Source organism: bacterium (assembly GCA_012517375.1).
In the GTDB taxonomy this organism is placed as follows: Bacteria; Hydrothermota; Tepidihabitantia; order B3-TA06; family B3-TA06; genus JAAYVC01.
The window spans coordinates 1-57,671 of the sequence record JAAYVC010000095.1 but is presented as its reverse complement, the minus strand read 5'-3'; the positions used below and the strand labels follow the sequence as shown (position 1 = coordinate 57,671).

At 45.7% G+C, this 57,671-nt stretch carries 59 protein-coding genes (1 of these 59 running past the window's edge); 38 read left to right on the top strand and 21 right to left on the bottom strand.

What is annotated here, in order from left to right; translation table 11 throughout:
- From GX441_10105 to GX441_09970, 28 genes are all read left to right on the top strand, one after another.
- Positions 1-255: the final stretch of a V-type ATPase subunit gene (locus tag GX441_10105; protein NLI98994.1), read on the top strand. Its footprint begins 732 nt before the window's first position; 255 of the gene's 987 nt are visible here — the last part of the coding sequence; its start codon lies beyond the left edge, outside the window; the stop codon is at positions 253-255.
- On the top strand, positions 248-580 hold the full coding sequence (locus GX441_10100) for a hypothetical protein (GenBank protein NLI98993.1): 333 nt from the start codon (positions 248-250) through the stop codon (positions 578-580). Before GX441_10105 ends, GX441_10100 begins: the two co-directional genes overlap by 8 nt.
- Positions 577-2,349, top strand: coding sequence for a V-type ATP synthase subunit A (locus tag GX441_10095; protein NLI98992.1), 1,773 nt, complete (start codon positions 577-579; stop codon positions 2,347-2,349). Before GX441_10100 ends, GX441_10095 begins: the two co-directional genes overlap by 4 nt.
- On the top strand, positions 2,346-3,839 hold the full coding sequence (locus tag GX441_10090) for a V-type ATP synthase subunit B (protein ID NLI98991.1): 1,494 nt from the start codon (positions 2,346-2,348) through the stop codon (positions 3,837-3,839). Before GX441_10095 ends, GX441_10090 begins: the two co-directional genes overlap by 4 nt.
- Before the next feature lie 51 nt (positions 3,840-3,890).
- A complete protein-coding gene (locus GX441_10085; GenBank protein NLI98990.1) occupies positions 3,891-4,508 on the top strand; it encodes a V-type ATP synthase subunit D in 618 nt (205 codons plus the stop codon).
- A gap of 1 nt (position 4,509) precedes the next feature.
- Complete coding sequence (locus GX441_10080) at positions 4,510-4,842, top strand: VanZ family protein (protein NLI98989.1); 333 nt, start codon at positions 4,510-4,512, stop codon at positions 4,840-4,842.
- Positions 4,802-6,112 (top strand): histidine--tRNA ligase, encoded by a 1,311-nt coding sequence (locus tag GX441_10075; GenBank protein ID NLI98988.1) that lies wholly within the window; start codon positions 4,802-4,804, stop codon positions 6,110-6,112. The genes GX441_10080 and GX441_10075 overlap by 41 nt, the downstream gene beginning before the upstream one ends.
- Before the next feature lie 3 nt (positions 6,113-6,115).
- Entirely contained in the window at positions 6,116-6,871 is a 756-nt protein-coding gene (locus GX441_10070; protein NLI98987.1) for a ParA family protein, read from the top strand.
- A complete protein-coding gene (locus GX441_10065) occupies positions 6,864-7,703 on the top strand; it encodes a ParB/RepB/Spo0J family partition protein (protein NLI98986.1) in 840 nt (279 codons plus the stop codon). Before GX441_10070 ends, GX441_10065 begins: the two co-directional genes overlap by 8 nt.
- A gap of 56 nt (positions 7,704-7,759) precedes the next feature.
- Positions 7,760-8,725, top strand: coding sequence for a M42 family metallopeptidase (locus tag GX441_10060; protein ID NLI98985.1), 966 nt, complete (start codon positions 7,760-7,762; stop codon positions 8,723-8,725).
- On the top strand, positions 8,713-9,750 hold the full coding sequence (locus GX441_10055; protein ID NLI98984.1) for a M42 family metallopeptidase: 1,038 nt from the start codon (positions 8,713-8,715) through the stop codon (positions 9,748-9,750). The genes GX441_10060 and GX441_10055 overlap by 13 nt, the downstream gene beginning before the upstream one ends.
- Positions 9,740-10,639, top strand: a complete 900-nt coding sequence (locus tag GX441_10050; GenBank protein ID NLI98983.1) for a hypothetical protein — start codon at positions 9,740-9,742, stop codon at positions 10,637-10,639. The genes GX441_10055 and GX441_10050 overlap by 11 nt, the downstream gene beginning before the upstream one ends.
- On the top strand, positions 10,636-11,577 hold the full coding sequence (locus tag GX441_10045; GenBank protein NLI98982.1) for a M23 family metallopeptidase: 942 nt from the start codon (positions 10,636-10,638) through the stop codon (positions 11,575-11,577). Before GX441_10050 ends, GX441_10045 begins: the two co-directional genes overlap by 4 nt.
- Positions 11,570-11,926 carry a polymer-forming cytoskeletal protein gene (locus tag GX441_10040; protein NLI98981.1) on the top strand — a complete coding sequence of 119 codons (357 nt, stop codon included), beginning with the start codon at positions 11,570-11,572 and terminating at the stop codon, positions 11,924-11,926. The genes GX441_10045 and GX441_10040 overlap by 8 nt, the downstream gene beginning before the upstream one ends.
- 4 nt (positions 11,927-11,930) lie before the next feature.
- A complete protein-coding gene (locus GX441_10035) occupies positions 11,931-13,661 on the top strand; it encodes a M6 family metalloprotease domain-containing protein (protein ID NLI98980.1) in 1,731 nt (576 codons plus the stop codon).
- A gap of 15 nt (positions 13,662-13,676) precedes the next feature.
- A complete protein-coding gene (gene fabG, locus GX441_10030) occupies positions 13,677-14,414 on the top strand; it encodes a 3-oxoacyl-[acyl-carrier-protein] reductase (protein ID NLI98979.1) in 738 nt (245 codons plus the stop codon).
- Positions 14,415-14,423: 9 nt separating this feature from the next.
- Positions 14,424-17,618 carry a tetratricopeptide repeat protein gene (locus GX441_10025; protein ID NLI98978.1) on the top strand — a complete coding sequence of 1,065 codons (3,195 nt, stop codon included), beginning with the start codon at positions 14,424-14,426 and terminating at the stop codon, positions 17,616-17,618.
- A 19-nt stretch (positions 17,619-17,637) separates the two neighbouring features.
- Positions 17,638-19,863 carry a T9SS type A sorting domain-containing protein gene (locus tag GX441_10020; protein NLI98977.1) on the top strand — a complete coding sequence of 742 codons (2,226 nt, stop codon included), beginning with the start codon at positions 17,638-17,640 and terminating at the stop codon, positions 19,861-19,863.
- Between the two features lie 803 nt (positions 19,864-20,666).
- Entirely contained in the window at positions 20,667-22,352 is a 1,686-nt protein-coding gene (locus tag GX441_10015; GenBank protein NLI98976.1) for an OmpA family protein, read from the top strand.
- Positions 22,353-22,378: 26 nt separating this feature from the next.
- Positions 22,379-22,927 carry a hypothetical protein gene (locus tag GX441_10010; GenBank protein ID NLI98975.1) on the top strand — a complete coding sequence of 183 codons (549 nt, stop codon included), beginning with the start codon at positions 22,379-22,381 and terminating at the stop codon, positions 22,925-22,927.
- Positions 22,928-23,054: 127 nt separating this feature from the next.
- On the top strand, positions 23,055-23,846 hold the full coding sequence (locus tag GX441_10005; GenBank protein ID NLI98974.1) for a hypothetical protein: 792 nt from the start codon (positions 23,055-23,057) through the stop codon (positions 23,844-23,846).
- Positions 23,843-24,343 (top strand): PTS sugar transporter subunit IIB, encoded by a 501-nt coding sequence (locus GX441_10000; GenBank protein ID NLI98973.1) that lies wholly within the window; start codon positions 23,843-23,845, stop codon positions 24,341-24,343. The genes GX441_10005 and GX441_10000 overlap by 4 nt, the downstream gene beginning before the upstream one ends.
- Complete coding sequence (locus GX441_09995; GenBank protein ID NLI98972.1) at positions 24,340-25,023, top strand: hypothetical protein; 684 nt, start codon at positions 24,340-24,342, stop codon at positions 25,021-25,023. Before GX441_10000 ends, GX441_09995 begins: the two co-directional genes overlap by 4 nt.
- Positions 25,005-25,691: a PTS system mannose/fructose/sorbose family transporter subunit IID gene (locus GX441_09990; protein NLI98971.1), complete on the top strand. Its 687-nt coding sequence runs from the start codon at positions 25,005-25,007 to the stop codon at positions 25,689-25,691. The genes GX441_09995 and GX441_09990 overlap by 19 nt, the downstream gene beginning before the upstream one ends.
- The gene (locus tag GX441_09985) at positions 25,688-25,948 is read left to right on the top strand and encodes an HPr family phosphocarrier protein (GenBank protein NLI98970.1); all 261 of its coding nucleotides are present in this window, start codon (positions 25,688-25,690) and stop codon (positions 25,946-25,948) included. Before GX441_09990 ends, GX441_09985 begins: the two co-directional genes overlap by 4 nt.
- Positions 25,945-27,711: a phosphoenolpyruvate--protein phosphotransferase gene (gene ptsP, locus GX441_09980; protein NLI98969.1), complete on the top strand. Its 1,767-nt coding sequence runs from the start codon at positions 25,945-25,947 to the stop codon at positions 27,709-27,711. The genes GX441_09985 and ptsP overlap by 4 nt, the downstream gene beginning before the upstream one ends.
- Positions 27,708-28,682: a bifunctional phosphoglucose/phosphomannose isomerase gene (locus tag GX441_09975; protein NLI98968.1), complete on the top strand. Its 975-nt coding sequence runs from the start codon at positions 27,708-27,710 to the stop codon at positions 28,680-28,682. The genes ptsP and GX441_09975 overlap by 4 nt, the downstream gene beginning before the upstream one ends.
- Positions 28,679-29,656, top strand: coding sequence for an NTP transferase domain-containing protein (locus tag GX441_09970; protein NLI98967.1), 978 nt, complete (start codon positions 28,679-28,681; stop codon positions 29,654-29,656). Before GX441_09975 ends, GX441_09970 begins: the two co-directional genes overlap by 4 nt.
- On the opposite strand, the gene GX441_09965 is transcribed toward GX441_09970, so the two are convergent.
- The 21 genes from GX441_09965 to GX441_09865 form a co-directional block, all read right to left on the bottom strand.
- On the bottom strand, positions 29,627-30,943 hold the full coding sequence (locus GX441_09965) for a hypothetical protein (protein ID NLI98966.1): 1,317 nt from the start codon (positions 30,941-30,943) through the stop codon (positions 29,627-29,629). The two genes, GX441_09970 and GX441_09965, sit on opposite strands and share 30 nt — an antisense overlap.
- 5 nt (positions 30,944-30,948) lie before the next feature.
- A complete protein-coding gene (locus GX441_09960; GenBank protein ID NLI98965.1) occupies positions 30,949-32,286 on the bottom strand; it encodes a TldD/PmbA family protein in 1,338 nt (445 codons plus the stop codon).
- Positions 32,279-33,658, bottom strand: coding sequence for a TldD/PmbA family protein (locus tag GX441_09955; protein NLI98964.1), 1,380 nt, complete (start codon positions 33,656-33,658; stop codon positions 32,279-32,281). The genes GX441_09960 and GX441_09955 overlap by 8 nt, the downstream gene beginning before the upstream one ends.
- A gap of 87 nt (positions 33,659-33,745) precedes the next feature.
- Positions 33,746-36,151: a DNA translocase FtsK gene (locus GX441_09950; GenBank protein NLI98963.1), complete on the bottom strand. Its 2,406-nt coding sequence runs from the start codon at positions 36,149-36,151 to the stop codon at positions 33,746-33,748.
- Positions 36,151-36,807 carry a site-2 protease family protein gene (locus GX441_09945; protein NLI98962.1) on the bottom strand — a complete coding sequence of 219 codons (657 nt, stop codon included), beginning with the start codon at positions 36,805-36,807 and terminating at the stop codon, positions 36,151-36,153. The genes GX441_09950 and GX441_09945 overlap by 1 nt, the downstream gene beginning before the upstream one ends.
- Complete coding sequence (locus GX441_09940; protein NLI98961.1) at positions 36,807-37,955, bottom strand: CCA tRNA nucleotidyltransferase; 1,149 nt, start codon at positions 37,953-37,955, stop codon at positions 36,807-36,809. Before GX441_09940 ends, GX441_09945 begins: the two co-directional genes overlap by 1 nt.
- 13 nt (positions 37,956-37,968) lie before the next feature.
- The gene (locus tag GX441_09935) at positions 37,969-38,283 is read right to left on the bottom strand and encodes a DUF3467 domain-containing protein (protein ID NLI98960.1); all 315 of its coding nucleotides are present in this window, start codon (positions 38,281-38,283) and stop codon (positions 37,969-37,971) included.
- Positions 38,284-38,462: 179 nt separating this feature from the next.
- On the bottom strand, positions 38,463-38,906 hold the full coding sequence (locus GX441_09930) for a hypothetical protein (protein NLI98959.1): 444 nt from the start codon (positions 38,904-38,906) through the stop codon (positions 38,463-38,465).
- Positions 38,907-39,014: 108 nt separating this feature from the next.
- Positions 39,015-40,067 carry a lipoate--protein ligase family protein gene (locus tag GX441_09925; protein ID NLI98958.1) on the bottom strand — a complete coding sequence of 351 codons (1,053 nt, stop codon included), beginning with the start codon at positions 40,065-40,067 and terminating at the stop codon, positions 39,015-39,017.
- Between the two features lie 93 nt (positions 40,068-40,160).
- Positions 40,161-41,372, bottom strand: coding sequence for a hypothetical protein (locus tag GX441_09920; GenBank protein ID NLI98957.1), 1,212 nt, complete (start codon positions 41,370-41,372; stop codon positions 40,161-40,163).
- Positions 41,373-41,438: 66 nt separating this feature from the next.
- Entirely contained in the window at positions 41,439-41,819 is a 381-nt protein-coding gene (locus tag GX441_09915) for a hypothetical protein (GenBank protein NLI98956.1), read from the bottom strand.
- Positions 41,816-42,832: a SpoIIE family protein phosphatase gene (locus GX441_09910; GenBank protein NLI98955.1), complete on the bottom strand. Its 1,017-nt coding sequence runs from the start codon at positions 42,830-42,832 to the stop codon at positions 41,816-41,818. The genes GX441_09915 and GX441_09910 overlap by 4 nt, the downstream gene beginning before the upstream one ends.
- Positions 42,820-43,206 carry an anti-sigma regulatory factor gene (locus GX441_09905; GenBank protein NLI98954.1) on the bottom strand — a complete coding sequence of 129 codons (387 nt, stop codon included), beginning with the start codon at positions 43,204-43,206 and terminating at the stop codon, positions 42,820-42,822. The genes GX441_09910 and GX441_09905 overlap by 13 nt, the downstream gene beginning before the upstream one ends.
- The gene (locus GX441_09900) at positions 43,190-43,624 is read right to left on the bottom strand and encodes an STAS domain-containing protein (protein NLI98953.1); all 435 of its coding nucleotides are present in this window, start codon (positions 43,622-43,624) and stop codon (positions 43,190-43,192) included. The genes GX441_09905 and GX441_09900 overlap by 17 nt, the downstream gene beginning before the upstream one ends.
- Before the next feature lies 1 nt (position 43,625).
- On the bottom strand, positions 43,626-44,279 hold the full coding sequence (locus tag GX441_09895) for an STAS domain-containing protein (GenBank protein NLI98952.1): 654 nt from the start codon (positions 44,277-44,279) through the stop codon (positions 43,626-43,628).
- 279 nt (positions 44,280-44,558) lie between these two features.
- A complete protein-coding gene (locus GX441_09890; GenBank protein NLI98951.1) occupies positions 44,559-44,747 on the bottom strand; it encodes a hypothetical protein in 189 nt (62 codons plus the stop codon).
- Between the two features lie 36 nt (positions 44,748-44,783).
- Entirely contained in the window at positions 44,784-45,149 is a 366-nt protein-coding gene (locus tag GX441_09885) for an STAS/SEC14 domain-containing protein (GenBank protein NLI98950.1), read from the bottom strand.
- Between the two features lie 108 nt (positions 45,150-45,257).
- Entirely contained in the window at positions 45,258-45,638 is a 381-nt protein-coding gene (locus GX441_09880) for a hypothetical protein (GenBank protein NLI98949.1), read from the bottom strand.
- 295 nt (positions 45,639-45,933) lie between these two features.
- Positions 45,934-46,368, bottom strand: coding sequence for a GNAT family N-acetyltransferase (locus tag GX441_09875; GenBank protein ID NLI98948.1), 435 nt, complete (start codon positions 46,366-46,368; stop codon positions 45,934-45,936).
- A gap of 215 nt (positions 46,369-46,583) precedes the next feature.
- The gene (locus GX441_09870) at positions 46,584-46,958 is read right to left on the bottom strand and encodes an STAS/SEC14 domain-containing protein (protein NLI98947.1); all 375 of its coding nucleotides are present in this window, start codon (positions 46,956-46,958) and stop codon (positions 46,584-46,586) included.
- Between the two features lie 473 nt (positions 46,959-47,431).
- Positions 47,432-47,626 (bottom strand): GNAT family N-acetyltransferase, encoded by a 195-nt coding sequence (locus GX441_09865; GenBank protein NLI98946.1) that lies wholly within the window; start codon positions 47,624-47,626, stop codon positions 47,432-47,434.
- Between the two features lie 373 nt (positions 47,627-47,999).
- Between GX441_09865 and GX441_09860 the strand changes: the two genes are divergently transcribed.
- From GX441_09860 to GX441_09815, 10 genes are read left to right on the top strand one after another with little or no spacing between them, the layout of a single operon-like run.
- Complete coding sequence (locus GX441_09860) at positions 48,000-49,022, top strand: hypothetical protein (GenBank protein NLI98945.1); 1,023 nt, start codon at positions 48,000-48,002, stop codon at positions 49,020-49,022.
- Positions 49,019-49,831: an oxidoreductase gene (locus GX441_09855; protein ID NLI98944.1), complete on the top strand. Its 813-nt coding sequence runs from the start codon at positions 49,019-49,021 to the stop codon at positions 49,829-49,831. Before GX441_09860 ends, GX441_09855 begins: the two co-directional genes overlap by 4 nt.
- Complete coding sequence (locus GX441_09850; GenBank protein NLI98943.1) at positions 49,828-51,435, top strand: hypothetical protein; 1,608 nt, start codon at positions 49,828-49,830, stop codon at positions 51,433-51,435. Before GX441_09855 ends, GX441_09850 begins: the two co-directional genes overlap by 4 nt.
- Positions 51,423-51,890, top strand: coding sequence for a 4Fe-4S dicluster domain-containing protein (locus GX441_09845; GenBank protein NLI98942.1), 468 nt, complete (start codon positions 51,423-51,425; stop codon positions 51,888-51,890). Before GX441_09850 ends, GX441_09845 begins: the two co-directional genes overlap by 13 nt.
- The gene (locus GX441_09840) at positions 51,887-52,834 is read left to right on the top strand and encodes an NADH-quinone oxidoreductase subunit H (GenBank protein NLI98941.1); all 948 of its coding nucleotides are present in this window, start codon (positions 51,887-51,889) and stop codon (positions 52,832-52,834) included. The genes GX441_09845 and GX441_09840 overlap by 4 nt, the downstream gene beginning before the upstream one ends.
- A 30-nt stretch (positions 52,835-52,864) precedes the next feature.
- A complete protein-coding gene (gene nuoB / locus GX441_09835) occupies positions 52,865-53,302 on the top strand; it encodes an NADH-quinone oxidoreductase subunit NuoB (protein NLI98940.1) in 438 nt (145 codons plus the stop codon).
- Positions 53,302-53,772: an NADH-quinone oxidoreductase subunit C gene (locus tag GX441_09830; protein ID NLI98939.1), complete on the top strand. Its 471-nt coding sequence runs from the start codon at positions 53,302-53,304 to the stop codon at positions 53,770-53,772. The genes nuoB and GX441_09830 overlap by 1 nt, the downstream gene beginning before the upstream one ends.
- A gap of 16 nt (positions 53,773-53,788) precedes the next feature.
- Positions 53,789-54,949, top strand: coding sequence for an NADH:ubiquinone oxidoreductase (locus GX441_09825; GenBank protein NLI98938.1), 1,161 nt, complete (start codon positions 53,789-53,791; stop codon positions 54,947-54,949).
- Positions 54,946-56,352, top strand: a complete 1,407-nt coding sequence (locus GX441_09820; GenBank protein ID NLI98937.1) for an NADH-quinone oxidoreductase subunit L — start codon at positions 54,946-54,948, stop codon at positions 56,350-56,352. Before GX441_09825 ends, GX441_09820 begins: the two co-directional genes overlap by 4 nt.
- Positions 56,349-57,638, top strand: a complete 1,290-nt coding sequence (locus GX441_09815; GenBank protein ID NLI98936.1) for a hypothetical protein — start codon at positions 56,349-56,351, stop codon at positions 57,636-57,638. Before GX441_09820 ends, GX441_09815 begins: the two co-directional genes overlap by 4 nt.
- Positions 57,639-57,671: the final 33 nt, after the last annotated feature.

The following is a 57,671-nucleotide window of genomic DNA, read 5'->3' as shown; positions in this document are numbered from 1 at the left end:
ATTGACAGTTACAAATCCTTTTCAGAGGGATTAAAAGCGGTTTCGGAGAGTTTTCTTTTGCTTGAAAAGCAAATAAAGGAATCGGAACTCTTGTTGCTATTGTCGACGCGGAGACTCACATTCGGTTACGAACCTCTTGTCGGGTACGCGCTCATAAAGCGTGAAGAGCGCAAGAACATAGCGCGAGTTGCCACAGGACTGCGGTATGGACTGGAAAAAGAAACCGTAAGGAATTCAATTGCATGGTTTGACTGAAAAGGTTTCGAGCGAAGCCTGTATTCTGGGACCGAAGGAGCTGCTCGAGCCATTCAGAGCGGTAGGTCTTAAAGGTATTGTTGCAGGAAAATCGGATGCTCTTGAAAGAGCGAAAGCTCTTTCTCAGAGCGACTACAAGATAGTATTTTACGCCGAAGAGTTTTATCCTCATTTAAGAGAATTTCTTCTAAAGCGGCAGGGCGGGGTTTTCCCGACCTACATCCCTATTCCTTCGCTGGGTGAAGGAGAAAGGTACGCTTTAGAACGCTTGAGAGAATTAATCAAAAAGGCCATTGGAGTAGATGTCTACTGGGAGCAAAAGTGAGAAAAGAAGATACCGGTCGCATAGTTAAGGTTTCAGGACCCCTAGTTGTCGCAGAGGGTATGAGCACCTCGAAGATGTACGATGTGGTTAAGGTTTCGGAAAAACGTCTGGTCGGAGAGATAATCGGTCTTACAGGCGACAGAGCGTCCATTCAGGTTTACGAAGATACGGGTGGGATAGGCCCGGGAGAACCCGTGTATCCGACCTTCGAACCTCTTTCAGTCGAGCTTGGTCCAGGACTCATGGAAGCCATTTACGACGGCATCCAGCGTCCATTGTCCGACATCAGTGAAAAAACGGGAGCATTCATATCCCGCGGTGTGGAAGTCCCTGCTCTTTCAAGACAGCGCAGGTGGCAGTTTAATCCTTCTGCAAAAAAAGGCCAGAACGTAAAACCCGGCGATATCCTCGGTACGGTAAAAGAAACCATCCTTGTAGAGCACAGGATAATGGTTCCGCCCGGAGTTTCAGGCGAGGTAGTGGAGATAAACTCCGGCAGCTTTACAATCGAAGAAACCGTTGCCGTTATCAAGAATGCCGACGGGAAAAAGGCTGAAGTGACAATGCTCGAACGCTGGCCGGTCCGCAAGCCCAGACCTTATGAACGCAAATACGCTCCGCATGAGATACTTTCGACCGGACAGCGCGTGGTTGATGCTTTTTTCCCTCTGGGTAAGGGAGGAACCGCCTGCGTTCCAGGACCTTTCGGTTCTGGAAAAACGGTAATCCAGCACCAGCTTGCTAAATGGGCTGATGCCGAGGTCATCGTGTACGTGGGCTGCGGAGAGCGCGGTAACGAGATGACCGACGTTCTCATCGAGTTCCCTGAACTCAAGGACCCCAAGTCCGGAGAACCCCTTATGAAACGGACGGTACTCATAGCCAACACATCTAACATGCCGGTTGCTGCGCGCGAAGCCTCAGTCTACACAGGAATAACTATCGCAGAATATTTCCGCGATATGGGCTACTCCGTGGCCCTTATGGCAGACTCGACCTCAAGGTGGGCAGAAGCAATGCGCGAGATATCCGGCAGGCTCGAGGAGATGCCGGGCGAGGAAGGTTATCCTGCATACCTCTCCGCCCGTATCGCCGAGTTTTACGAGCGGGCCGGGCTTGTCGAGTGCCTTGGCTCGGATTCAAGGCGTGGCGCGCTTTCCGTAATAGGAGCAGTTTCGCCACCCGGAGGAGACCTTTCCGACCCTGTAGTGCAGGCGACCCTTCGCGTCGTGAAGGTGTTCTGGTCGCTTGAAGCGAACCTTGCCTACGCCCGCCATTTTCCTGCCATCTCCTGGCTTCGTTCGTACTCCTTATACTCTGACTCAATAGCCTCATCCCTTAAATCGGTCATCGGTCCGAAGTTCCTCGAGGATTCAAAGGAAGCCATGAGGCTTCTTCAGGAGGAGGCCGATCTCGCTGAGATAGTCCGTCTCATAGGCATTGACGCCCTTTCGCCTAACGAGCGCCTTATAATGGAAGCCGCGCGCTCTATCCGCGAGGATTTCCTGCATCAAAACGCATTCCACGAGATTGACACATACGCAAGCCTTGATAAGCAGGCGCGCATGCTCTCCCTTGTACTCAGATACTTCCGCGAATCGAAGAAGGCGCTCGAACAGGGCGCCGGGCTTGACGGCCTTATCAATCTGCCCGTAAGGGAGAAGATAGCCCGAGTCAGATACCTGCCTGAAGCCGAACGGGAAAGCATCACGAAAATCGAAGAAGAAATCACCACAGATATTTCAGCTTTGAGAAAGGATGTATCATGACCCGTAACACCCGTAATACCAGTAATACCCGTAACACCCGTAGCACCAGCGACACCAGTGATGCATCAGATGTAACTAGAGCCTTTAAAGGCATAACCGATTACCAGACTATCTCCTCAGTTGCAGGGCCTTTGCTTCTTGTCGAGGGAGTGGAGGGAGTCAAATACGAAGAACTCGTTGAGATTTACCTTCCGTCAGGCGAACGCCGCAGGGGCAGAGTGCTTGAGGTCAACCAGGATAAGGCTCTTATCCAGATATTCGAGGGTTCGTCCGGAATCGAAATAGGCCAAACACGCGTGCGCTTTCTCGGTAAGGGCATCACCCTGGGTGTCTCCGAAGAGCTTTTAGGCAGGGTATTCGACGGTCTTGGCAGGCCGCGCGACCACTCTCCCGCAATCATACCCGAGGAGTTCAGGGACATAAACGGTCTTCCTATCAATCCTTTCTCAAGAAGCTACCCTAACGAGTTCATCCAGACAGGCATCTCCGCCATCGACGGCCTCAACACGCTAGTTCGCGGTCAGAAGCTGCCCATCTTCTCAGGTTCCGGTCTTCCTCACAACCGCATGGCCGCGCAGATTGCCCGGCAGTCCAGGGTTCTTGGAACGGGCGAGGAGTTCGCAGTCGTCTTCGGAGCAATGGGCATTACCTTCGAGGAGGCAGAGTTTTTCATCGAGGATTTCCGACGCACTGGCGCTCTTGAACGCACCGTCCTTTTTCTTAATCTTGCCGATGACCCGGCAATCGAGCGAATCGCAACACCGCGCGTGGCATTCACCGCAGCCGAGTACCTGGCTTTTACAAAGAATTACCACGTTCTCGTCATCTTGACCGATTTGACCAACTACTGCGAGGCGCTTCGCGAGATCTCGGCAGCAAGAAAGGAGATTCCCGGCAGGCGCGGTTATCCCGGCTATCTCTACACTGATCTTGCGACTATCTATGAGCGGTCCGGAAGAATCAAAGGCTCTAAGGGTTCCATAACCCTCATACCCATACTTACCATGCCTGAGGACGATAAGACCCATCCTATTCCCGACCTCACAGGCTACATCACCGAAGGTCAGATAATCCTCTCCCGAGTCCTCAACAACAAGAACGTCGCGCCTCCCGTAGACGTTCTTCCTTCTCTCTCTCGTTTGAAGGATAAGGGCATCGGCAAAGGCAAGACTCGTGAGGATCATGCCGATTCCTTCAATCAGCTATATGCGGCTTACGCGAGAGGGAAAGAGGCTCAGGAACTTGCGGTCATTCTCGGAGAGGCCGCTCTCACGGATATAGATAAGCTTTACATGAAGTTTGCGGAGGATTTCGAACGCCGCTACATCTCCCAGTCGGAATATGAGAACAGAACAATAGAGTATACGCTCGACCTGGGCTGGGAGCTCCTGACCACGCTTCCAAGATCTGAAATGAAGCGCGTCCGTGATGAGAATCTTGCGAAATACTTCGATGCAGCCCTTGCCGGCAAGGATTCGAAGAAGGACTGAGTTGAAGACCTTTTATAAGAGAATTGCTCAATCTGCGGAAGAGAGGTTTTCGTGAGATTGAACGTCAACGCGACAAGGATGGAGCTCCTGAAGCTGAGGCGGAGACTCGTTATCGCGGAGCGAGGCCACAAACTTCTCAAGGACAAGCTCGAAGAGCTCATGCGCAATGTCTACTCTCTTGTCGACGAGATTCAGGCTCTCCGGAAGGAGGTGGAGGACGCACTGAGGAAAGCCTTTGCCAGATACGCTTTGGCCAAGAATCAGCGTAATCCCCGCTCGGCCGATATCGCAACGTCGCTTCCGTCTGTGAAACTCGAAATAGAATCAGGGACGAAAAGAATCCTTAACGTAAAGGCGCCGACCTTCAAGCCAAGGCTCGAAGGAAAAATGCGGTGCTACGGTTTTCTCGAAACGTCTGCCGAGCTTGACCTTTCGCTTGAAGCTATATTCGCCGTTCTCGAAAAGATGGTTCTATTGGCCGAGAAGGAGAAGACACTTGAACTTGTTGCCGAAGAGATTGAGCGTACCCGGCGGCGCGTGAATGCCCTGGAATACATAGTGGTCCCGAATATCAAGGAAACGATCTCCTACATTAACCTGAAGCTTTCGGAGATGGAGCGAGGGAATCTCACTCGCCTCATGAGGATTAAAGAGATAATAAGGGGTTAGGATGCGGCGGTATCACGTATATCTTATCGTATGGGTGTTATTCCTGGTCGCGCTTTCCCTCATACCGGGAAGGATAACGCCTGCTCACAAATTCCCCATGGATAAGATACTGCATTTTTTTGCATTTTCGTATCTGGGATACCTTACCTCAAGGTCATTCGGATGGTGGGCAGCAATTCTCGTTCTCGCCTTCGGAGCAGGAAACGAGTTTCTTCAACTTCTTGCTCCTGGAAGGCAGGTGGGCTTCTGGGATATAGCATTCAACGAAGCAGGCATAATAACCGGATATTTTCTTGGCTACTGGAGAAAGAAACGTGCGCTTTCAGCGGGTTAAAGGAACCAGAGACGTCCTTCCGAGAGAGGGTTTCGCGCGACAGGAGCTCCAGGAACTCGTCTCAAGATACTTCCTTAAGGCCGGAATCCTGCCAATTTTGACGCCCACATTCGAATCCTGCGAGCTTTACGAACGTTCCACTGGTCAATCTTCCGATATCGTCACCAAGGAGATGTACCACTTCAAGGATATGGCTCAGAGGGAACTTGCACTTCGTCCCGAGGGAACCCCCTCTGTTATACGCGCCGTACTGGAAAACAATCTCAAACTACCCATACGGTTGTGGTACATGATGCCCATGTTCAGGCAGGACAAACCGCAAAAGGGCCGCTACCGAGAACACACGCAGATAGGCGTCGAGATTCTGGGCGAGGCAGAGTCTGGGGTCGACGTCGAATTGATAAAACTCGGATACGACCTTTTCTCGAACATAGGAATCGCAGGGCTTTACCTCGAACTCAACTCGATAGGATGCAGAGAGTGCAGGCCCGGCTATACGTCAACCCTTGTGGCCTTTCTCGAAAAGCATAAAGAAGACCTTTGCGACGACTGCAAGCTGAGGATGACCCGCAATCCCTTAAGGGTGTTCGACTGCAAACTCCAAAGGTGTCAGAATATTCTGAAGGACGCTCCGTCGCAATCACAATATCTGTGCGAGGAGTGTTCGGCGCATTTTTCAGGCGTCAAAAGAGGTCTCGGCACCTTTTCGATACCGTATACCGAAAACGCTCGTCTGGTCAGAGGACTCGACTACTATTCCCGTACCGTCATAGAATTCAAATCGACAACACTCGGCGCCCAGGATACCGTCTGCGGCGGAGGCAGGTACGACTACCTCATGGAGGAGATGGGCGGGCAGCCGGCTCCTGGCATAGGTTTCGCTTTCGGTGTCGAACGCGCGCTCCTTGCTTCGAAGGGGGAATCGATTCTCGAATTCCCGGGTTACGCCATACCGCTTCTTTTGCTTCCTTTAGGTGAACGTGGAGCAAGCTTTGGCCTGGAACTCGCCTTCAGGCTCCGCGAAAAAGGAATCCATGTCCAGCTCGAATACCGCGAGGCAGGTCTTTCCAAACTCCTTAAGCGCGCTTCCGCAAGAAACGCAAGGTATGTACTGATAATAGGCGACGATGAGATAGCTAAAGGACGCTTTATCTTGCGAAACATGACAACCAGTGAGCAGAAGGAAGTCTCTGCAGACGACTTATACAAGATTCCGGAACTTATGTCTCCCGCGGTTTTGTTGACAAGCGGTGATAATTCAATAACATAAAGAATGAGAAGGATTGCCGTAGTCAACCAAAAGGGCGGGGTCGGCAAGACCACCACCGCCATCAACCTTTCGGCCGCGCTAGCGGTTGCCGAAAAACGGGTTCTTCTCATCGATGTGGATGCCCAGGCAAACGCCACATCCGGTCTGGGGATAGACAACCGCGAGCCGAAGCTTTCTACATACGAGATATTCATGGACCCGGAGCGTACCCGCGAAGCCGTACAGGGTACTTCTGTAAAGTACCTTGACATTATACCGGCGTCGCTCGATCTTGCAGGCCTTGAGATAGAGCTGATCGACTCAGAGGCAAGGGAAGCAAGACTTAAACGAGCGATAGAAGGGCTTGATTCCTACGATTACGTCATTATGGATGCTCCGCCTTCGCTCGGCATCCTTACCCTCAATGCGCTTGTTGCTGCCGAGGGCGTGCTTATTCCGGTTCAGTGCGAGTACTATTCTCTTGAGGGAATCAGCAAGCTTACTGATACCCTCAACCGCGTCAGGCAGTCCCTAAATCCCGGTCTCGAGATTTTCGGTGTGCTTCTGACTATGTACGACCCCCGCACGAATCTTGCAGACCAGGTCGCAGAGGAGGTAAGAAAGTATTTCTCGGGAAAGGTTTTCGTAACTATGATTCCGCGTAACGTTCGCCTTGCCGAGGCTCCGAGCTTCGGCCAGACCATCCTTCACTACGACATCAACTCAAGAGGCGCCCAGGCTTATCTCGAGCTTGCGAGCGAGGTGATATCGCGTGGCTAGAAAAGCGCTAGGAAAGGGAATCGAAGCGCTGATCCCTGCAACCGTCCAGAAGGACTCAAAGGAACCGCCGCTCACGCTTCCTGTAAAGCTCATTGCCGATAACCCGTACCAGCCGAGAAAGGTGACGGGCCAGGAGGTCGCCGAACTTGCAGCTTCAATAAGGGAGCACGGGGTGCTGCAGCCGATAGTCGTTCGAAAACACGGCTCAGGCTATCAGCTTGTAGCTGGCTCGCGCAGGCTTAAGGCGTCCCAGCTCGCAGGTCTTACTGACGTTCCGGTCGTCATCAAGGAAGTTACCGAGAAGCAGATGCTGGCGCTTGCTTTGGTTGAGAACCTTCAGAGGGAGAACCTTAATCCTATTGAGTCTGCGCTTGCATACAAGCAGTTAAGCGAGGAGTTCGCCATGACCCAGGAGGAGATAGCAAGGATTGTCGCAAAGGACCGCTCCACTGTTGCGAACACCATGAGGTTGCTGTCGCTTCCGCGAAAAGCCAGATTGTTCATTGAAGAGGGCAAGATATCGGAGGGACATGCAAGGGCGATGCTTTCCATCACGTCCGTATCGCTTATCGAAAAGGTATGCGACAGAATAGTGAGCGAAGGACTTACCGTGAGGTCTGTCGAGAAGATAGCGCAGTCGTCAAACAGGGTAACGATGCCAGAGCGGCGCAAGCAGCATGACGGAATAAGGGCGTCCACTGAAGAATTCCTTGGAGAAAAGCTTGGTGTAAAGGTAAGACTCCTACGTTCCGGAAAGGGCGGTCGTCTAGAACTTCTCTTCTCTGACGAATCGGAACTGTCAAGACTGATAGAGTGGTTCAAAACCAGATGAACCGGGATTTGTTTTTCAGTTTTCTTGAGATCCCATCTCCATCCGGTCACGAAGGAATGGCCAAGAGATTTCTTGAAGAGTATCTTGATTCGATTAGCGTCCGTTCTTTTGACCTTGGTACTTCAGGCCTGAGCTGGGAGATAGGCCAGGGTGAGAGAACGGCGCTTTTTTTCGCGCATCTTGACCAGGTGTCCTTGATCGTCGAACATGTAGATGATGAAGGCTACATATACGTCAAGATGCCCGGCATCGATCCTAGGATAGTGGTTTCACAGGAGCTAACCGTGCTTGGGAAAAAAGCTCTAAGGGGCGTTGTAGGTATGAGCCCGCCGCACTTCGTCACCGAAGAAGAGCGCAGACAGACAATTCCTGCAGACAAGCTTTACATAGACGTCGGTATGAAGGCTGAGGAGCTAAGAGGGATTGTCGGAACCGGAGACCCGTGTGTCTGGAATTCCAAACCGAAGGCGCTTCAAGGTTCTCTCGTGACCTCAGCCGGCCTGGATAACAAGGCGGGTGTATTTCTTTCTTTGCTTCTTACCAAGGAACTCAACGCGCGCAAGCTTCCCGGCAAGATTCTATTCGTCGCATCCGCACAGGAGGAGGTCTCGATGTTAGGGGCTTCATCCGCTGCAAGAAGCATGTCCTCCGCTCATCCTTCTTTTGCCGTTGTCGCCGATGTTACATACGGAATTTCTCACGGATCGAGCGATTATTCATTTCCCTTGGGTGCAGGCCCGACGCTGGGCGTTGGTCCTGTCTTGTCAAAGCCGCATCTTGAGGCAATAAAAAATAAGGCTGAGACGCTATCCGTGCCCTATGGTCTGGAACCTCTCGGACGCTCTACAGGCACAGAATCGGACGTCATTACCCTTATAGCCGAAGGTTTGCCTGCGGCGCTTATTTCAATACCAGTCCGCTACATGCATACGCCCGTCGAGGTGATGGACATGAAGGATGTCGAGAATGCCTCGCTTCTTCTTTCAAGAGTGTTTGCGGATAAGGAGATATGGAGTCTTTAGACAGAGAATTCCTTAAAGAACTGACGGACACGAACGGGCTTCCCGGACTTGAAGATGAAGTCAGGACGCTCATCCACGACAAAGTCTCAAGCTATGCCGATGAAGTCGAAACTGACTGGCTCGGCAATCTCTATATGACTAAGGGGAAGGGAAATCGCGGACCTCATCTCGCCTTTGCAGCGCACATGGATGAGGTCGGGCTGATGGTCGACAGGGTGGACGAAGATGGATATATCAAGCTTACTCCTCTGGGCGGTATAGACCCAAGGGTCCTTCTTGCGAAGAGAGTGACCGTCGGAAAGGAACGGATACCTGGCGTCATCGGCAGCGTACCGCCTTTCCTCGTGGATGCCATGGATTCAAAAAAAGTTATAGGCATAAAAGATTTAAGGTTGGATATAGGAGCATCATCAAAAGCGCAGGCCCAAAGCCTTGTATCGCCAGGAGATCCGGTCGCTTTCGATACGAATTTCGAAGCAAGAGACGGCATCATAAAGGGAAAAGCTTTTGACGACAGACTCGGCTGCTACATACTCGCAGAACTCATTCGCGAAGACTATGATGTACCGGTTACCTTTATCTGGACGGTGCAGGAGGAGGTGGGATTGCGAGGCGCAAGAATAGCCTCCGCAAGGGTTAAGCCGGATATACTAATCGTCGTTGAAGGTACTGGCGCAGGCGATGTTCCGGTCGATAAAGACACGTCGCGGCTTCCGAGAATCGGCAAGGGTCCTGTCATTACCATACTGGACGGAAGCGTTGTCGCGAGCAGAAGACTTATGGATTTCATAACGAATACGGCGGACGCTTGCGGCCTGCCTTGGCAGTATAAAAGACCTCTTGTCGGCGGTACTGATGCAGGCGCTGCGGTAAGGGTTAAATCTCTTGATGCGGCCGTTGTGGCAGTACCTTCTAGATACATACATTCGCCTGTTGCAATTTCATCCACTGATGATATAATTAATGCAATAAAGCTAGTTAAAAAAGTGACACATGATTTAAAGAGGCGTTACATTGAACGTTGAATTGCTAAAGAAAGTCTGCTTCCTTTTTGGACCTACGGGCAGGGAGGCTTTGTTTGTCGAGTATTTGAAGAAAGAACTAAGCGATGCCGGTTTTGAAGTATCAATAGACAATCTCGGAAATCTTAAGGGCTTCCGCGGGAAAGAGCCTTATGAGCTTTTTGTCACTAACACCGACCAGCGTTCGTGGGTGGTTGAACACAAGGACGCTGAGGGCGTAATGCATCTGAAAACGCTTCCATCCGGTCCGGTTCAGGAAGGCGGCTGGGCCCTCGATGAAAAGGGAAACCGCTATTTGGTGTCGCCTTCGTGCGACGGGAAGGAGCAGCGCGCCGAACCACTTTTCGCTGGCGATATTTCTGCAGGCACGTTTCTTGTTCGGGCGCCCGAGTTTTTCGAAACAGATAATTCAATATATGCAAGCGCCCTTTCCGACAGGCTCGCCTCGGCTATTCTGCTCGAACTCGCATCAAAATCGGGTGAAATCAAAAAGCCTGTTGCCTTTCTTTTTTACACAGGGAAGCATCTTGGATATATGGGACTTACATCGTCAATGGCGGGTATGAGCGTCTCGAATACGTTCGTTCTTGAAGCGATGCCTTCGCCATCCCAAAACAGCGAGGGAAGCGTGTTGTTGCCGGTGAGAACCCAGCGGAGTATTCCCTCGTCAAACACGAGGGAGTATGTAAGCGATCTTGCCGCGAAGGAGAAAGTCGTCGTTAGGAATACAATAAATTTAGAGCATTCATCGGCATCGGACATTCTCGCAAGGGCGGGTTTAGAATGTGCCGTATTAGGAATACCATTAGAGCGCTACGCTCAGGGGGTCGAGAAGGTAAGGAAAACCGATTACGATGCATTGCTTAAGCTCGTATGGAGGCTTGTGAAATGAAGCCAAAAGAGCAGAAATCGAATAAAAAACAGCAGGAGCTGAAGCTGGATAAACCACCAAACGGTGAAGCTACAACAAAACCCGTAGAGCGGACCCCGAAGCGTTACGATAAACCGCTTAGTATCCCGAAGAGGATATCCTTCAATATCACACCCAACTACACAAACAAATACTTCGGCAAAACCTATTCGAGGAACGCGGTTCTGGCAATACTATCAGGCATTGGAGTTTTCGTAGCGGGCGTCATCTTCATGCTTATTTATTCCCTTCAAATATACGGACAAGTAGCTGAGGTCCATTACTTGCGAAGGAGAAACTCCGAACTTGAAGAGGGTTTGGTCAACTTGCCCGTTCTTAAAAAGGAACTTGCGACGAGCGAGAAGAAACTCGACCAGCTCAGGATAATGCTCGGACTTGCCAAAGCTCCCGGACCTGTGGATTCAACAGAACTTGTTTTTCAGTACAGGCCTATTATCCCGAAGCTGGACAGCCTGGACACCTTGCCTCCTGACACGAATCTTATAGAGAAAGACGTAGAAGGTTTTTATCCTCAGGTACTACCCACGGTAGGTTTCCAGGTTTCTCGTGGCTTTTCTCAATCGCACCCCGGAATAGATTTTGCAACGTCTGAGGGGAAGCCTGTTTTTGCTACGGCTGAGGGTGTTGTAAGCGATGTAGGTGTCGATTCCACATACGGCAATTTTCTTAAGATACGACACGGGCCTTATTACGAAACTTTCTACGGACACCTGCAGTCTGTTACGGTGAAAAAGGGAGAAAAAGTAAAAATGAATACAATAGTGGGCTTTGTGGGCAACACAGGCCGCTCGAGCGGACCTCATCTTCACTTCGAAGTGCGCCACAAAGGAACCCCTATAGACCCCTCTAACCTTTTCATCCTCAAACGCGAATATAAAGGAGGAGTATACAATGAATAGCACTGGCAAAGACGCCAAGCTTGATACGATAATTGGAAAAGAGACAATAATTACAGGCAACGTTAAAACTAAGGGCAGTCTCCGTATAGACGGAGAGTTCGAAGGCAACATAACCGTCTCCGATACCTTCACGGCCGGTTCAAGCGCCCGGGTTAAAGGCGACGTTCGCTGCAAGGATGCCTTTGTCGGCGGAAGAATAGAGGGTAACGTCTATTCGCACGGCAAGGTTGAGATGCATTCAGGGGCGAATCTGACTGGCGACGTCACATGCAAAGGGCTCGTGATTCAGGACAACGTCTTTTTTGAAGGCCGATGCTCGATGAAGGAGAAGGAGGAGACTAAGAAGTGACGTTATGAATGCCGCACTGTGTGCGACACTTGCGTTGCTGTGGTCAATGCCTCCCAAGGCGGGGGTAACGTTATCAGCTAATGCCTGGCAAAGATACGGAGAACTGGGACTGAATCAATCCAGGGGATTCGCTCGGACAACAACTGGAAACATACAGATCCAGACAGTATCCGGAACTAGGCGTTTCCCTGTAGTGTTCATGTCGTATTCAGACGTCGGGGCTGAGTATGATGCCTCTGATTTTCAGGCTATGCTCTTCGACGGACCTTGGACCAGCGGGTCCGCGCACGACTATTACGAAGAGGTTTCCTACGGAAAAGTTGATCTGCGAGGCCAAGTAGTCGGGCCGTATCCTGCAAAATACACTGCATCCTACTATGCCGACGACAACTACGGCATAGGCAACAACTATGCGCGTTCGGCAGGCGCGCTCGTTCTTGAGGCCTGTCAGGCGTCCGATGCATCGGTCGACTACTCGCTGTACGACAACGACGGCGACGGGTATGTAGATATCTTCACCGTCATACACGTTGGCTACGGAGCAGAGGAGACCGGAATCACCGGCGATATCTGGTCCCACGAGTTCTCTCTCTCAGGCTGGGCGTCCTACGGAGGCCCTGGCGTCTATGAGACGAACGATGCCGATCCCAATCACCCGGGCCAGAAGATAAAGATAGACGTCTACACCATCAACCCCGAGCGCTCAAGCGAGTCCGTCGATGGAACGATATCGAGCATTGGCGTATTCTGCCACGAGTGGGGCCACGGATTCGGCTTGCCCGACCTCTACATCACCGATGGTCCATCCTCAGGCTCTGCAGGTCTCGGCATCTTCTGCCTCATGGCATCTGGTTCGTGGGGCGGAACGCCTGCTGGTTCATCTCCTGTTCATCCCTCTGCGTGGTGCAAGTATCTCCTCGGCTGGGTGGAACCGCAGTCGCTTGAGAGGGGAGCCCTTGAAGAGGTTGATGCGGCGGAGTTCGCCGAATCGAATTCATCCGCCTCGGCATGGAGGATATTTGCGAACCCATCCGGCGCCGAGTGGTCTTTCGAGAAAGCCGGCATAGGAGAATATTTTCTTGCCGAAAACCGAAGGCGCAAGGGATTCGACAAGGGATTGCCCGGAGACGGGCTTCTTGTACTCCATGTCGATGAATCCCAGGAGAACAACAACAATCTTTCGAATCCTCTGGTAGGAATTATGCAGGCCGACGGCAGCCCTCAATTCCTCTTCACCTCGGGCCAGGGTTCGGCATCCGATCTGTGGAAGTCCGACAGCTTCGGTTTCTCGAACTCCTCGGTGCCATCCAGCAGATTTTATGACGGCGTGCCTTCGGGCGCTTCCGTATCCCTCATATCAGAAGCCGACAGCATAATGACGGCCAGATTAGAGATAGCGGCTCTTCTTCTCGGCAGAACCTACTCTTATCCTAATCCCTTCAACGCGCATGAAAGGGAGAAAGTAACCATCGTCTACGAACCTACGGACGAAGAAAAGACCCAGGGTCAGTACCCCGATTTCAAGGTCTACATCTACAATCTCGCGGGCGAGCGGGTCAGGGTTCTCGATGAGAAGCCCGCTGAGATAAGCGTCTACGGTCGAGTCGCTTACTGGGACGGCAGGAACGACGGCAAGAAACCGGTGGCTTCCGGACTTTATTTCTATATAATCGAAACGTACGAAAACGGATTGGTCAAAGAGCGGAGCAAGAGTACGCTGACTCTTGTTCGATGATACAGTTTGGAGGAAATTGTGAATGAAACCAAAAGGGCATTGATAACAGGTGCGGCAGCAGGAATAGGCAGGTCAATAGCGTTGGAACTGGCAGGCACTTACCGCGAGATTCTTCTGGATGTTAACGAGGAAGGACTCAAAGAAACAAAGAAACTCGTCGAAGACGCTGGAGGAGAGGCTTTTTTTTACAAAGCCGACGTTACATCTCTCGATGCGATGAATGAGCTTGCCTTGCGAATAGAGCAGGAGCAGGGCACTGTCAGCATAGTAATAAACAACGCCGGGATAACGCGCGACACGCTGTTCATCCGCATGGACTCAAATACCTGGGAAACGGTGCTTAAGGTCAATCTCACTGGCGCATTCAATGTATCAAAGGCTTTCGTCAAGTCGATGATGAAGGAGCGCTGGGGCCGTATAATCAATATGAGTTCGGTAGTCGGGCAGATGGGAAACGTAGGCCAGGCAAACTACTCGGCATCCAAGGCGGGCCTAATTGGCTTTTCAATGACTCTTGCACGCGAGCTGGGCTCGAGAAACATAACGGTAAACTGCGTGGCGCCAGGGTATATCCAGACGCCAATGACGGAAGTCCTGCCCGATGAGGTCAAGGAATACTTCCTCAAACAGATTCCCCTGAAGCGGCCGGGCACCCCGGAAGACGTTGCAAAGGTCGTCAAGTTCCTTTGTTCGGATGACGCCTCCTACATCACCGGTCAGGTGATCAGGGTGGACGGCGGAATGCTCATGTAGCGGGTCAAGATGTTTTCTGTGCTTCTCGTTTTTCTTTTCTCCACTCCCAGGGAGGATTTCGATCAGGCGGTTGAGGCTTACCGCAACGGGCTTTACGGACCCGCGCTCTACGCGATGGAACAGCTTCTGCTTGAACCCGGTTTCGAGGCACAGGACAGCGCGCTTCTTATCGCCGGACAGTCCGCATTCGCGCTTTCGAGATACGACAAGGCCCTGCGCTACCTTGAGCGCCATCTTGCCGAATCTTCCGACCCTGACCCTTACGCTCTTGAAAGATGCGTAATCTCATCCCTTGAATTGGGGCAGCTCGCAAAATCCTACGAACTATTCATGAAATATCCGCGTCTTGAACCTGCGAAGGACGTGAAGCTTCGCCTCGCAATGAAACTCGAGGAGGCAAAGGAGTACGAGCGCGCGCGCGATGTCTATATGACCATTGACGACCCTGATCTGCGGCTCATGGGTGCAAAGATGCTTCTTGCCGCAGGAAGACAAGATCTCCTGAGACCGTATCTTGCCGATCTTGAAAAAACCTATCCGCAGGTTGCGGCAACTGTTGCTTCGCTTCAGATAGATGCAACCCTTGCAAGGGCAGACAGCCTTTCTTCAATGGAGGCGGGTCTTGCAATGGGCGAGCCGTCGACAATCAACCCGGCGCAGGCATACGCCTTGGGTAAACTTTTCGAGAGTTTCTCTCTCTACGAGGATGCGGTCGAGTACTTTGAATCGGCTTCAAAACAGCATTATTACGATGCCCTGCTTCCCCTTGCTTCTTCCTATTCGCTTCTGGGCAATACGCCAAAAGCCCTTAAGGCTTACGACGATGCTCGAAAGAAGCTTTCCTTCACTCAATCCGATCGCGCCCTCGAGGCGAAGGCAAGAATACTATCGGGACTCGAATACGATGCACGGGCTTTGACAGACGCCAGCTTCAAGACATGGGATGAATTCGAAAAAGTGCTGGATGCACTCAGCGAAAAGAAAGATTTCCAGACGTACGATAGACTTCTTTCTCTGTCGAAATTCGAAAGGGTAGAGGACATCTTAAGAAGGGCAAGGTTTGCAAACTCGCGAGGACTTCCCAAGGAAGCGCTCGATTATTATAGCGATTTCCTTAAAAGGGCGCCTTATTCGGTAAACCGCTCCGAGGTTCAGAGGGAAGCTGACATCATTAAATACTTTGAATTCAAAGACGCCGATGCCGCCTTAAAAAAACTGGTAAGGGCAACGACCTCTTCGGAGAAGGGCAAGATTCTTTTCGAGGATGCGAAGGATTACGAGGGCGCAATCTCCTTCCTTGATACCGTTGCGACTCCTCAGGCGTTTTACTACTCCGCCTTGTCCTATGAGCGCCTTTACCTGAAGGATGGCAAGGTTAGATTGCTTGACAAGGCAAGGGAGAGATACGAGAATCTATACTGGCAGTTTCCTGAGGACGCTCTCGTCGAGGACGCTCTGTACCGTCTCTTCCTCATAGAACTAAGGGATCCCCTGAAGAAGATGGAGAGGGCGCTCAACTATCTCGACCACTTTCCCGAAGGCCGCTACTCGGATGAAATCCGTTTCCTTCTGGGCGGTGTCCAGCTTTCTCTTGGCGATACTGTTGCGGCCCGAAGCGAGTGGGAGAATCTTTATCTGACAAAACCGAAGAGCTCCTACAATCTTCCCGTGCTGTACGAGCTAGCGGAGCTGGCGCTGCTTGAGGCTGATACAAGCGACGCGTCGGCGAAGTTCAACCTTATACTTTCAATATCTCCCCACGATACTGTCTATTATCTTGCATTAAAGAATCTGGCCGAGATAGAGGAGTCTCGAGGACGCAATCTTGAGGCGCTTTCGCTTTACAGAAACATGGCAGTCGAGCTCGGCGTGATACCGCGGGATATCTGGCACAAAGCGCTCGGACTCATATTCAAGCTGAGGCAGTACAACGAACTGGATGAGTTTGCACGCGCTCTCGAGGATTCGGAGTACCAGGACGAAATCTCGTTCTGGATTAAGGTCGCGAAAGTCGAGAGCCAGCTTGCAAAGGTCGACGATGTCAAAAGCTTGATGCATCAGAGGCCCGCTGCGCTCAAGGACCCATATCTTTACTGGTCCGGAGTCGGATTAAGCCTCGTTGATCACAACAGACTCGGAAGGCATCTGCTTGAACGTCTGGTCAGTGAAGGCAGGGATTCGAGTCTTGTATCAAAGGCCGACTTCCTGGTCGCTCAGCACCAGCTTGCCGGCGGCGAGGACTCAAACGCCGTCGCAACCTTGCGAAAACTCTATGCGGCCAACCCTACGGATACGCTCGTTCTATCCAAACTCGTGACGGCGCTCTACCGCTCCGGCGAACTGAAGGAAGCGGATTCGTTGTGGATGAGGCTCGATCTGCTGAGTCCAGGAGACCAGTCCGCACTGCTTCTTGAAAAGGTTGGCTATCTTCTCAACGCGGGAAGTGTTGACGAAGCGGACAAGGTACTTTCGTCCCTTTCGAACGTTCGTTCGCTCATGCGCAACGAGAACTACATCTACTATAAAGGATTGACTGCGGCAAAAGCCGGCAGGCAGGAGGAAGCCCTCGAGAATTTCAAGGCGTTCCTCGAAGCCTTTCCGCGCAGCCAGCTTGTACCCGCCGTTCACTTCAAGCTGGGAACGCTCTTCTACATGATCCAGGAGCTTGACAGCGCCGCCCTGCATTATTCCGACGCTCTCGCGGACCCTGATCTTCGTTCCTCAGCTCTTCGCAATCTTGCCGTTATTGCAAGGAACAAGGAGGAATACAACAAAGCCTTCGAGTATTTTGAAACCCTTGTGAACGAATCCAGCTCTCCCGAGGAGCGCGGCGATCTTTACACCGAACTAGGCATAACGGCATACAATGCGTACAAGTTTTCGCAGGCGGTCACGTACTTCGAGAAGGCCACTCCGCTCGTCACGAAGGACAGAGCAAGGCTCCTTTACTGGACTGCCCGTTCGTACGCCGCTTTTGCAGACCCTGAGCATACCGAGAAGGCGGTCTCCCTGTTCCTTAAATGTCACGATGAATTCCCGCAGGATCAGTGGGGACTCGAGAGCTGGTTCCAGGCCGGTTCGGGCTACGTTCAGCTCGAGCGTCTTGAGGATGCAAGGGTTATTTTCGAGGCCATCATCGCTTCGCGCGGCATCAACGACCCCTTCGGGATGCGGGCGCAGGAAGCGTTGGATGAATTAAAATAAACAAATATAAGGGGGACAGATGACAGCTTTTTTTACAGCAATCCTTTTTTTCTCAAGCATAAAGGCCGGAGAATGGACAAGTCTTTTGAACTCCAACAGGATTTACGACATCGCGCCCTCGGACGAAGGCGCATGGTGCGCGACTAACGGCGGAGTCCATTTCTTTTCGCTGGAGGACTCTTCATTTACGCTCTCGTTCAGAAACACGGACGGTTTGCCTCACAACACATCGAGGGCTATTGCCATTACTCAAACGGGTGAACTCTGGGCCGGAACCGATCTTGGGCTGGCCCTTATCGTGCCTTCTTCGGGCGCGGCCAGGCGCTACCAGGGTATTTCTGATACTGTTTTCTCTCTTGCCTTGTCCGGAGATACGCTTGCAGTGGTGACAAAGACAGGGATCTATATCATACGAACGATGAATACACCCGGCAGCTTTGAAGATGACGATGTATTCTTTTTTACTCCTGAGAACTCTCAAGAGTATTCGATTCGAAAGGCCGCATGGTTCATGGGGGATTTATGGATGGCGACATCCATAGGTTTGTTGCGCTACTATCTTAATGGAGACTCAACTCAGTGGTATGCGATTTCAAAAGGGCTTCCATCCTCCGACGTTGCAGACGTATGCATCGAAGAATCCATGGTTGCGCTGTGTTCGAAAGGGTTTGCCAGATACGATGCGGATTCCGGCTTCTTCAAGACTGTTTATGCCTTTCAGGACCCCCTGCCCCAGTTCACTTCTATCGCAGAGGCAGGAGACACTTTTTACGTTTCCACGCTCGGAATTTCAGGGACTTACAAGAGTCTGTTCAGATACGTAGAATCTCTCGATACGCTTGATACTATCGGGTTTTGGATAAACGCATCTGCGGGCACAGCCCCTCACTGGATGAGGACGATTTCCTGCGTAAGGACGGACGCTTCGGGAAGAGTATGGGCGGGAGCATCAGGTGAGTTCGCAGGAGACGGCCTGGTTGTCTGGGACGTGAAGAAGAATCGCGTCAAGGTTGTAGACAATCCTGGGCTTAATTCGAACTACATATTCCACGCGCTTCTTGATGATAATCAGAACCTCTGGACCGCGCACTGGTTTGCTTATAATGAACGAGGCGTCACACGATATCACGATGGGCATTGGGAGAACTTCATTTACAGGGCTTATACGGAGAATGATACCGTAGATTTCGACGCATCCACCAAGATCACTGCCGTTGATTCAAAGGGAAGAGTTGTTTTCGGAGGATGGTGGGGCGGCAGAGGCGTTACAAGATTCGATCCGGTCGCGGGCGCATGGGAGGAGCACTCATGGGGCGCTTCGCCCGTGTCGAACAGGGTTTCATGGCTGGCGGTTGACCCTCTGGACAGGATCTGGGTCTCCATATTCTACTCGAACCAGCTGCGCGTCCTATCAGATGACCTCGAAGAGATTGCGGTCCTGGACTGGCCCTACGACTATGTCTGGGACCTTAAGTTCGACTCCAGCACGCTCTGGGCCGCGACAAGCGCAGGACTTATCTCATACAAGCCGCAGGACTTCGTCTCCGACCTCGAGCACGGCGAGTTCAGCGAGCGTCTTCTTACGAACTCCAAGGTTACGGGCATAGCTCTGGACGGCCGGGGCGGATGCTGGGGCGCAACCAATGAGGGAGTGTTCCACTGGACCCAGAACTCAACAACCCGCTACAACCAGAACAACCTTTCGATGATGGAGAACGATATTGTCGACGTGGACCGGGATCCCTGGGGCAGACTGTACTTCCTCATGAAGCACAAAGGCTTGCTGGTGCACGATCCGGCAGGCGCTGCATACGACACCTCCGCAGGGCTGTGGCAGATTTTCACGACATCCAACAGCTCCATCATGCCGGGATTCGACTACACGACGCTCTCGGCGGACCGCACCGGACGTGTTGCAATAGGCACTGCAGGGGGAGGGGTGTCACTCTTCACCATGCCCAAATACACCGACACAACGTCTGAAAAAATATCCGTATACCCTAATCCTTGCTATGCGTCGCTTGGACTGCCCGTGCGCTTTACGCCGCTCGACGACGCGCAAAGCGTTGTCATCTACACCCTGGCAGGGGAGAGGGTTGCGGAGATTCCCTCGTCCGGGTTCCGAACCATACAGGGCGTAAAACAGGCGGAGCTCGGGGTGCAGAACCTTTCAGCCGGGCTCTACATAGCGGTCGTGCGCTTTGCCGCGCGCTCCGAGCGCGTCAAGTTCGTGATACTGAAGTAGAAGTTTGTTTATGAGAGTATTCTAAACGTTTACCTGTCAGAGTTACTTCACCAAACAGGCATTATCTCAAGAGCCGAACTAATAGGGAAAAAGGGAAGACAGGATGTCCTTGTTTCCTATCAAGGTCTTGCCGTTGTTCTTGAGGGTTCCTACTCCAAGCAAGATGCCGAAGCCGATGCTAAGAAAAGAATAGAGCAATTAAGCGCAGATATGGCTATTGCTATTTATTATCCTCCTGAGTTCCCACAAGGCCTGTCCGAACCCAAGACTAAGGAAAAGCTCAAGAGCACAAGGTAAACCGACCTGCTTAATCTCTACAAAGAAATAGGGTCGGCTTTCACTCAGTGGATCGGGTCTTAAAACAATACCTGAGCACCCAACACCCTCGAAATTGACCATCATTTGACCATCTTCTGACCATCTTTTGACCAGCTTTTGGGGAGTATTTGTCCATAAAACCTGACCTCAAGCGTGCTACGGCGAGCGGAAAGCGTGCCACAAACCGAGTCAGGATTAATGAATCACTGCACTTATGCCTGCCTTATTCCTTGAATTGTGGATTGTGGATAACTTTATAGCGGATTCGAGAGGTTGTAAAAACATACTCATCATAAGTTTAAGCAAGGAATATCTTACAGCCAGTAAGACGAGCATGCATTTACAGCGCCTTGACGAGCTCATTTTTTGTTAGTTAAGTTCAGGTCTAAAGGGACTTGACAAATCCTTAGTTCTATTGTAAAATATTACACGCAGAAATGTATTTCTGCTTTTTGAATGTGGAAATCTTTTAAAGGAGGCTTTACATGAGGAAAGTCTTAATTTCAGCACTTTTGGTTTTGACCGCCGCTTTTGCTTACAACACAAATCTCGGTAATCGCGGAACTTACAACGTTTACTCAGGCAGCTGTGAAGATATGGGTATGCTTACCATCGACTTGAACGCCCTTGGAACGATGATAAATATCCAGGATACGGTGATTGGCAATGATACGGTAACTGCGCAACTTACAGAAGTGCTGCCATACTTTGGACTTTCTTTTACGCCCTGGCATTACCTTGAGTTTGGTCTGTGGGGGCACGGTCGATATGCAACCATAGGAAATTACAGTTCGGCAGTTTCTGATTTTTACAACGATCTCGGGCTTTCGGTCAAAGGCGGAATACCTATATATTTCAATGAAAACAACAACTTATATATCGCGCCGGGCATAGACGGTTTCGCGTACATGCACGGCTTGGGAACGCCTGCACAAAGTTACGGTTTTGGCGGCCTTGGATTGTTTACATTTAATGCCGCCTGGTTTGGCATTCATCTAAATGGCGGATATGAATACATAACAGGACCTACAACCACTAGCAATGTTCTTGGAGGAGCCGGACTTGAGATTTGGCCTTTCAAGTTCGCAGGAATAATAGTTGACGGTACTGCAAGGATTCCATCTAATGATTTCGCAAATTTCGCAAATTATTTAAGAGTAACTCCTGGATTGCGCTTCGGTTTTGGCGGAAGAGTCGTAAAGTTCAATATCAATCTTGGTGCTGAGCTTGAGCCTATGCAGACGCCTTTCCGCTGGCATGCGCTAGCCGGCTTTGGACTGGGTTTTGATCTGATGCCATCTAAAGAAGGACTGATATCCGGACTTGTTGTGGATAAAGAAACTCAGAAGCCTATTGAAGGGGCAAAAATATCAATTGAAGGATCTTCTGATATAGAACCTTATACTACAGGTCCCGATGGCCGGTTTACGATATCCAGACCGTCTGGAGAGTACACATTGCTTGCAGAGCATCCAGATTATTTAGCAACAAAGACCGCCTCGGAATTAATTGAGCTCGAAGGCGGAACGGTAATGCTAGAGCTTTCCAAATATTCAGCAGGAGCAACAGTTGTAGGCGTAGTATCCGATGCAGTTGATGGAGATCCGATTTCAGCGGTACTTTCGTTTGTCAATATTAGCGCAGATACAATTATTTCATCCTTTAAGAGTGATCCTGTATCTGGTTATTATAGAGCAATAGTGCCTGCCGGAACCTATAAGGTCAATGTAGAAGCAAATGCCTACAAAAAATCACATAAGAGTATGCTTCTTAAGGAAGCAGATGAACTTGTGGTAGATTTCAGGCTTGAGAAATCTGCTGAAGGACCTCAACCAAAACCACTTGTTTTTCCAGTTGTATATTTCGGCAGAGGTGAAGTGTTTGTTTCTCCAAAAAACTATGCTATGCTGCAGCAGGTTGTCGATATCCTTAAAACAAATCCGTATGTTAAGATTGAACTTCAGGGAAATACTGACAGCGTAGGCGATTCGGAATCAAATTATTACGTATCGGTAAAACGCGCTGAATCTGTTAAATCCTTTCTTGTAGGAAACGGCATATCTTCCGATCGAATCAGTGTTGTTGGATTCGGAGAATCCAGACCTCGTGGCAATAATCGTACGAGAGTTGGCCAGGATATGAATCGCCGCGTTGACATAATTGCGTTGTAGATTTAGAATGTCTTAGGAGGCTTATCATGAAGCGTGTCGTGGTTTGGGTTGTCTTCTTAGGGGTAATAGGAGTAATACAAGCAGCCGATTTACCTTATGGAACGGTTTCTAGTGAAGAAGGCGTATACACCTTAGAGTTAATAGGTTTGGGTTTTGCCTACGAAAGCCCGCCCGTTGATACTGCTAAAGTCAACCCGGAGACTTTTGTCTTAAAGATATATTCGAGAGTTCAAGAGCTTGAGGCGGCTGAAACCTCAATGGGTTCGGTTCCGGTAAGTCAAAAAGTCTTAGTAAAACCATCGGCAATCAGGTTGGGATACAATACGTATCCTCTTGAAGTCATTGAATTGAGCAGCAACTATCTGGAAGCCAAAGTATTTTCAAGCAAGGTTACCGAACTAGGACAAATCGTTTCTGGGGAGCAACTAGGTACAATCAAGTTAGTTCTTACCGTTTTCACAGGACTTCCTGGCGGAAAGGGAACGTTGACCTTGGGAAAAAAGAATTACACCTTGTATATGTATCGCAAAGAAGCTCTTGAAGGATTCAACCGCTGGATTAACGAAATAGAGTAGAATAGTTTTGCTTAATATTTTTTTGCTGCTTTGTGCGGCTTTTTGGGGTGATACTCAAGTAAAAGAATGGGGCGATATAGGCGCCCGTTTTGGGATTGGAGTACCCGTATCTAACCGGTTGAATCTTGTGGATTTCAGTTTAGGTATTTCTCATTTTGGTATAGGAACATCTGTTGTTGAATCTTACGGATTTGTTGACGGAGGCCAATTCATTGGATCCCTTCTTCCTCTTCAGGTTACAATGAATATCTATCAGAAAATAGCTTTTTGGAAAGAAGAAGCTTTTTTTGACAGATTGCTTTATTTGAAAATAAGGGGTTCTCCCTGGGGGCAGAGATATAACGGTGTAAGTCCCTTGTCTTTCATTCTTTCTCCCGATTGGGAAGCAAAAGCACCCTATATTTCGATTGAAATTGCAGGCAGATGGTCTCCAATAAGAATGCTTGGAGTAGAAGCAACTATAGGGACTTTAATACCTAAAGATGCTGGATTAAGAGTTTATCTCAACATTTCCGGTTTCGTTGGCACGTCTGGTCCAGTTTCATCCGAAAAGGTTTTGCCTCGTCTTGAGATTTCGAGTGTTATTTTTGAAGACGCCTTGAACGGTAACGCCAATGGCATTCTTGATCCTGGCGAACAGGGGAGACTTCTATTTTTGGTTTCCAACAAAGGATTGCGTGATTCAGATTCGATATATCTCAATGTTGTAATGCGGGATACCGGTCTCGAGCAGTACTTATCTTTTGAGGAAATTACACTCCCTCCTCTTAAAGCCTCTGAAACCCTTGAGGCTTCAATAAGCGTGTTTGCAGCGGATAGGTTGCCTGCCCTTCCATTGAGAGCCCGTATCTGGGGAAAGGATGCTGCAGGAAATATTGTTTCGCCTGCATTTGTAGAGATACCCACGGCGGGTTCTTGAAAAATAATCTTATAATTAGAGTAGATGATCGCTTAATACACGGGCAGGTTGTTGTAGGGTGGGCTATACCTTTATGTATTGAAGAAATCATTCTTATATCCGACAGAATTGATGAAGATGCATGGTTAAAAAAAACTCTCTTAAGCGCCGCTAGCGCGCTAGCGGATGATATTGACATTGAAATTCTTACGAAGAAGAATTTTATAAACGTGTTGAAGACAAAAAGCCCAGATAAAAAAATTATGGTTGTTATAGAATCAATTGAAGACGCCGTATATCTTGTAAAGTCAGGCTTCAGCATCTCTATGCTTGTACTTGGCGGTATCCATGCCAAGAGTGGCAGAGAAATGTTTCTTCCCTATTTATATCTTGACTCTACCGAGATGAGAGCTATACTTGATTTGGCAAAAGAAGGAATCAAGATTGTTGCAAAGGATTTACCTGGTTCTAAAGAAGTTGATGTAATTAGTATGATAATGCAAAAAAGGGTAACATGACGCCGCAATTATTATTGATTATCATGTGTTTGATTTCAGGAATCATATTACTTGATAAGTATTCGGTTGGAGAGTTCGGGATTTCCCAGCCCCTTCTATCTGCTTCAATACTGGGTTTTGCAGCCGGTGATTTTTCCAAAGGGGTTTTGTTAGGTTTGCTTCTGCAGCCTTTATGGATTGTTGAGCTTCCTATAGGCAGAAAAGTCCCGCTGGACGGTCAGGCTTCAGGAATCGCAGGAGCGGTTGTTTTTTTTACTTTAATATTGATCGGCAAGGTTCCTTTTGAAAAAGCCGCATTTGCGGCAATTGTTTTAGCCTCAATAATGAGCATACTGGGCGGATGGTTAGACTTGGTACAACGAAAGATAAACGGTTATATATCCTTGAGAATTGAACGCGCAACAAGTCTTTGGGAAGTTGCTTTTGTTCATGCTGCGGCATTGGATGTTGCATTTTTAAGGGGCGTTATTATTGCAGTCGCATCATTTGTTGTAAGTTTGCTGTCAGTACCTTTGATTGCTTATATACCTTTTATTCCGTTTGAAAGATTGTTAGTTTCCACTTTTAGCATAGGACTTGCAGGAGCATTAACCCTGATTGGTCTTAAGAAGGCAGCTATTCCCGCCCTTGCGGGTTTTGCATCATGGGCAGTAGTATGGTTTTGTATAAAATTCTTGTGAACTATATGTTTCAGCTGTTTATTCAGAATGGGTGGAATTTCCATAATGAACAACGTATTGGAATGACGCTCGCATTATCAATTAGGAATAAAGGTAGGATAGTGTCAATTCCCAGGAATACTTTGAATACCCATCCATATCTGGCCTCTTTTCTTGCCGGGGTTTTGCTAAAAGAAAACTCGGGGGAAAAGATGGAAGAGATATCATCTCTCCTAGAAACAAGCCTTGCTGCACAAGGAGATGATTTGTATTGGAGACTTTTAAGGCCTGCTGCTTTGTTAATCTCGATGGGATTTGTACTTTTCGGACAACCTCTCATAGGTATGTTAGTATTCTTCCTGGGTTTCAATGCATTCGCTCAGGGAGAAAGACTGGTTGGATTTAAAAGGGGATTGGAGAAAGGCAAAGAAGCGTTGGTTCCTTTGTTGACCTCGCTGTCAAAGATAAAGAAAATTGTTTTGATTGTTGCAGGAGTCATTCTAGGCTTTCTAGTTTCCTTAATGCTTTTTATACTTAACAATGAACATTTCTTGTTCGCTCGAGTTGAATGGTTTATTTTCCTTCCTCTTTTTGCTGTATCCCTATTTTTTTCAATTCTAAAGATTCCATTCATCCTTGGTTTATTCTTCAATCTCGCTGCAGTCATAGTTGTAGGTTTCATGATATGATAAAAAAGGAAGTTATTATCAGAAACAAAATAGGGCTTCATGCGCGTCCAGCGGCTCAATTCGTGAAGGCTGCAGAAACCTTTGATAGCGAAATCTGGGTTTCTAAAAATGGCATTAGAGTAAATGGTAAAAGTATACTTTCTCTTTTAACCCTTGCCGCAGAAGAAGGAAGCACTATTATCCTTGAAATAGATGGACCTGATGAAGAAAAAGCATTTCAGGCTTTGAGCACTATTTTTGCAGAGGAGGAGGCTTGATAATCCTTCGCGGCATAGCTGTATCGGGAGGGATAGGAATTGGAAAACCGTTTATCTTTACTTCTCTTCCTCCCGAATTAAGAAGAATACGTATTCCTGAAAAAAAAGTACAAGAGGAGAAAGAACGTCTTGAGAAAACCTTATTATCAACAACTAAGGAACTAGGCGATCTTCAGATCAGAATACGCAATTCCCTTGGACCCGAGTTCGCTAATTTCCTTGAAGTGCAAATTCAAATATTATCCGATCCTGCTATCTTTGAAAAAAGTCTAACTTATATAGATCAAGCCTACAGTTCCGAATATGCTTTCAATAAGGCTGTTGAAGACATTGCAAAACCGCTCATATCCTCAAAAGCCGGGCTATTCAAAGAAAGAATGGCTGATATCGAGGATGTAACAAACAGAGTCTTAAGGAATCTTCTTTCTCTTCCATCGTTATCGATTATTGACGTTCCAGAAGGTGCGGTTGTTCTTGCGCATAGTATTCCGCCTTCGGAGGTAGTTCTCCTCGATCCTAAACTAGTTCGGGGCTTGGCGACCGAGATAGGCGGCAGAACCTCTCACATAGCAATAATAACCAAAGCTCTTGAGATTCCTTCTCTCTTAGGCGTGGAACGATTAATAGACAATGCAGGAAACGGCGACGGTTTGGTTGTAATCGACGGCCAAAGAGGACAAGTGGTTTTCTGGCCCACCGACCATAAACTTTCGAGTTACAGGAATGAATTAAAGGATTATGAAAAAGAGAAGGATCTATTTGTTAGTTCCTCAACTCAAGCTACTCTTAGCCGTGATGAAAGGAAGATTGATGTTTCAGCTAATATTGAATTCACAAGCGAGATATATTCGTTAAAACGATACGGAGCAGAGGGTGTCGGGCTGTTCAGAACGGAGTATATTTTTCTTACAAAAAGAAGAATTCCCACCGAGGATGAGCAGTATCAAATTTATAGAGAAGCCGCAACGCAATTGAAGCCGCAACCTCTTATTATTCGTACTCTTGATATCGGTGGGGACAAGATTTTTCAATCATACAGCGAAGCCAATCCATTTCTAGGCTGGCGGGCCATACGATTCTGCTTTGACAATGAGGATATTTTTCTGGACCAGATAAGAGCAATTTTGCGGGCTTCTGCGCATGGAAATATAAAGATTATGTTTCCGATGGTTTCTGATATTTCCGAAATAAAACGGGCAAAATTACTCATAAAAAGAGCCCAGAATGAATTAGCATCCAAGAAGGAGTCATTTAATTCTGAAATAGAAGTCGGTATAATGATCGAAATACCATCTGCTGCTCTGATGGCCGATAAATTTGCTGAGTATGTCGATTTCTTTAGTATAGGAACCAATGACCTTACTCAGTATACTTTAGCTGTAGACCGGGGTAATGAAAAAATATCCAGGCTTTTTTCTCATTATCATCCTGCAATACTTCAGCTAATCAGACGGGTAATAGGGGCTGCCCACAAAGCACATATCTGGGTAGGTGTTTGCGGAGAAATGGCCGCCGAACCTTTGGGTGTCGGATTACTTCTAGGTCTGGGTGTCGATGAATTGTCGATGACTCCTTGTGCAGTGCCTGTTGTCCGCAATATAATACGCAACGTGAGCATTGAGGATTTGAGAAAGATTTCTTCTAAAGCTTTGGAATACTCTACTCCTATTGAAGTTATTCGCTACCTTAGAAGGGAACTAAGTCGTAAATTTCCGGAACTCTCGGCATTATTCCTTGAAAGGAAGAACTATTGCTCAACTTGATTCGTTCAATACCATCTCAGCTAAATTACGGGTGGTTATCTTCAAAAGACACGATAGAAAGAATTGATAAAAAAAATCTTACTAGGATTGTAATATGCGGTGTGGGCGGCTCCGGGATTGCAGGGGATTTGCTTCGCGGTCTCCTTTATTACGATTCAAGTGTTTCGATAGAAGTTCTGAAAGACTATACCTTGCCTTTATGGATTAAAGAAGATCACTTCGGGATTGCAATCAGTTATTCAGGCAACACAGAAGAAACATTATCTGCATGGGATTCAATGCGCAGGAGAGGATTAGATATTTTAGCAATAACCTCAGGCGGAACACTTGAAGATAATGCAATAAAACAAGAACATCCTATAGTAAGAGTACCTCCAGGAAATCCTCCAAGAGCCTCTATTGGATACCTTTTCGCTCCTCTTCTCAGATTAAGTTATCATTGGAATCTTTATGATGCTGCACAATCGGAATTAGAAGCTTCAATAGACCTGATTAATTCGCGGACTGAACACTGGGAAGCAGAAATGAGGTCGTTTGCGGAAGGCCTCAAAAACACTTTACCTATAATTCACACGCTTGATGCAAGCTTTTCGGCGATAGGATATAGACTATCATGTCAGCTAAACGAAAATGCAAAGATGATAGCTCATTCGAGCGTTTATCCGGAGATGAATCATAATGAAATAGTTGGGTATGAAGGAGATATCAGAAATCTTGCTATAGTTGTTATTAACCCCGGTGTAGGTTTTGCCAATCACAGGAATATAGTTCGCAGGGAGATTGTCTTAAGAAGAATAATTCCGGAATCACTGCCTGTATTTAGCATTGATGCAGAAGGTGGAACCAGACTGGAACGCTTTATTTCGCTACTAGTTAAAGTCGACTTGCTGAGCTTTTTTCTGGCCTCAGTCCGTGGTGTTGATCCATTTCGAATTAATTCAATTGAAAGACTCAAGAAGGAGCTTTCTTGAAGGTTGTTATCCCCGCAGGTGGTTTGGGTACGCGTCTAAGACCTCATACCCTTTACACGCCCAAACCTCTTCTTTTTGTGGCGGGTGACACTATCCTTGGTTACATATTTTCATATCTCGACAAGCTCGAGATCTCAGAGTATAGAATCGTATGTGCACCCGAAACTTTATTGCCCAAAAAAATGCGTGAGATGTATCCGGAAAGACATTGTTCTTTCTGGGAACAAGCAGAACCTCTTGGGTTAGGCCACGCTGTTTTACAGGCATTAAAGGATTTGCAGGACGAACCAGTATTGATAATACTTTCAGATACGATAATTCCATTCGATTACCGAAAGGCTATTCTTGATACCGAAGTTGGGACCGGGTTTCTTTTGGCAAAAAAAGTTGATGAACCAAGGCGTTTTGGAGTCATAGAGACAAATGAAAAAAATTGGATAACAGGGCTTGTCGAGAAGCCGGAAAAACCATTGGGTAATTTGGCTATCGCCGGGGTTTACTATTTGCCGTCCGCTAAAAGGCTGAATAGTGCATTGGAAGATATTATCAAGAGGGATCATAAGACAAGAGGCGAATTCCAGTTAACGGATGCATTGACATTGCTTATAGAGAACGGGGAGAGGCTTAGGTCTGTTATAGTTGATGAATGGTTCGATTGTGGAACATCAAGTTCATTGCTGGAAGCGAATAGAGAATTATTAAAACTGAATTCCAGAGCGATTCCTTCTAAGGGGTCAACAATTAAACCACCTTGTTGGATCTCATCCAGCGTCATCATAGAGAACTCTATCATAGGACCCTATGTTTCAATTGGTGATACTGTTGAAATTCAAAACAGCATTATTTCTGATTCCATTGTTAATTCCGGGGCTAAAATACATAATATGATTATGAAAGGATCTATTGTCGGAATTAATGCTTTTCTTGAAGGAAAGGTGTCTGCTTTAGATGTTGGACCTTTCTCTCGTCTGTAGAGCCTTAACTGCCTCTCCGGCTACGTAAACTGAACCGGTAATTACCAATAAGTCATGGGTATTCATTATATTAACAATGTGATTTACTCCACTTTCAACTGATTGTGTCATAAAACATTTGTTGTGGAATTTGCAGCAGATTCGGTATAGAATCTCTCTGGATTCGGCTCTTGGCAAATCCGCCTGAGTGACGTATATCTCAGAAAAGAAAGAAGAAAGAGCCTTAAGGATAGAATTCTTCGCTTTCTCCTTTGTGATACCTATTAATAATATCTTCCTTTTTTTATTCGAGAAATGCTTATCAAGTACATCCCGCAAACATTCGGCGGATTCGGCATTATGAGACATATCGAGGATTATGATGGGGTTGTTTTGTATTATTTGGATTCGTGCAGGCATTACCATTTTTTCGAGAGATTTTTGCGTTTTATTAATGTTTAGATTGGGCTTAAGCAATTCAACGGCTGCAAGAGCCGTCGAGATATTATAGATTTGATGGATTCCGAGCATAGGAACGCTAATATCTAAATCATTATTAATGCCGTTGTAGTGAATCTTTAATCCCGTGATAGTTTCTTCAAGTAGGGTTGCGTCATAATCCTTACCGTAATAAACACCTATCGCACCTGTTTCTTTAATTTTTTTTTCAATTGCTTTTAGTGCTGCGTTACGCTGATAAGAAATAACGACTTGCTTGTTTCTTCTTAGAACCCCGCATTTTTCCCCGGCAATTTTACCGAGGGTTTTACCGAGCAAATGTGTGTGATCGTAACCTATTCGTGTAATAATTGATAACTCTGGTTCCGTGACATTGGTCGCATCCAGTCTCCCGCCTAATCCTATCTCAAATACATTTACTGTCGTTTTTTGCATTTGAAAAAAAAGAAATGCAATGGTGGTTAACGTCTCAAAAAAAGTAATTCTTTGCTTTTCTTTTATTATAAATGGTTGAAGAAAATCCATGATAGAAGCAAAATCATTTTGTTTAATTGGTGAGCCATTTATTCGTATTCTTTCCCTGTAATCGCAGAGATGGGGAGAGGTATATAATCCTACCGTTTCTCCTTGAGATTGAAGAAGCTTGGCAAGCATTGTTGCAGTGGATCCCTTTCCTTTCGTACCGGCTATAAGTACGGTTTTTTTGACTTTCAACTGAGGGTTGTCAATTTTATTAAGAAAGTATCGGTAGTTTTCCAGTTTGAATTCGTAATTGTGATGGTGCCATCTTTCATAATCAATAAGAGATGACAGAAATTCCAGGCTTTTTTTATATGTCAATTTGTTCAAAGATCTTATGATGACGTTATAGAAATTCCTTCGACAGTGATGTAGGGAAGTATATTCGAGAATACCTTTTGAGTTTCCTTTGAAACGGATGTAATATTCAAAATAGCCTCGAAAACATTGCCAGCAATCATGGTGTTAGTGATTGGGTGATCGAGTTTTCCGTTTTTAATATAAAACCCTCCCTTCACTGTTCCAGAAAAATCACCGTTGATTGGATTTGAATTTCCGGAAAACCGAGTCACAAGGATTCCTTCTTTAATTTCCTTTATAAGATCTTTTTTTGTACCGCTACCTTCTCGTATTACAAGATTGGTTGTGCCAATCCCGGGTAAGGACCTGTAACTGCCGCTTGCGTGACCTGTTGATCTTTTGTTGTCCTTTTTGGCTGTATAGCTGTTGTAAAGGTATGTCTGCAGGATTCCATCTTCAGCAATAACGGTTTTCTGATGCGGTTGACCTTCTCTGTCAAAAGTTGATGAAGAGAGTCCTCCTTCAAGTATGCCGTTATCTTCAATGCTAAGGATTTTGGAGGCTATCTGACTTCCAAGTTTTCCAGATAGGCGACTCATCCCTTTTTGCACATTCTGGGAGTTTATTCCGAATATGACAGGGAAGAGCAAGGTTTCTGCAACGGCATTCGGTGAAAACAACACCGTTCCTTTAAAGGATTTTACGGGCCTTGCGCCAAGTGATCGAATTACATTTTCAGCAAATTTCTTGGCAGTTTGTTCGATTTTTATTTTTGATAAGTCTAGTGCTCCGTCAAATTCCATGCTGAAGGAGGAAACCTCATCCTTGTCTCTAGCCATACCCATGATCAATGTGCTGATGCTGGTTTCTGCTTCATATGCTTTTAGTCCATTCGAATTTGAGACAGCCTTTTCGCCCACATTAACGAATACTCCTCCTGAATCAACCGTAACTCGCTTATCGTATCCGCGAGCGGTTTCAAGCAGCAATTTAGCCTTGCTTATCACTTCCTTAAGCTGAAGAGCCGCAAGTTTAGGATCATAAAGATCTTTGAGATACGATAAAACTGAAGCCTCAGGGATGATCAAATGTTTGTCATTAAGATTAGCTTTAGCTATAGCAAGGGCTTCTTCGCAGAGTTCATCGAAGAACCTATCCTCGAGACTGCTAATGGAGGCAAATCCGAGTGCATTTTTTCTGATTATCCTCAGGCCGATTCCTTGGGATGGCGCCGATTTTACTGTTTTGAACTTATTGCTCTCAATCCAGACCTCTCGGGATTCAACGCGCTGGGCGAATGCTTCTGCCTGATCTGCACCTTTTTTTATGGCACATTTTGTTAGATTCTCTACAATACCCTGTAAATTATCCATGACGGCCTCCAATTATTGCTTCGCAGCGGACATATGCTCCTCCGGCGTCGACTTTAGCCGACTGGAACTTTCCGCAATAGCCTGAGCCGAGCGCCCAACGAAATTCCTTAGATATCGCATCAACGGATTGGAGAACTTCAAAAGCATTTCCTGATACCGTAACCCCTCTGAATGTTTTGGTCTTCTTGCCCTTTTCAATGAGCGTCGCTTCCTGAACTCCAAACATAAACTCTGCATTTGCATCCGCTTGCCCACTGCCAGCTCCTTCGAGCAGAAGCACTTTTTCGGAAGAATCCAAGAGTTCTTCCAAACTTATTTTTCCAGGTTCAATGTAAGTGTTTCTCATCCTGATGATAGGTTCATCGGAGTATTCAAAAGCTCTTGCGTTGCCTGTAGGATTGACGCCGAAACTTGCAGCGCTTTCGCGATTATGAAGAAAAGATTTAAGTATACCATTCTCGATAATGACCGTATTTTCGGTAATGACTCCTTCATCGTCGACAATTAGAGTGCCTGCTGCTCCTGGCTCGTATCGAGATGGACCCGTGTCTGCCAGCGTTACCAATTCGCTTGCAACCTTTTTCCCAATTTTCCCTTTTGTAACCGCACCTGAAAGAACAAAATCAGCTTCAACTGTATGTCCTATTGCTTCATGGGCTATTAACCCTACAAGCTCTGGATTCAATATTACCTTTGTTTTTTCACCTTTAGGGAAATCAGCCTTTAATAGCCTTTGAGCTCTTGTAACCGCTTTCTCTACAACCTCTTGCCAGTTGTGAAATCTCCACAATTCCTTCCATCCTCCAGTAACTCCGATTGATTCTGAAGCCGTGACCATATTAGCGCCTTCGCCTGCAACAACGGTTAAGCGGAACTCAGGCTTGATATCCGTTATTAAGGCTTCTGCTCCGTCGGAAGTAACAATAACCTTCTTATCTATAAATTCAACGTACCCGCTAGAAGCCGAAATTATGCTTTTTGAACGTCTTGAAAGAGCTTCTGCTTTTTTTACTATTTCGAGTTTCTCCTCAAGACTGTGGTTCTCCAAGGGGTCATTAATGACTGGCCTGAATTCACCTCTCGCTAGTTTGGCTGGAGCAAGGTCTTTTTTTGATTTATTCAACACCTTGGCAGCGGTGAAAGAATTTTCAACTGCCTTCAGTATATCAGTTCTTTCGCTGCCTGCACAAGAAGAAAAACCCCATCTGCCGCTGTCAAGGACACGAACACCAACGCCTGTAAGATGATTAGATTGAGCAATTTCAGGCTCACCTTTTCTTACGGATAATGACTTAAAGCGGCGGTCATGGTATCTCAACTCGGCATAATCTGAAGGAACGTGGGCTAAGATTTCTTTTAAAAAAGTTATCATTTTATTCCTCCTAAATAAGGCGAGGTGTTAAGCGAAATTTTCCCCAAGAATAGTAATATTTTAAGTTTTCAAGAGACATTGTCAATTCTACAGATTCCCGAATCCCTTAAGGATTTTCTCAAGTTCCGATTCATCCTGAACCAGAACCTTTCTGGATTTGCTGCCTTCATAAGGACCGACAATGGTCGCTTGCTCAAGCTGATCGATTATTCTTCCAGCTCTTGCCCATCCCACATTCAAACGTCTTTGCAGCATCGAAACCGAGGCTTCTTTATTCCTGATCACGAGTCTTGCCGCTTCCGCAAAGAATTCATCTACTTCATCTATAGAACCAGTGTGCTGCATCTGCTCTCTTATTGGAGCAAGTTCTTCCATTGGAGGATAATAATGACCCTCAACGGCTGCGAGTATCTCAGGAGAGATGATTTCTGCGAGGCGCTGCCGTTTGGTTTGGAAAAGAGGTTCGTAAGGATCGAGCAGGGGATCAAGGAGATCCGCGGAAAGGATGGCCTCGGCTAATTCTGAAGCCCTTTCTTCGTCCAATTGTGTCGAAAGCAGGGATTTCAATCTCGATTCAGCGAGCTTATCAACAATTCTTTCAGCTTCACCTGTTGAAACGAACGACCCATGGAGTCTTACAGGTTCGCCTTTACCCGGGGGCAGAAAGAGCATGTCTCCGCGGCCAAGAAGAGCTTCAGCTCCGTTCATATCAAGAATCGTTCTTGAGTCTGTTTTTGAGGCAACCTGGAATGCAATTCGGCCAGGGAAGTTTGCCTTTATCAGTCCTGTTATTACATCTACAGATGGTCTTTGCGTGGCTAAGACCAGGTGAATTCCGACCGCTCTTGCCATTTGTGCAAGTCTAATAATACGTTGCTCTATTTCAGCAGGGGCAGTAAGCATTAAATCGGCCAGTTCGTCCACGACGACTACTATATAAGGCCGTTTGTTCTTAGTTTGAGCATTATAGCCTGCAATATCCCTGACGCCTACTCGAGAAAACTCCTTGTATCTTTCCTCCATGATCTTTACTACGAACTCCAGACTATTAGCTGCCTGTCTGGGGTCGACAATAGCGGGCTGAATGAAGTGAGGAATTGGATTATAGGCAGGCAGTTCAAGCCTTTTTGGGTCTATAGCCATGAAACGTACATCTGCTGGACTTGATTTTATTAACATGCTTGTAAGCAGGCTGTGAATACAAACTGATTTACCCGAACCTGTAGTGCCAGCAATTAATAGATGAGGGATATCGGCAAGGTCGGCAACTTCCGGTACGCCGGTTATTGTTGTTCCTAACGCTATCGTTAAAGGGCTCTGCGAATCAAGAAAATCCTTTGAGCCGACAACGAGGCGAAGCCCGACTTTTTTTCGATTCCTGTTGGGAATTTCTATCCCGACGGCAGATTTCCCTGGAATCGGCAATATCCTTATTCTTTCTGCCTTCAAGGATAGAGAAAGATCGTCTGCGAGTCCCATTATTTTAGATATCTTGATTCCCGGGGCAGGGTGAAACTCATATCGAGTAATTACAGGTCCAGGTATGATATCTCCTACCGAGCCTGTAACCCCGAATTCCTCCAGTCTTTTGACAAGAAGTTTTGCCCCTTCTTTAGCCTCATGATCCGGAAGGGTATCCCAGTCTTCGTTTACAGGGTCCAGGAGTTCTGCAAGATGAAGTTCTTCTACAGGTATTTCCGCAGGAATCTGCCTCACAATCCTCTCTGTAGGGATTATTATCTTGTTTTCATCATTCTTTTCGGTAGTTTCTTTTTCTCCGTTTTCACCTTTCTGTTGCGTTAATTCCGCTTCTTCTTCGAATTCGGATTTCGTCCGCGTAGCTTCCATGATAGCTCTTTTCTGACGATTTTCTTCAGAAATGCGCTTAGCCTTTTCAATTGCATTAACAATGAGTTTGTGAAGATTGATGTCAAATATCAGAACAACTGAAATAAGCAGCAGAAATCCCAGAATGAAGCCAAGACCCAGTCTTCCTACAAGGTTTGCCAAGTAATCAAATACTGCAGAACCTAGTTTACCGGCAAGCGTCATAGATTCTAGTATTTTGCCCGAGGGCGTCCTTACCGGAAAAAACGGTATGTTATGAAAATAACCCAGTGTTGTTTCAACAAAAAAAGAAAAACCCAGAAGCACTAACGATGACAGTAAAAGTTTTTTTGCAGGTCTGCGCAGCAATCGATTTATTCCCCATAATAAAATCAGCAAGGGAATAACAAAGGAAACGACTCCTATCCCTGAGTAAAGAGCTTTTGCGAGAAGGAAGCCAAGAACGCCACCCCAGTTTAATGGATTATCAACGGTTCCTTTCGGAACAAAGCTGATAAGGCTTATTGTTACAAAGCCGGCAATAAGAATCAAAAGGAGACCTATGATAGGATCAGTATTATCTCTCTTGTTTTTTTGATTTTTTGTTTTTTCGCCATTTGTCTTTGATGGATTTGGAGATTTCTTTTCTGTTTTTACTCGTGCCATCAGATTCCCCCTAATAATGCTTCAGGACCAGCAATAAGGGTAGTGAATAACACGCTGGGGAATCCTATTACCGGCCATAGCACGCCGAATGCAAGGAGGAGTAAGAGGATTATAAAGCCGTAGCGCTGCAGCCACGGAAGGGCATTAGATAATCTCGACGGCAGTAAACTGAAAAGAATCTGGGAACCGTCTAATGGTGGTATTGGGATGATATTAAAGAAAGCCAAAAGAAAATTGTAAAGTACAGTCATTCCCACAATGCCTTTGAATAAGGCTACTAAAGGCGTGTCTATCGGTATCAGGTAACTAAGCAAGCGAAATAGCAGAGCAAAGAAGACAGCAAGTATCAAATTTGAACCTGGTCCTGCAAGCGAGACAAGTATTATATCTCTACGGGGATTTCTAAAATTATTCGGATTTATTGGCACCGGCTTTGCCCAACCGAAACGCAGGAAAACGAGGGCGAGGGTTCCAATAATATCTAAATGGCGGAGCGGGTTAAGGGTTAATCTGCCGAATTCTCTTGGTGTGGGGTCCCCCATTTTGTTAGCCATCCATGCATGGGAAAATTCATGAAAAACCAGTCCGATAAGCATTCCAGGTAGGGCCAGCAATATAGCTTTCCAGTATGAAGGATCAACGAATCTTGAGAACATCAGCATCCTTCGAGAAATTTCTTTGCATATCTTATTTCTTCTTTTTTCCCTTCTATTAAACCGTCAAGTCTTGCTTTGAGAATTAAATCGAGTATTTCACCATATTTTGGCCCAGGTTTAATCCCAAGACGTTTGAGATCTTCTCCTGTAGTCTTTATTTTGATTTTGCTGTAATTCTCAAGATAGCTTATTATTTTCTGGAAAACTTTGAATTTGCTCGTTACGGTAATTATCTCTAATCCTCTTTCATCATATTTCTTAAGGACGGAAGTAATCTGAGAAGGTTTGCGAGGTTTTTTTAGTTCTGTTTGCAATATATATATCTTGGATATGGTTTCAATTGTATTCAGGCATCTTTTGCTCAAGGGCAGTTTTGACAGAGAAGCATTTTCGAAATGTGAAAGCAAAAAACATAAAAAAGCGCATGAATCATCAGAAGAAATCCGGTTCAACTCAGTAGGGGAGAGAGGCCTGAGAGGCTTGCCAAGAAAATTCAATGCGCCTAGCGCTTCTAATCGTTTGATAGTATTTACGCGTACCTTGCTATCCTCTCTTGCAATACATTTGAGCTCATAAAGAATCCGTTCTCCAGAAAGCTTAATCAGTCTTGGTACCGACCGTTTTAACAAATTAAAAGTTTCGGGTTCAATACGGAATCTTAGTCTTGCCGAATAACGCACGGCTCTGAAGATGCGGGTCGGGTCATCCTCAAAGCTTTCGTCGTGTAACACTCGGATTAATCTTTTTTTGATGTCTGAAATTCCATTTAGGGGATCAAGAATCTTACCGTATTCACCAGGGTTTAGGGATTCGGCGATTGCGTTTATTGTGAAATCTCTACGATAAATATCCTCATGTATCGATGCATGTTCGACTTTAGGTAGTTCGCCTTTTCGGGGATAAGTTTCCTTCCTTGTTGCAGCTAAGTCTATTCTAGCGCCTTGTAGGGATTCAATCGTTCCCGTCTGAAATGATGGGTAGTATATGAATTTTGCATCAAGTTCTTTGGCAAGACGTTTCCCAAAATGCTTTACACTGCCTTCACACGCAAGATCTATGTCTAAGGTATTATCCTTATTCAATCTATCCCTGATTGCACCGCCGACCAGGTATAACTTTACATTTTCTTGTTCGGCCAGCTTTCCCAACCAGCGCATTGAGTTACTTCTGTTGCGGTGCAGTGAAGCCCATTTCTTTAGAGCTTCCGGGTTGATCCTTGACTTCAATCTTACCGTATCTTGCCTCGTATTTTTTTATGTTTTCCTCTAAAGTCCGGCGGAGGAGTTCTACATGTTGTGGAGACATCACAATTCTTGAAAATACCCTTGCTTTAGGCAATCCAGGAAGCATACGGGCGAAATCCAAGATAAACTCCGAAGAGGAGTGGGCTACAAGCACGAGGTTCGAATAGACACCTTCAGCTTGCTCAGGTTTGATTTCCACATCTAAACGAATTTGAGATTCCTGATTATTCATTTATTGCCTCCGGTAAATTATATTCTATTCGTATAATGTTAAGAGTCAAGTGTTTACAGCTCATTCTTGTTTCTCAGTCGCTCGTAAAACAACTATTTGGTGAACTGCGTAGAAGCATAAATTTTGCATGTTAAAAGAAAGAGTCCCTTAAGGGACTCTTTGTGGTACGACTTTAATGGTTATTTGTATTTATAGAGAGATGTGATATCTACTGTGTCGTGCCTTTCAACACTTCCCGACTTGTATCTGACGATATAGCGGTCGCCCATGACTTTCTCAATAATCCCTTTATACGGATATAGAAATACTGGCGGGTGGATTATAATAGCCATGTTCTCTTTAACCTTCTTAGGATCGGCCTGTTGGCGTTTTACTACCTCACTTATGCTTTTCTGAGCTTCAGGACCGTCTTTCATAAAGGTATCATCCCAGGCTATTGTCACCGTTTCATTTTCTACCTTTACCACTTTCGCAGGTTCCCAGAAATTACCTTCGCCAGGATCATCCTGGCAGAAGACTAAGTCTCCTTCCTTAAGGGGGTCTTCTTTTTTGCAGCTTATGAATGCAAAAAAGAGAACGGTAGCAAGCAATAGAACTATGCGGCTTGTTTTAGAATGAATCATGCATTCCTCCTGGTTGGATTTTTCTCAAAGTGAAATATAAGAAATAACTATTAGTTGTCAATACCTTATCTTCAGGTTTGTAGAGATTATTAATGATCGAATGCTGAACTATTCTTCAATCTTCAGAGCCAGCAGAAAATCTTCGATTGAGACTCCGGGGACCTGTAATTCTTCATCAGAGATTACGCGTTCTATCCTGTTTGCGACTTCACCTTTAGTGCGTTCGACGCCTGAAAGGCTGTTCTCAATTTTAGGCAGGCCTTGAATGGGTAGAAGCGTGAAATCTCCGGATATGGACACATCAACAAGTCTGCTGTTTTTGATTTCAGATGCCGTTCTTATTAGTCCGCCAGGGGCCTTGTGGATTCCCAAGATGTACTCGACGCCCGAGCGAATTCGAAGTTCTCCAGGTTTCTTCATTGTGCGTTTGAAAACGAATTGCGGATCCATCATCTTCGAAGTTATATCTTTGCGTTGTTCAATCAACTCGTTGGTTAACTCAGCTTCTTCGAATTTTCCAAGAATTGCTGAGAATTTTCTCTTGAGGATTTCGCGGATTTCTTGTCTCGAAGGTCGCTTGCCTGTCTCTTTAAAAACGGTGGTTACATTATCCTTGATGGATTTGTGAATTTTGTCGCGGAATTTTTCATCAGGAACTCTGATTACTCGGGCCATTGTATCATAATCAAAATCTAACATTATAGAACCGACGAAAACAACGCAAGGACCTATATCCCCTGCGCCTTCTCCCGATATCTTTCTCTCGCTGTCGGAAGTAACAATATCATTAACTGGCCGGAATTTTGTTTCTATTCCAAGTTCCCTGTAGGTTTCTATCGGTGGAATCGATAGCATCTCATATAGATCAGATATCCTTCGGGATGCCAACGGGTTGTCGCGGCGAAGAATGACGTGATAGAATATCTGATTGCGATCAAGGTATACGCCTCCCCCTCCAATTTCGCGCCTGAAAACAGGAAGATTTTTTTGCACGCAGTAGTCCAAATCAATCTCCAGGCTGGCGTCCTGGAAATAGCCGACGCTGATTATTGGTGTTTCAGGGGAAACTAAGCTGAAAGCTTCGATTCCCTCTCGTGCCAGGGTATGGAATGTAGTCATTGAATATACACCAGGTAGTGTGTCGAACTCGAACAATTTCATTTAATCATCTCCTTTCGTTCAAAGGCAATTATAATAAAAAGGAAGAAGCGGGCAACCGGCTTCTTCCTTTTAAGAAACACCTTAATAAGAGATTCAATTCATGATAACTAGTTTAACCCTGTTCCCAGGAGCATCGCTTAGTTGAGCGAAATAAACACCGCTTACCAACTTATTCGAAAAATCAACTGCTCCTTTCCCGGATATCTGGGTTACAAACAATAATCGACCGTTCGGAGCGTATATTCTCAAATCCGTCTTTTCAGCTACATCATAGATTAGTTTGTTCAAAGAACAGGAAATGCACGGCTGTTGCGCTTGTGTTTCCTTAACCGATACAGGTAGTTCTCCGTATTCGTATATTTGCAAACCCTTGCTTTGGCAAGTTACATAAGCGTAAGGATGAGAAGCATAGACATCAAGAGCGATATTGGGGGTCTCATAATAACCCACTTCTTGTGGAGTTGTAGGTGTCGATATGTCGATAACTCTTAATCCAGCAAAGTCATCCGCAACGTATGCATAAGAACCGGACACGTAAACGGCATTGGCGCTTCCAGGTGTGTCGTACGAACCGATAACAGCGGGGTTTGAGGGATCAGATACGTCCAGTATCTTAAGTCCTGAGATGTCTGCCGCAAGGCAGGCGTAGTTACCTGATACGAAAACGCCCCAAACGTAAGGTTCCACAGTGCAGGAGCCTGATTCGAAGGGCTTGTGTGGATCGGTTATATTGATTATCTTCAAGGTTTTTGTCCCGCCCACGTATGCATAATTACCTGAAACAAATACGCATTGAGGATGGGATAAGAGTGATATTTCGCAGTATCCAATCGAATCCGGTGTTGATGGAGAAGAGATATCATAAATACAAAGCCCCAGGCACTCAGGAACATAGGCGTACGAACCGGAAACATAAACGTCATGCGCCCTGAGTTCGGTTGGTGTATAACTGATTTCAAACGGACCGGATTCATTGGAGATATCTACGACAGCCATACCTGTACTGTCATTGTCAAAACCGTACGCAAGAAAGGCATTTGTTCCTGAAACGTGGATTCCGTTAGGATTGTAGAAGTCTGTTGTTTGATAATGGCTGACTTCAATGGGATTGGTTCTGTCGGATACATCAATGATTTTTAACGCCATATCAAAGCACGACAGATATGCATAATCCCCGGATATCGTTATGTATTTTGCAAGGGTAGAGGACTCGTAGCTTCCAATTGTCTTTACATTTAGCGAATCACCTGCAATCAACGCTGTTGATGCGTATAAAACCAGGACAAAAAGAAATGTTTTATTCAAAGACTCCTCCTTGACGAGTTTATAATTTTATTATGCGGTTGTATTTGGTTTTGTCAAGTACGGGTTTCAGGAAGAAAGAAATTCAGCCACCCAATCATCAGCTTCTTTCAATGTTTCAAAGAAGTGGCTGTGGTCTACGAATCCAATCCCTTTGCAGAAAAGCTCTATGAAACGTCTGAGATTGAGTGATCCCCCTGCAACAACAAGCTGGACTTTTCCGCCGTAATGCATTGAAGCTTGGGTAAGCAGTTCCGAAAAAACTTGTCTTGCCCTCGCGCCCATGTGGGTGAGATTGGAAATATCAAAGTATATTATTTTAAGAGAGTAAGGAAGAAGCTCGACTTGAGTGACATATTCTTCAATAAGATCTTCAATCTCTTTCGGTTCGGGAAGCCCCTCGAGTCGCATGCGACATATGCCCTGCTCCGTAAAACTCAAGAGTTTCATTTTGCGACAAGAACGGTGGCATCGTCGTTTTTACGCCAGTAATTTTTAATCAACTCCTGAGCTATTTCGGTCGGCGATTCGGAAAGCTCTTTCTTTGTAACTTCCCAGTGCTCGCGGATTCCGTCGCTGTGCATGATTAAAACGCTTTTCTTTTTCCATGGATAACTGAAAAGCCTCGGCGTGCGAAGACTGACTCCGAGCGTACCGCTCATTGAGACAAGCCTTACCATTTCAGATGATTGAGGAAGCCATAATCTTGCACTGATGTTGCCGACTCCAATGTAGTCAATTTTCTCCTTGTCTTCGTCGATTCTAGCTATGGATGCAACCGCTCCTCTAGTATGACGCAGAATAGAATGCAATTCTTCAGGCATTTGTTCCAGGGTTTTCCGATAATTAGCGTGTATATAAGCTTCGGCTGCGGCCGCGGCTTCCCGTGCGGATTTGCCATGTCCGAGGCCGTCAATAACGGCTAAAAGCGTTTTTGGACCGTCGTGACGGATTATATGTCCATCTCCGCAAACGGTCGATTCGGGGTGAGTTCTTACTGAAACGCTGACTGTAAGGTCTCTCCTGGAAGTATCTTCGCTTTCTTTTTCAGGTGGAAGGTATTTGCGTATTTTGACATGCGTTCCTTCCTGATTCGAATGTATCTCGAATTCATCTGCAAATCGTTGTACTGAAGCCAGACCCTGTCCCAACGAGCCAGAGGAGCTTACCCCTCCCCTCAAGGCGTCCGGCAGGTTTTTGATGCCAGGTCCTTCGTCCTGCGCCGTGATTTCTATCCCGCGTAGCCCGTTTTCAGAGATTGCGTTAAAACTCAATCTTCCATTTTTGACCTTGTGCACGATAAGATTCGTGGCAAGTTCGGCAACGCAAAGCTCTATTTCGTGAAGGGAGCTTGAATAGAAGCCAAGCTTTTCTGCGAATCGCTTTACTACACCCTTAGCCCAGAGAATATGTTCGGATACTTCGATTTGAAGTTCGCCTTTTTCTGGTTTCAACTCAGCCATTTTTCAATAATAATTAAGGTTCCTGAACCAGGTTTGCTATTTATCTCCATAAAATCGACGAGTCTTTTAGAGCCGGGTAATCCTTTGCCCATACTCCGGGATGATGACCACCCGTCCTGCATTGCGAGTTCTACGTCTTCAATCCCAGGTCCTTCATCCTTGAACTCTATACGTATTCCCCGATGAGGATTTGAAAGTTCTTGAATTGTAACCTCCCCTTTTCCTGCATAGGTGTAAACGTTTCGAGCGAGCTCGGATACGGCTGTGCTTATTCTTGTCTGGTCGACAAGACCGAATCCCAGCTTTTTTGCGAATTCCTTTGCTTCGTTGCGTGCGTGAACGATATCAGATTCCTCATTAATTGGAATCATCATTCTCTTCGACCTCTGTTTCTTCTGAAGCTTCCTCTTCGTCTTTAGAACTGGAATCAAGGAGTGATTCTTCTAGGATGTGGAATCCGTCTTCCAAAGAAAGGGCGGTTTGAACGTCTCCAAGAGAAAGACCGAGTTCGACTAGGGTTATTGCGACTGCAGGCTTCATTCCTACTATTACTATTTCTGCATCCAGCGTGTTTGCCATTCGTGCAGTATCCGCAAGGGTTCGTCCAATGAAAGAATCGACCATCTCTAATGCGGAGATATCTATCAAGACGCCCTTCGCCTGCGTTTCCGAAATCCGCCTGAGGATATCATATTGGAGTTGTTCTGCCATACGGTCATGGAGGTCTGTCTGTATAGAAACGAGGAGGAAATCCCTGAGTTTGAGAATGGGAACGGGATTATTTTGCAGCATTTCAAGCCTTCTTGTTATCTTCTGTTATCTTAAGATGCAAATGTTTGAAGGCCCACTTGAGTCCTTCTGAAAGATTTGATAGGGTTTCGACTTCAGATAGATCAACTCCAAGGTGAACGATGGTTTGTGCGACTTCAGGTCTTATACCTGTAATTACGCATTGGGCGCCGAGAAGTTTCACAGATGCAACGGTTTTGAGTATGTGGTTAGCCACTGCCGAATCCACCGTTGGAACGCCCGTGATGTCAAGTATCGTGACCTTGCTTTGAGTTGAAGCAATCTCGTTTAATAGCGATTCCGTAAGTTTTTGCGAACGTCTTGTATCAAGTGCGCCTATCAGAGGCAAGACTAACACTTGATCCCAAATCTTTATTATGGGTGTTGACAGCTCCTCGATTGCCTGTCTTTGTTTCTCGATTAGGTCCAGTTTATCCTGGAGTTCCTGGGCACGATTCTGACTCTGGCGTACCTCTTCTCCGAGATCAGAAATCAAAAGATTTATGCCCGTTTCAACTGATGTTAGTACATCAGGTTCCTCCATATCGATGGAGATCTCTGACATGAAATCGCCGCCAGCGGCAGTAGCAAGCACTTCTTCGATGGCTTCGATTCTCTTTTCGAAGTTTCTGATTCCTTTTACTTTTCCTTCAGCCATTTTTACTCCTTCAGTATCTTATTACGAGGTTTCCTGAGGATTTTACATCCTCCTGATTTATTACCTCACTTGAAACCAATACAAATAGTTTTACGATACCCGTAACGTAATTATACATAATTTTCCTCTTATGCAACCCCATTGCTCGAATAATCCTTATTTTTAAAAACGGTATTAGTTAACGAATAATTATACAGAATTACCCTACAATAATCTTCTAAACTAGATACAGGGGAAAGTGAAGAGCATAGCATTATAATAATTTAACAAAAAAATAGTTTATAATCCATCCTTCAACCAGTTCAATGCCTCATCTTTACTGTTGAAAATTCGAATTCCATCTTTTGCTGCAAGACGTTGTATGAGGACAAGAGAACCGGCGTTGATAAACGCTACTTTCTTCCAATTCATCTCTCTGCAGGCTTCATCGAGAAAATTCAGAGCCTGAGGTATAAGGTATTCATCCATGATGACACCCCTTTTACTAACTTATGGTTTCGTTGTTTATTCGTTTTGAAACCATGATAGTGCCTCTTCTTCTGTTTTGAAGAATCGGACGTTTTTAGATTGTCCCGCTGCCGCGAGAGCTATCTTTGCAAGCATTCTCATGGAAGGCGACGTATTGAAGATTGCTATTCGATCGAAACCAGATTCCTTGTACATTTTAATAAGCCACTGTCTGTATTCCTTATCTTTAGGTATTTCAGTTCCTCCTTCCTTGAAATCACAAAGGAGATAACAGCGTTTTTTTCCTTCGCAGAGTTTTTTTGTCAACGGAAAAAACTCTTCCGCATCTTGCGGTGTAAACAAACCCTTGAAATTCATCCTGATGGAGCCTGTGTTATAATCGAAATAAATCTCATGCAGCATTTTAGATAACTCCCTTTTGTCTCGCATTTATTTTCAAGCGGCAATTTGACAATTCCATCAGCCTGCTTGATTCCAATGTTTTTTTAACCTGTCCTTTTAGATTGCTATTCAATTGCCCTCCTTGAGCCATTCCAAACCTTCAGAAACGGTTTTAAAATACTTCGAGACTTTATTTTTATCTATAACGGTCATTGTCGTTTTAACGAGCATGCGGATTATTGGATTTTCCGCTATGAATGCGACCTTGGAGATAGTCGTGAAAAAATCTTCGTATTCCCTGAAAGCCTTTCTTGCCGAGAGTGCAACGGAGGTCTGCTTATTTGGACTCAGATCCACAAGCACCTCCCTATTTGTTTTCCCTTCAAGTTCCTTTATTATCATCTTCCACATTCCATGCGCATCATCTGCAGAATCGATTTTGTATACCGTAACGTGAAGATACTTCTTTTCATCATTATAGGCACCCTCGAACTTTTTTTCAGTCACCATTGCTTATTACCTCCATAGGGAGAAAGGTTTGTTTAATTCCTGTTATAAAGCATAGAAATAAACATTTTTTAGTGGAAAATCTAGAACGGCGTGGCTGTTTTAGCCAGCGTTTTAAGTATAAGAAATTACTCCTCATAAACAAACTTCCTGTAACTGAATACTAGGTAGAAAAGGATTTTGCACAATACTATGGATAACCTACTGTAATAAATAGGTAATAATCCTGACAAGTACGAAATTTTGGTTGTCTGGTTCGAAAGTTATTTGTCGATTATTTGGATCTTTTCTAAATCAGTCAGAGAGCTTTTGTCATTTTCATGTAGCTATCGAAGTTAAATCGCTGTTTGAAACTCGTATCGTATCTTTGTCCTATTACCTTAAAACCTTCCCGAAGATAGAACTTGATGGCTCGTTTGTTTCTTGCTTCAACAAGCAACGAAATCCTTTTTTTATTTGAAAGCTTGGCTATTCGTTCCGCTTCTTTCATAAGCAGGGAGCCTATGCCTTGACCGCGCAATTCAGGACTTACCGCAAGACAATGAATATAATAATCCTCGTCAGGAATTTCGCCGATAAGATTCCTGATTCGTAAAAGTCTTTCAAGAAGCAGTAAGCCATAGATTCCCATTGAGGAAATCAGAAGCATTGAACTTGTCAGCGTTTCTTTTCTTTCCTCCTCGGAACCATATCCTAAAAGCAAACCTTTAACTTTGTTCTGATTAACGTACACGGAACTGTGTTGAAAACTGTGCATATTTGAAGGCAAGGAGAACATTCTTTTTAAAACATGGTTTCCCTTTTTTAATGATCCGAAACTTATGATTATAGTATCGTATCCCGTTTCGATTATAAGAGGGGCTGCATACGTGGCATCTTCCGGCCTTGCAGGCCTTACATATCCGTCAATTTTTGAGTTGTCCATAGATTGATGGTTAAGGTATAGTGTTATTGGCGATTTAACCAGTCAATCGCATCTTTATCTGTCTTAAAGAATTGAGCAGTTATTGGTTTGCCTAGGAATTTTGCTCCCGAAATGAGAACCTTAGCCATCATTCTTATGGTTGGGTCCGCCCCCACAAAAGCAATTTTTTCTTCATAACCGAGTTTTGCTGAACCTTCAGACAGCATTTGTCTGGCTTTTTTGCTGTAGACCTGCTTTGAGGCCTGCGTGAGATCTATAATGGCTCGTCTGCGTGTCTTACCTTCAAATAATTCGGCAACCTTGGCAAGGAATTCAGGTATATCATCTTCTGTTAATGTACCTATTATTCTTTCTCGTAATACATCTTCTTTGTTATCATACCAAATTTCATGTTTCATGAGTGTCCTCCTTGCGTTAAAACGTCGACATCTTTTTCCTTCCTCCTCCATAGCTTCCAATAAGGATATATTATAAGGCAGCTTTTCGGATTGTCAAGTGCGTAACTTAATCTTAAAACACGGTTTGGTTTGAAAGCTGTCAAGATTAGTCATTGCGATTCAATTGTACGCAGGATATCGATTATTTATCAGCTTGGCCTAAAGATAGCCGATAGTGTCCTCTGGATAACATCTTACTTTTAGTTGGGTTTTTGCGTTCAAGTCTATTAACAGAATCTTATTTATGAAATGTTATTGGAAGGAGAGCCAGTCTTGTAATCTACCTCAGTAATTAACAAACTAAATTGACCTCAAAAAACTTATGTGTTCCTGTATTAGATTTATGTTTTCAGGAAGATAAAGAATTATTAGTGGAAAGGGTTTAATGAATTATGCTTTCAGATTCGATTTCATCCAGAAACCAATTGCATTTTTTAAGTTCCATTAATAATTTTTTTTTCACCAATTGTTCTATAGCCGCACTTTTCATTAACATGGATAATCCGGGAATTGGATTTAGATGGATTAAGAAGAGCGCGCTCCACACCCGAATGTTCAAAGGCATAATTCGTCATGACCTTAAGGGTTTCAGTACCGTATCCTTGTCCCCACAGATCGGGTTTGCGTATCTCAAACCTATTTCGATCTGATTTCTTTCGGTATCATGATCGAGGTAGGAAGTTTCTCCTATAGGTGTTCCATTCTTGAGAAGAACAATGAATCTGAAGGATGTATTATCGAGTTTTCATTTTTCAAACAGTATTATCATATCGTAAATTGTCAAATCCAGACCGTCGGGAAATCCGACGCTTCTCATCACACGGCCGTTGTTCCACCAGGACATCAGGTCTTGCAAGAATTCGTGTTCCGCGGATAATCTTGATATCATTAAGCACAAGAAATTTCACTTTAATGTTAAAACGAAACAGTGCTACGATTTTCCAAATAGTGCTACAGAACAAATACTTGACAAACCAAAAAATATGAGTATGGTTCGCGTTAATGAGGTCTCTTTATTTAGTTAACGCCTCGATTCCTACTTTATACAACCGATTGTCGCATTTGGGGGATACCTATTATCCACGCAACAAGGGTCGCCAAGCTGTATATGAATTATGGAAAAACGAAACCGTCAAACCAGAAGAGCTTCTTGAAGCTCTGAAGACGATTCGTCCAGTTGAACCTTTAAAGGAATTTTTTCTTGTTTCGAGAGAAAGGGTTGCATCATATCCTCAATTCTTTTCAAAAGAATCGCAGCCGAAAGTTATCATAGGTCCTAAGGATTGTGATATCCGTTCTCTTATCGAGATACAGGATAATATATATCTAAAGGGGGAGGTTGAAGACCCATTCTATCGGGAGCGCAGGGAGAAATATTTTATAGTTACTGTAGATTGTCCTGAACCGCAGGATACATGTTTTTGTACAAGCATTGGCGGGAAGCCTTACTCGATATGGGGTGGCGATCTAAACATTTCATTCGGAGATGAAGGACTCTTAATCGATATTCTTTCCTCGAAAGGCGAACAATTTATAGAAAAGGCGAGTACTCTTTTCACTGAGATTCCTGAAAAAGAGCTTAAGCGACGTGAGAAATTCCGTAGCGACGCAGAACGTAATTTATCGAAAATAAATTCTTCTGAATTTCCGAATGATTTGGATAAACGTGTTGAAAAGCAAATGGATACAAAATTCTGGTCCAAGGTTTTAGAAAACTGTGTAGACTGTCAGGCTTGTGAACGCATTTGCCCGACCTGCTATTGTTTTCTGCTCTATGATACTCCAAGCGACAAGGGTTTTAATAGAATCAAAGTTCTTGATTTTTGCTACCATGCTGCCTATGGCAGAGTTGGAGGGGGAGCAAACCCCCTTGCACATTTCTCACACCGTCTTCGAAACAGATTTGAATGCAAATTCATGAGTTTTCCCAGGAACTTCAAGGTTATTGCGTGTACAGGCTGCGGCCGATGCATATCCGCTTGTTCCGGGAAAATAGACATACGCAAAGTTCTGGGGGCCCTATGAATCCCTACGAAGCCCGGCCAGCTCTTGTTAAGGAAGTGATTGTCGAAACTCCGAACATCAGGACATTCGTTCTGGAACCTAAGCCGTTTCTTGCATTCAGGGCAGGACAGTTCATTGAATTAACCGTTCCCGGAGTCGGTGAAGCGCCGTTTACTCCTTCATCTTCCCCTTACGAGCAGAAAAACATTGAAATGACAATAATGAAGGTCGGACGTGTTACCGGTAAATTATTCGATGCCAGACCTGGTGATTCCTTAGCTGTGAGGGGACCCTATGGTGTTCCTTACTCCATAGAAAAATACGAGAAGCGTCATGTTCTACTTGTTGGTGGTGGCGTCGGGATGGCTCCTTTGCGCGCGTTATTCTTCGCTCTTACGCACAATCCTACAGCATACAAAGGTATACATCTTTACTATGGCGCTCGGACCTCAAAGGACATTGTCTACGAAAGAATGTTTAAGGAATGGGCAAAGATCCAAAATGTCGAGATAAGACGAAGCGTTGATGTTGGAGACAAGAACTGGAAAGAGCAGGTTGGTGTTGTAACAATCTTATTAGATAATCTGCCTTTCTCGCCGAAAGACGGATTGGCTGTGGTTTGCGGTCCGCCAATAATGATGAAATTCGCCACTAAGCGACTGCTGGAACTTGGATTTGCCGATGAAGATATCTATCTTTCCATGGAGAAGAATATGTCTTGCGGTTTCGGTAAATGCGGACATTGCAGGCTGGGTGAGCTTTACTGCTGCAAGGATGGCCCGGTTATCACGTGGGACAGGATAAAACACCTCGAGGATCCATTTGTATGAGCGATAGAGAATCGACCGTTTGCCCTTTTTGTAATCTCGGATGCAGGCTTTCCTTTGAGGTTAAAGACGGGGAGGTCCGCAGGGTTGAATACACTGCGAATTCAAGGAATGAAGGCAGATTGTGTCCGAGAGGAAATGCTGCCTCGAGTTTCGTCAATCATCCTAAAAGATTGTATCATTCAATAGTAGAAGGAAAATCATCCTCAATTGCGGCAGGTATTGAATATCTGAGACGGCGGTTGTCGGATTACAAACCCGAGGAGGTTCTTTTTCTCTATGACAATACTTTTTCCGTTGAAGAAATCGACGCTTATTCAAACTGGATATCGGCATCGGGTTTCAAGAACATGGCGTATGTATCCTTTTCTCCGGCAAAAGTCTTTAACTATGGAAAGAGAAATAGCGTCAACCAAGACGCGGTTACGTCAGCAGGATATGCATTAATCGTCGGAGATCCTTATTCTCAGTTTTCGGTGGTATCAGGATATCTTGCAAAGGCAAAGAGCGATAATAAGGATTTTCGTTATATTGTGGTAGATTCGGTAGCATCAAACACATCGCATTTTGCCCATAAATTTATCAGGGTAAAGCCAGGATTTGAAGGTCTTTTCATGTTTGGCTTGTGGAAGGTCCTAACAGGAAAGGATAAGGAATCAGCACCGCTTGCAGAGGCTTTGGACCTTGAGACGGGCGCTTTTGAGAGTACGGCAGGCATGATTCGAAATAGGGAAGGCATTCTTATTAATTCTCCGGTTTATGCCCGCAGTTTTGATCCTTTCCTGACGCACGCAGTCTGCCTGAGACTTGCTCGCGATATTGATGGTATTACCTATTTACCGTTGGGAATAAGAACCCCTGGCAGGGTAGCAAAGCCCTTTTCTTCATTTTTACCTATGATTATGGGCGGTAGGGTAAAAGCTATTATCAGTTTTGCCCCAACCTTCCCATGGGGGCTTATGCATTTGCGGTCCGTACTTAAGAAAGCGGACTTCGTTTCTTTGTCGAGTTTCTTTATTCCTGAAGGCAGATTCGAATTCGATTTGCTTTTGCCTATGGCGTCTGAACTGGAAAAGAAAGGAACTATTCAAACGGTTTTCGGGGAAGAGAAATTGAATCTTGTTATTCCTTCAATTTCCGGAACATTGAGCGTCGGTCATTACCTTGATAGAATTTCGGGTTCACCTCTGGCATCAAAAGGCTCTCTGCCGGACTACTATGAAGATTTTGCAGATTCTGATATAGAAATCAGAGCAAAAGCCTTATTGGATATGGCCTCTGAAAAACCAAAAAAGGGTTACAAGCACTTATTAATGGCTTCTGAACCGGCAATAGGATTTATGTCGGTTTTCGAGAATGAAGACTGGATTAAAATCAATCCTAGAGATGCCCAGATAATAGAAGCAAGTCAAGGGGATGAAGTAGGAGTTGAAACGGAACAAACCGATATTGCTTTGAAGCTCGTTATATCTGAAGAGATTCCCCAGGGTGCAGCTTTGGTAAGCGCCAATCACGGCCCTTCCCTGGCTTTGTTTGAATTAAGCACCGATTCTTCTACATGCGAGGGACTACTGAAACCGACATGGAGCAGGTTATGGAAAAAGTGATAGTTTTGGATTTGGATTTATGCTGCGGATGCGAAAGCTGTAAGGCTGCGTGTATGCAGTCGCATCACGGAGAACCAAGGATCAGGCATGGCCACATTGAAGGTCAGGCAAATTTGCCTTCGGCCTGCCGACATTGTGAAGACCCCCTTTGCGTTGCGGCATGTCCTTCAGAAGCGCTCGTTAAGGATAAGAAGACGAATCTTGTTATACACAAGCCTTTTCTATGCGTCGGTTGTCAGAGTTGCTCTTATGCATGTCCGTTCGGCGTAATTCAAAGGAATCTGGTTCGTCATATTGCAGCGAAGTGTGATTACTGCAAGGAAAGACCGGAAGGTCCGAGGTGCGTTGCCAGCTGTTCATCGGGCGCCCTGCGCTACATAAGCGTTTCAGAGTTACCCAAAGCGCCCATAAACGACAGATTCATTTCTCGTTCTTCTTCGTGGAGGCGTCAATGAAAATGAGTCCCGGCTGGATTTTCTTCTATCTTCTCGTTTTTCCGGGCTTCCTTTTCTCCTCGATAGTGGGGCTGATATACACGTGGATAGATAGAAAGGTAACTGCAAGGGTTCAATTCAGGGTTGGTCCACCATTGCTTCAGCCCTTTTATGATTTTTTCAAGCTTTTGGGTAAAGATACATTCGTGCCTGATGGGGCGCCCAGGGCAATCTTTCTTGGAGCGCCTCTTTTAGGACTTGCTTCGGTTAGTATTCTCTCGACCATTCTGCTCGTTTCTAACATTTTACCGCATGAGACTTTCCTCGGTGACATAATAGTCGTTCTCTACATTTTTGCATTCGTACCCATTGTTCTAATCGCCGGAGCATCCGCTTCCTCGAATCCCATATCGGCGCTTGGTGCGTCTCGTGAGATGACATTATACCTTGCGTACGAACTTCCACTACTCCTCTCGCTTGCAACGATTATTGTCAAATCTGGCGGCATGCTAAGAATAGGGGATTTGTTGATGTGGCAGTGGACACATCATCCGTTTTTGTATTCTTTATCAGGGGCACTCGCATTCGTTGCCGCATTTCTTTGCATACAGGCAAAGCTCGGTTTTGTTCCTTTTGACATGGCTGAAGCCGAGCAAGAGATCATGGGCGGAACGATAATCGAGTATTCAGGACCGGCGCTAGGCGTACTCAAGCTAGTAAAGGCAATTCTGTATTTTGTTTCCAGTTTGTTCCTCGTGATAATGTTCTGGGGTGGTTTTCGTTCTCCACGAGACGGTTGGTGGTATATCTTTGGTTGGCTTAAACCGGTGGCAGTTTTCGTTCTTATTGTGCTCGTAAAAAATACGAATCCCCGTCTCAGGATTGATCAAGCCCTTCGTTTCTTCTGGTCTATAGTTCTAGTTATCGCTTTGGCGGCTTTTGTTTTGGCCGCTGTAGGTTTGTAATGTTTAACGAATGTAATTTAAGGAGCCAAGATGCTTAAAGGACTGAAAAAAGCCGCTCTTACTAAATCGCTTTGGGTATACCATGTGGCTGCAAGTCCTTGCAACAATTGTGATATTGAAATCCTGGATCTTTTAACGCCCCGGTTCGATGTGGAACGTTTTGGGTTGCTACTTGCCGGCTCTCCTCGGCATGCAGATGTTCTTCTGGTAACAGGCGTAATAAACAAGAAAGTGTTGGACAGGGTTCTAAGAGTGTATTCGGAAACTCCGAAACCGTGCGTCGTTGCGGCTTTTGGTTCCTGTGCAATATCGGGCGATCTGTTTGTTGATTCCTATAATTTTGCAGGACCTGTGGATAAGCACATTCCGGTAGACGTATACATTGGCGGCTGCCCGCCCAAGCCCGAAGCTATGATATTGGGTGTAGTAAGGGCAATAGAAAAAGTCAAAAGCATTAAAGGATTGTGATGGCTGAAAAAAACGGTGCGTGGCTTGCGAAACAACCTGAGAGTTTTAAGGAAATAGAAAAGCAGTTGAAGGCATTCTACCCAGTCGGGGAGTTAACCCTTTACCGCAAAAGGCGCTGGTACTGGGAAGTGAAACCGGAGGATATAGTAAAGGTTGCGGATTTCTGTTTTAATGTACTCGGCTGCCGTTTTTCGATTGCTACAGGCACGGACTTGACCAAAGGTTTTACTATTACCTATCATTTTTCAATAGACCGCATAGGGCTTTTGATAAACGTCAGAGTTCTGCTTCCACATGATTCAGCTGAGATTGATTCCCTTACTGTACTTGCTCCTGGTTTTGAGTGGATAGAGCGGGAGTTGCAAGAACTTCTGGGGATTAAATTCCGCGGCCTTGAAGATACAAGACATCTCCTTCTTCCTGACGATACACCTTCAGACTACCATCCTTTGAGGAGGTCCTTTGGCTGAACTTGAACGCAGGGTTATACCTATAGGTCCTTTCCACCCATTGCAGGAAGAGGCTGAATTTTTCAAGTTGAAGGTTGAAGGCGAAAAAGTTGTTGGATTGGATATACAGCTTGGTTATATGCACAGAGGGCATGAAAAGTTGTGCGAAGGAAAGACATACGATATGATTCCTTTTGTTGTAGAGCGTATTTGCGGCATATGCTCTTCTTCCCATCCCTTTGCATACGTTCAAGCGGTAGAAGATGCAGCCGATATTGATATACCTCTTCGTGCCAAATATATCCGTTCAATAATAGGTGAATTGGAACGGCTTCATTCCCATCTTTTATGGGTGGGACTTGCAGGACACTTTTTGGGGTACAATACGGTGTGGATGTGGGCTTGGAAATACCGCGAACCAGTGCTTGAAATGTTCGAGATGATTACGGGTAACCGCAACCATTACGGCATATTCAAACCAGGTGGAGTCAGACGTGATATTGAACCCGGAATGATTCCTCTTTTGCTTGGAGTTCTCGAACAAGCTGAAAAGAAAATTACAATGCTTACCAAAGCGGTTCTGGATGACCCTGTACTCCATAAAAGACTCGAAGGCGTCGGCGTATTAACTAAGGAACAAGCCCTTGCCTACAGCGTAGTCGGGCCTACTGCGAGGGCATCAGGCATTGCAATTGACGTTCGAAAGGATGATCCTCACGCAGCATACGATCTTGTAGACTGGAAGGAGATAGTCTGTGAGGAGGGAGATGTATTCGCAAAAGCCAAAGTGAGGCTTCTTGAGTGTTTTGAATCGATTAAAATTATCAGGCAGTGCCTTAAGAATCTACCGCCGGGGGAGATCGATATTCGCATGGAGTTCGCTCCTGACGGCGAAGGCGTTGGCCGTTACGAAGCTCCTCGTGGAGAGGTTTTTCATTACGTAAAGGGCAACGGCTCGATATACCCGCAGCGTCACAAGATTCGTGCACCAAGCTATATGAATATCAAATCCAACGAAGTTGCCGTTCTCGGGGATACTGTTGCCGATGCGGCTATAACTCTAGCGGCTGTCGATCCATGCTACTGCTGTACGGAGCGAATTGCAGCGTTCAATACCAAGGGTGATCTTCTTTACACGTGGAATGATCTTGTTCGCCTTTCCTGCGAAAAAACTTACGCTATGGGAGGGGGAGCGTGAACTATAACCTTCTCCTTCTCATCGCTACGCCATTTGCGGCAGGTCTGCTTGTTCTTTTCCCCGGCAGATTCCTTAGGCCGCTTAGATGGGTAATAAGCATCTTAGGAATCTTAGGGGCTGGTTTTTTCCTTTACAAATGTTTTATTGATAAGAATAATACGGGGTTGAGTGTTTGGCGCATTATCGGTTCGTCCAATCTTCCTCAGTTTTTAACCTCTCCGGTGTTTGTCTTGATTGCGGCCGCTTTCCTGCTTTTGTGGCTTTTTGTCATGCTCTACTCCTTTGGGTATTTCAAGAAGGGCGAGGAAGCGGACACGGAGTATTATTCCCTCACGCTCTTCATGCTTGGTTCCATACTCGGTTTGCTCTTTACTAATGATCTGGTTTTCCTCTATCTCTTCTGGGAGATAGCGGCTTTGACAACATGGAGGCTCGTTGGATTCGAAAGAACAGGGGAGAAAATCTCTATAGCGACCAAGACAATACTTGTTAACTTCTTTGGATCAGCGCTGATGCTAGTCGGTTTTCTGCTTCTTGTGCTTCAATTCAATTCATTCAACCTCGCCGATATGGTGGGCGCAGAGATTCCTTTACTTGCAGGGATATTGATCCTCGCAGGAATTTTCGCAAAATCTGCAGTAATACCGCTTTATATCTGGTTGCCCGATGCTCATCCTGCAGCGCCTTCTCCGACAAGCGCGCTTCTATCCGGCGTCATTGTTAAGATAGGCCTTATTGCTTATATAAAGCTCTTTACGCAGACGTTTGTCACTCCTCCAGAATGGAAAACTGCGTTGCTCTGGATAGTTCTTCTGTCGAGTCTTGTTGCAGGCGGAGCGGCCATGGTCGAAAAAGACTTCAAACGCATACTTGCCTACTCTACAGTGAGTCAGGTTGCTTTTATTTTTGCAGGATTGATCCTCGTTATGCAGATATCGGGATTTGTGGGCGGCGTCTTATATATTGTTGCGCATTCCCTTGCAAAAGGGACTCTATTCCTTGCATACGGAATCGTAGGCCATGAAACAGGGGAGAGGGATATTACGAATCTCGGAAAGCTGGCCGGAAAAATGCCTCTGTTGTTTGTATCTGTTCTTATTGCCTCCCTCTCAATTATCGGACTCCCTCCCTTTCTGGGCTTTTTCGCCAAGATTGGCGTTATATTTAGCATTGTTTCCTCGAATGCTTTGATAGTGGCTGGTGGTTTTATCCTTTCATCAATTCTTACCTTGCTTTACATGCTGCGACTTTTTTCAAGGGTATTTCTTTCGGGTAAGACACCGGAACGCGAGTTCCGCCAGCCTCTTTACTTGTCCTTGATTGTATTTATACTTTCCCTGATTCTTGTTGCAGGCAGCGCGGCAGTAAAACCAATAATTTCGTATCTTGGAGGTATAAGATGAAGCTGGATATTTTCCTCGATCCTTTGTCTCTATTAATACTTATACCTCTTTTCGCGGCAATTCTTGCGTTTCTCATCAGGCCTATTCGCAGATATGTCGCATTATTATCTGCGGCCGGGGTGGGTTTTTTCGCCGTCCTTATCTTCATTGATATTATAAAATCAGGTTCGAAAGCTATCTTGTTGCCGCGCGTGTTCGGGATAGCGAATTCTCTTTCTGTCGATTATCTTTCGGCCATAATGCTGCTCCTTGTTTCGTTCTTCGCCTTCATGATTTTCATATATTCATTTAAGTTTGGTTCCGGTCCCAAGGGGGATTGGCGATTCTTTGTTTTTTCGCTCCTTACATACAGTGCGGCTAATGGCGCCTTGATTTCAGGTTCGGTTCTTGTTCTGTATCTTTTCTGGGGCATACTGCTTTTTACGGTCTACGGGCTTCTTTTCTTCGGTAAAGGCGATGTCGAATCAACCGCTTCAAAGATGTTCATCCTGAACGGCACGGCGGATTTTCTGCTTCTTTTCGGATTACTCGTATTCATTTTCTACACCAAACAATCCGGAATGAGCGTGGAGCCAGGCCAGTTATCCTATTTTCCCAAGACTATTCTTCAGAGATTCACCCTTAACAATCCTCTTGCAATAATCTCGTTTGTCTGTATTGCGGTCGGCGCATTGACTAAGGCTGGTTCATTTCCTCTGCATACGTGGATACCGAAAGCGGCTGAGACCGCACCAGCCGAAACAATGGCTTTCATACCTGCCAGTCTCGACAAGATACTCGGCATCTACCTCTTCTTAAGACTTTGCTATTCGGTTTTTGAAATACGCTCCAACACGACGATACAGATAGTATTCCTTTCGATAGGTGCTGTGACAGTTCTGGCGGCTGTATTCATGGCTTTAGTTCAAAAAGATGCATTTAAGCTCCTGTCATATCACGCCGTAAGCCAAGTCGGTTATATGGTGTTAGGGATTGCGTCCGGCACCATTTTAGGTCTTGTCGGTGGATTGTTTCATATGATGAACCACGCTCTCTATAAGAGTTCTCTTTTCTTGACAGCCGGGTCTGTTCAGCGAAACACCGGAGAAACAAATCTCGATAAGCTTGGCGGTCTCGCAAGCGCGATGCCTCTTACGTTCTTTTCCTTCACAATATCGGCTCTGGCCATTTCCGGTGTTCCTCCTTTGAACGGGTTTATCTCCAAGTGGCTTGTCTATCAGGCTCTGGTTGATATTGGTTCCAGGAATCCCGTATTCTATATCTTTCTTGTTGCCGGCATGTTCTGAAGCGTTCTCACTCTTGCGTCTTTCCTCAAGCTT

Excerpts from the sequence above, each read along its gene's own strand:
- GX441_10090 (NLI98991.1), top strand. The coding sequence starts at position 2,346 with ATGACCCGTAACACCCGTAATACCAGTAATACCCGTAACACCCGTAGC.
- GX441_09905 (NLI98954.1), bottom strand. The coding sequence starts at position 43,206 with ATGATGATTCCAATTAATGAGGAATCTGATATCGTTCACGCACGCAAC.
- GX441_09840 (NLI98941.1), top strand. The coding sequence starts at position 51,887 with ATGAAAATGAGTCCCGGCTGGATTTTCTTCTATCTTCTCGTTTTTCCG.
- GX441_09945 (NLI98962.1), bottom strand. The coding sequence starts at position 36,807 with ATGTTCTCAAGATTCGTTGATCCTTCATACTGGAAAGCTATATTGCTG.
- GX441_09950 (NLI98963.1), bottom strand. The coding sequence starts at position 36,151 with ATGGCACGAGTAAAAACAGAAAAGAAATCTCCAAATCCATCAAAGACA.
- GX441_10040 (NLI98981.1), top strand. The coding sequence starts at position 11,570 with ATGAATAGCACTGGCAAAGACGCCAAGCTTGATACGATAATTGGAAAA.
- GX441_10015 (NLI98976.1), top strand. The coding sequence starts at position 20,667 with ATGAGGAAAGTCTTAATTTCAGCACTTTTGGTTTTGACCGCCGCTTTT.
- GX441_10080 (NLI98989.1), top strand. The coding sequence starts at position 4,510 with ATGCGGCGGTATCACGTATATCTTATCGTATGGGTGTTATTCCTGGTC.
- GX441_10025 (NLI98978.1), top strand. The coding sequence starts at position 14,424 with ATGTTTTCTGTGCTTCTCGTTTTTCTTTTCTCCACTCCCAGGGAGGAT.
- GX441_09830 (NLI98939.1), top strand. The coding sequence starts at position 53,302 with ATGGCTGAAAAAAACGGTGCGTGGCTTGCGAAACAACCTGAGAGTTTT.
- GX441_09845 (NLI98942.1), top strand. The coding sequence starts at position 51,423 with ATGGAAAAAGTGATAGTTTTGGATTTGGATTTATGCTGCGGATGCGAA.
- GX441_09935 (NLI98960.1), bottom strand. The coding sequence starts at position 38,283 with ATGAATAATCAGGAATCTCAAATTCGTTTAGATGTGGAAATCAAACCT.
- GX441_10020 (NLI98977.1), top strand. The coding sequence starts at position 17,638 with ATGACAGCTTTTTTTACAGCAATCCTTTTTTTCTCAAGCATAAAGGCC.
- GX441_09880 (NLI98949.1), bottom strand. The coding sequence starts at position 45,638 with ATGGTGACTGAAAAAAAGTTCGAGGGTGCCTATAATGATGAAAAGAAG.
- GX441_09860 (NLI98945.1), top strand. The coding sequence starts at position 48,000 with ATGAGGTCTCTTTATTTAGTTAACGCCTCGATTCCTACTTTATACAAC.
- GX441_10070 (NLI98987.1), top strand. The coding sequence starts at position 6,116 with ATGAGAAGGATTGCCGTAGTCAACCAAAAGGGCGGGGTCGGCAAGACC.
- GX441_09995 (NLI98972.1), top strand. The coding sequence starts at position 24,340 with ATGACGCCGCAATTATTATTGATTATCATGTGTTTGATTTCAGGAATC.
- GX441_09900 (NLI98953.1), bottom strand. The coding sequence starts at position 43,624 with ATGCTGCAAAATAATCCCGTTCCCATTCTCAAACTCAGGGATTTCCTC.
- GX441_10060 (NLI98985.1), top strand. The coding sequence starts at position 7,760 with ATGGCCAAGAGATTTCTTGAAGAGTATCTTGATTCGATTAGCGTCCGT.
- nuoB (NLI98940.1), top strand. The coding sequence starts at position 52,865 with ATGCTTAAAGGACTGAAAAAAGCCGCTCTTACTAAATCGCTTTGGGTA.
- GX441_09895 (NLI98952.1), bottom strand. The coding sequence starts at position 44,279 with ATGGCTGAAGGAAAAGTAAAAGGAATCAGAAACTTCGAAAAGAGAATC.
- GX441_10010 (NLI98975.1), top strand. The coding sequence starts at position 22,379 with ATGAAGCGTGTCGTGGTTTGGGTTGTCTTCTTAGGGGTAATAGGAGTA.
- GX441_09870 (NLI98947.1), bottom strand. The coding sequence starts at position 46,958 with ATGAAACATGAAATTTGGTATGATAACAAAGAAGATGTATTACGAGAA.
- GX441_09885 (NLI98950.1), bottom strand. The coding sequence starts at position 45,149 with ATGCTGCATGAGATTTATTTCGATTATAACACAGGCTCCATCAGGATG.
- GX441_09815 (NLI98936.1), top strand. The coding sequence starts at position 56,349 with ATGAAGCTGGATATTTTCCTCGATCCTTTGTCTCTATTAATACTTATA.
- GX441_10055 (NLI98984.1), top strand. The coding sequence starts at position 8,713 with ATGGAGTCTTTAGACAGAGAATTCCTTAAAGAACTGACGGACACGAAC.
- GX441_09985 (NLI98970.1), top strand. The coding sequence starts at position 25,688 with ATGATAAAAAAGGAAGTTATTATCAGAAACAAAATAGGGCTTCATGCG.
- GX441_09890 (NLI98951.1), bottom strand. The coding sequence starts at position 44,747 with ATGGATGAATACCTTATACCTCAGGCTCTGAATTTTCTCGATGAAGCC.
- GX441_09960 (NLI98965.1), bottom strand. The coding sequence starts at position 32,286 with ATGGATAATTTACAGGGTATTGTAGAGAATCTAACAAAATGTGCCATA.
- GX441_09925 (NLI98958.1), bottom strand. The coding sequence starts at position 40,067 with ATGAAATTGTTCGAGTTCGACACACTACCTGGTGTATATTCAATGACT.
- GX441_09910 (NLI98955.1), bottom strand. The coding sequence starts at position 42,832 with ATGGCTGAGTTGAAACCAGAAAAAGGCGAACTTCAAATCGAAGTATCC.
- GX441_09850 (NLI98943.1), top strand. The coding sequence starts at position 49,828 with ATGAGCGATAGAGAATCGACCGTTTGCCCTTTTTGTAATCTCGGATGC.
- GX441_09930 (NLI98959.1), bottom strand. The coding sequence starts at position 38,906 with ATGATTCATTCTAAAACAAGCCGCATAGTTCTATTGCTTGCTACCGTT.
- GX441_09855 (NLI98944.1), top strand. The coding sequence starts at position 49,019 with ATGAATCCCTACGAAGCCCGGCCAGCTCTTGTTAAGGAAGTGATTGTC.
- GX441_10045 (NLI98982.1), top strand. The coding sequence starts at position 10,636 with ATGAAGCCAAAAGAGCAGAAATCGAATAAAAAACAGCAGGAGCTGAAG.
- GX441_09955 (NLI98964.1), bottom strand. The coding sequence starts at position 33,658 with ATGATAACTTTTTTAAAAGAAATCTTAGCCCACGTTCCTTCAGATTAT.
- GX441_09915 (NLI98956.1), bottom strand. The coding sequence starts at position 41,819 with ATGAAACTCTTGAGTTTTACGGAGCAGGGCATATGTCGCATGCGACTC.
- GX441_10035 (NLI98980.1), top strand. The coding sequence starts at position 11,931 with ATGAATGCCGCACTGTGTGCGACACTTGCGTTGCTGTGGTCAATGCCT.